Here is a 57028-nt window from a genome sequence, read left to right as displayed (position 1 = left end):
CTGCAATAGTAAATTCGTCGAGGTCGCTGGAGACTACGATTTTAGTGTTGTGGGCACCAAGGGAGTCGAGTTGTTGGCGTACTTGGCGGGTAAGTACACCGAGGTCGCCGGAGTCGATACGCACGCCGCCAAGTTCGGGGCCTGCTACTTTAATTGCTGTTTCAACACCACGGGCAATGTCATAGGTATCTACAAGGAGAGTTGTTTCTACGCCAAGAGCTTCTATTTGGCTGCGGAATGCGGCTTCTTCATTGGGGGTGCCGTCTTCATTGACGTGGAGCAGTGTCCATGAGTGTGCGGAGGTCCCGGAGGCGGGGATGCCATACCGATGGGCAGCTTCTAGGTTGGAGGTGGCGTCGAACCCTGCCAAGTAGGCGGCGCGCGAGGCGGTAACGGCGGCGTATTCATGCGTGCGTCGCGAGCCCATTTCAATGATATGACGTCCGTCGGCGGCGGTTACCATGCGGGCTGCAGCGGAAGCGACCGCTGAGTCCGAATTCATAATCGAAAGGATGACGGTTTCTAGGATCACACATTCAGCGAATGTGCCGCGGATAGTAAGTAGTGGTGAGTACGGAAAGTAGAGTTCGCCTTCGCGGTAGCCATCGATATGCCCTTGGAATTTGTAGTTACGCAGGTACTCTAGGGTCCGCTCATCTAAAAAGTCGAGGTCGGCGAGTTGTTCGTCGGTGAATACAAAATCTCGGACGGCGCGCAGGACGCGTGCCGTGCCGGCCACAACCCCGTAGCGGCGTTCATTAGGGAGACGCCGGCCAAAGACTTCGAAGCTACATTGCCGGTGTGCTGTGCCATCTGCAAGGGAGGCTTGCAGCATGGTGAGTTCGTATTTATCGGTCAGAAATGCGCTCGAACGATTTGGCGGAATAGATGATGCATGTGTGGCGTTATTCACGCCTTCCATTCTAGACGTTTGTCATGAGCCCGGTGGTGCACAGCATAATTTGTAGTAAGCCACTAATCTAGTCCACATGAACGCGATGAGTACCCCGTCCGCCCCAATGGCGATGCCGGAGCTTGATGAGCAGATCGAAGTCGATGTTGCTACAAGCGAAAACCTGCCTTGGATGTGCATCGTTTGGGATGATCCCGTGAATTTAATGAGCTATGTCGCTTATGTTTTCCATACCGTTTTAGGATATGACAAGAAACGTGCCCATGAATTAATGATGCAGGTCCACACTGAGGGGAAAGCAGCAGTCAGTTCTGGGGAGCGTGACAAAGTGGAAGCAGACGTAAAAAAGCTGCAGGTCGCTGGTCTTTGGGCCACTATGCAACAGGCCGGATAGCAAAGAACTGGATAGTAAAGAATGGCTAATTGGCGGAAAAAGAAAGGCCTAATGCGGGCCGCAAAGTATATTGCCACGTTTGATCCTATGGAGCGCGAGGTCCTTGGCGAGTATGCGGCGATTGTGGCTGAGGCTTTGATTGATCGCTGTCGGAGCGCTCCTAAGGATGATTTGGCGGAATTAACAGGGATGCCGAGCGGGCATCGGGAGGCGCCGAGGGATCCTTCACTTGCGCGCCTTTTGCCGGATTTCGAACGTGAGGGTGATGAGGAATACGAGGGGGATAATGCTCTCCTACGTTCCCTGCATGAAAACGATATTTGCCGCGCAAAGCTAGAGAATCTGCAGGTAATTTCGCATGCCTTGGGCCCTGATGGTGGGGTTCAGGTGCAGGCGAATGAGCAAGAGGCTCGTGCATGGTTGTATGGGCTTAATGACATTCGATTGTTTATTGCCAGCGGTGAGTTGCGCGGTGGTGAGGCAGTGGAGCAGGACCGACAGAATATTTTGGAATGGCTCGCTTACAATGAGGAGTCGTTACTCAATGCCATGATGGGGCCGTAGTTATGAGTGGTGTTCTTATCGACGTCCCCGGCCTGCACCTTGGGCATACAAGTTTGGGTGATACTGGGGTTTCGGTGGTGGTCGTACCAGATGGTGCGACTGCCGCGGTTGATGTTCGAGGTGGTGGGCCCGGAACTCGGGAAACGGATTTGCTTGAGCCGCATAATACGGTCCAGCAAGTGCATGCAATCGTGCTTTCTGGTGGTTCGGCGTATGGGCTTGCAACAGCCGATGGTGTAATGCGGGAATTGGAGTCTCGCGGTATTGGGTTCCCGGTTATTGGGGATATTATTGTTCCTATTGTTCCGGCCGCTGTGATTTTCGATCTTCTTGTGGGGGATTCGAATCATCGTCCGAGCGCCCTCGATGGACAGTCAGCAGTGTGTGCGGCATTGGATGGTTTGCCAGATATGTCTTCGGGAAGCGTTGGAGCTGGTTGTGGTGCTACAGCTGGCGCACTCCGTGGCGGGTTTGGGCAGGCAAGTATGCAGGTTGGTAAGTATGTGGTTGCCGCAGGTATTGTGGCGAACCCGGTGGGGGCGGTCGTCGATACGCGCGATGGAACATTGTGGGGCGCGCCGGGCATTGCGCCTGTGGACGTTGCGGCGTTTCGGGCGCTACAACCCCTAGCAACCAAACTCAACACCACAATTGGGGTGGTGGCAACGAATGCGCCGATAACAAAGCAGCAGGCGAAACGTTTGGCAATGGTCGGACATGATGGATTGGCGCGCGCGATTCGCCCAGCGCATTCCCCACTGGATGGCGACACCTTATTTGCACTATCCACTGGCGCTGCTGACGGCGTTACCCTCGATGACATGGTCGCACTGTCCACCGCCGCCGCAGAAGTTGTGCACATGGCTATTATCGACGCCGTGACCGCTGCCAGATCCGGCTACGGTGTAACGAGCTACCGAGATATCGCCATGGAGGCACCCAAGTGACATCTGTTCCAGAAGCCCACACCTCAATCAACCAAGGGAAACAGCGATTCGGCGTCGCTTTTCGCCTTGCCATTGGTTATGTTGTGGCAATCTGGTCCGTATTTTTTCTGGACACCGCAACCGGCGGCTGGATGAAATTCTATGGCATTCACCCGCTGGATATCACGTCCCTAACCGGAATCGTCACAAGCCCACTGCTCCACGCAAATTTGACCCATATTATGGGCAATACCATGCCTGGAGTTGTATTTGTCTTTCTTATTGGGCTTTCCGGAAGACGAGTGTTTTGGGAAGTCACAAGCATTACCGCCGTTATTGGCGGCATGGGCACCTGGCTGCTTGGTGGGATAGGCACAAACCATATTGGTGCCTCTGGGCTTATCTATGGCTGGTTTAGCTACCTAGTAATCCGCGGCATAGCAAACCGAAACTTTATGCAAATACTCCTCGGCATTATCTTGGCAACCGCATACTCCTACTACATTTGGGGCGTAATCCCGGGAACACCAGGAATCAGCTGGCAAGGACATCTTTTTGGAGGCATCGGTGGGGCTCTAGCAGGATGGTTTATTACCTCCGATGACACCAAACCTAAAGCCCAATTACAGGCCTAGAAACGGACCCCATAATGACCCAGCCAGGTGGCCCTGAAGAACCCACTGACCAAATTGAGCAAATAGACCCACCCACAGAATATTTCGCCCCATTAATGAATGGGCCCCGGCACATTGGCCCGCAACAGGAATACGGGCCACCACCAGCCCAACAAACACCCCAGAACATTGAGCAATACAACTACTATGGCGGCTATGATGCCTCCGCCAGTGGTGAAACAACACCCACACCACAGACTGCCAACAACATAAAACCCGAGCCAAAGCGCAAAAATGGGCTCTATATTTTGGTGTTTTCACTTGTGCTTATCCTCGGTTTACTGCTCGGGATTGCTGGATTTGTGCTCTATGCTGGGTTCCCAAACCAACAAATCCAAGCGAAACAAAGCTCTACAACCAATGTTGAAACACCAAACCTGCAAGGTGAGCAACATAGCGAGCCAGCACCAGATGAACGTGAAACCCCAGCGGAAATAGATGAGCCGGAAGCGCCACCAGCTGAAGGTTCAAACACTGGAGAAGTTGATCCAGCAAGCGGACGGCCAGTTCATGTTGAACTTCCACCGGACGCAACACCAGCAAACCTTTTTGCTAGAAATGGGCACCCAAACGGGCAACTATTTAAGCTCTATACGGCAGGTGGTGCAAGCGAACTCTTTGCACTCCAGGTGCATACGGAATACCGCACAAAATTCGCGGGATTCCATCCGCCCAAAGGCGAGCATTACATTACGGTGAATGATTCACTACAGGGTCAGGTCCGATTGACATGCAATGATAATGGCAGCTATGTCACATGTACTGCAGATAGTGGTGCGGTGGTGTATATCGTCTAATGGCCGTGTGAAAGTAGTGTATTCATGCTTATGCTTTAGACTGCGCTCGTGATGTGTCATACACGAAGACTCATGGCACAATAAGTGCCATATATGAGTGTGACCTTGGATCGGTGCGGATTGTAGGGCAAATACTGTGACTTCAAAGCAATATGAACAACCTCAGGGAGATGAGGAACCAACCACCTATTTCCCGCCCACCCCACCGCCTGATCTATATGAAGGTCAATACGCCGCTCAAGGTGGATATTACGATGCCAACTCATACCCAAATGCATACTCGGCTGAGCAGTACGGTGTGCAGGGTTATTATGACCAGTGGGCTGATCCGAACCAGAGCCAAGCGTATACAGGTGACGCAATAGACACCGCAGCCCCACTTGCACAAGAGCCGAAAAAGCAGAACAACGGTGTTGTTGTGTTTTTGGTAACCATGGTGTTTTTATTAGCCATGTTTTCTGGTGGGGCGGCTTTGTATATTTACAGCCAACAGCATCGTCCGCAAGAAATGGCGCAATCAACCGCGGAATCGGCCAGTGAATCCGATGATCTTGATGAAAGTCGCGCTGATAACCCAGCGGAGGAGTTTGGCAGCCAGTTGCAGGCGTTGGATCGTCCGAAGGACCCGAATTTGCCGCCTGAGGCGGTACCCGTCAATGTGGCGGCAAAGCAGAATCTACCTGCCGGCAATCTTTTTAATGTGTATAAGTCTGGTTCGACTTCGGATCAGTTCGCCGTGGATGTTCAGTATGAGTATGTGTCTACGTATACCGAGCCTGCAGCGGGAGACCACCTTGTGCTTGTATTTGATTCGCAGCAGGATGATTATGTGGAATTGCATTGCCAGGACTATTCCTCATATGTGAAATGTGTGGCTCCGGGGAATCGCTATGTGTATATCGCTTAAGCGGGTGTAAGGCTTAGCAAAAGGATTTGCCAAAAAGGTATTCTTTGGGTCTAGTCATACGCAGGACATTGCTGATGGATTAAGGATGCAATCATGGCGAATGGTGGTTACCCGACCCCGAATAGTAATTGGGGTGAGGGCAATGAAAACCCAACAACCCAGTTTGAGCGCGTAGGGTCGAATACTCAGAGTGGGTACTGGAGTGGTGACGCCACACAGATGTATCCTCAGCAGCCAGGTCAGTATTATCAGCAGCAGGCTCCGGCGCAGCCAGTGCAAAAACAGGGTTCAATGCTCCCGGTTTTGGTAATGGTTACGCTTTTAGTTCTGGTGTTTTTGGGTGGGATTGGGCTTTTTGCGTATACAACTATGGGTTCGGTAACGCCGTCGACGCAGCCTTCTGCAAGCGCTCCGCCGACTACAGAAAGCTCTATTGCGCAGACTAGTTCAAAGCCAACTTCAAGCTCTGCCACGTCTACAACTACTACGCGTGCGAAGAAAGGTGCTCCTCCGGGGGAGCGTCCAGCAAAGGCGGAATTGCCTGCGGGTGTGCAGCCAGTAAATGATTCGGCTCGAAATGGGGCCGAGGCGGGCTTTTTAGTAAATCTATATAAGTCTGGCCCGACTTCGGATGAATTTGCGAATGCTGTGCATCAGGCCTATTTGGCCAAGTTTGCGCAGCCTCCAACAAGCGTGCATGAAATTCGGGTGGCTAGCCCCGTGACGCTTCAAACCTACAATATGAAGTGCGAAGACCAGGGAACTTATGTGCATTGTTCCGGTGGTCAGGGCGCGCATGTGTATATTGCGTAACTCGCTACAATAGTCGCTGTGAATAACGCTCCTATTGGTATTTTCGATTCGGGTGTTGGCGGGCTAACGGTGGCACGCTCGATCGTCGATCAGCTTCCAAATGAGTCAATCGTCTATATTGGCGATACTGCCAACGCCCCATACGGCCCGCTTCCCATTAGTGAAGTGCGTGCCCACGCCACCCGCATTGCCGATGAATTAGTGCGTCGCGGCTGCAAACTCATTGTGATTGCTTGCAATACCGCCACCGCTGCTTTTCTTCATGATGCCCGCGAGCGTTACGACGTCCCGATCCTCGGGGTTATCCTCCCCGCTGTGCGGCGCGCAATCGCCACCACACGCAATGGAAAAATCGGGGTTATAGGTACGATAGGTACTATTAATTCCGGGTCCTACCAGGACCTATTCTCCGCCTCGCCATATGTGGAAGCTTATGCCCAAGCTTGTCCAAGCTTTGTGGATTTTGTGGAACGAGGCATTACTTCCGGACGCCAAATCCTTGGGGTAGCCCAAGCTTATGTGGAGCCCCTGCAGGCCGCGGGCGTCGATACGCTTGTTTTAGGGTGTACACACTACCCCCTCCTTACGGGGGTGATACAGCTCGCGATGGGCGACCAAGTAACCCTTGTCTCCAGCGCCGAAGAAACCGCAAAAGACGTTTTCCGGGTACTGAGCGAACAAGATATGCTTGCAGACCCCGACCATAAACCCACTAGAACCTTTGAATCCACGGGTGACCCTGAGCTTTTTGCCCAGCTTGCTGAACGCTTCCTAGGCCCACATGTGACGGAGGTTAGTTTATTGGAAGGGATGTAATCTTCACGGCTTCACAACCATTGAGGTTCTTGTTTACAGATATTCGTGGCAGAGTAACTATATGAAGTTGACCATTTTAGGGTGTAGCGGCAGTCTTAGTGCCCCCGGTAACCCAGCCTCTGGATACCTAATCTCAGTGGACAACGCCCCGTCAGTCATTATGGACATTGGTCCCGGAGTGCTTGCAGCACTCCAAGAAACCCAAAACCCTTCTGACGCCCACGTTGTATTTAGCCACCTTCATCCAGACCATTGCCTAGATTTTCCATCGCTTATGGTCTGGCGGCGATACCATCCCACACAGGGCGCAACCCAACGGCATTTGTGTATCGGACCAGTAGAAACCCCAGAACGGATGGGCAGACTATCCGGCGATGCTCCCGGTGAAATCGACGATATGTCCGATACCTTTGCTTTTACGCAATGGGTGCCGCGTCAATCCGAAATTATTGATCGCCTCCGAATCACCCCATATGCCGCAGTCCACTCCATCGAATCCTATGCACTGCGAGTAGTAGAGCCCCACACCGGGGCAGTCCTTGCATACTCCGGGGACTCCGCGTACACCGATGAACTTATCGAATGCGCCGCTGCCGCAGATTTGTTTGTCTGCGAAGCCACCTGGGGCCGCACAAGTGAAGGCAAACCAGCCAATATCCATATGTCTGGAGCTGATGCGGGACGAATCGCCCAAACAGCTGGCGTCCGTGAACTCGTACTCGTTCACATCCCACCATGGGGAGACCCACAAGGCGCCCTTGCCGCAGCCCAAGCCGAATTCGACGGAAAAATAACGTTAGGCCAACCTGGTATGGAATTCGAGTTCCTCCGATAACAACACCCATGAATACCGGAAACAAAGCAAACCTACAAAAACTCATTGCATTGAGTTTTGCCTGCTGTATCGCCTGCGGCATTTCCTCAGCCTGCACAATTGGAACTCCGAATGTGACAACCACTCCAGGATCCAGTGCCGCGGACCCCAATGGAAACTCGTTTCTTAATAATTCCCCATTGCTCGATGCCGCCGGAATGCAAAAAATCCAAAAAACCGTGGAACGGCTTGAACGCGATGGAAACGCCGTTGGCGTGGCCATATTCGGGGAACACGGTGTTGCAGAACTCGGATCCTTGCGAGAAGAACCAGCCTGGTCCACAGTGAAAATCCCACTAGCCACCGCCGCGCTACAAAACCCCAATACGGTCGACCCACAACCTCTAGTAGAAGCAGCAATCACCGAATCAGACAACTTTGCTGCCGAAACAATGTGGAATCAGCTAGGCACTGCCGAAGAAGCCGCCGGAAAAGTCTCCGAAGTAATTAATAAAACCGGTGATACAAAAATCATAGTACCAAATGAAGTCCAAGTACCCGGATACTCTGCTTTTGGCCAAACACGCTGGGGATTAGCCGACCAAGCCGGATTCCTAGCCCACTGGCGTTGCGAGCCAGAAGCCAGCACGGTCATTGAAGCAATGCGCAATGTTGTTCCTGAACACCGCTATGGCCTTGGCCAAATCGAAGGAGCCGCCATTAAAGGAGGCTGGGGACCCGACGAGCAGGGATACTACCTAGTGCGCCAAGCCGCAATCGTGCCCTGGGCAAATGGCGAGATAACTGTCACCCTTGCCGCAAAACCAGACGACGGTACCTACGAAACCGGGAAAGCAATGCTGGATACGCTAACAGGCGACTTCCAGGAATTTCTCCGCCAAACAACACCAGGCGACTCAAATTGGGAACCACTGAAACCCTGCTAGCCGTTTGGAGCTATTGTGTCCGCGCCTGCTTTACCTTTTACGTCAGCGTTGGCTGGAGTATGAGAAGGTTGGTGCTGGTTTGCTGGCGGGTGGGCTGGTTTTCGGGGCGTTTGAGCTGGTTTACCTGGTGTTTGAGCTGGTTTTGCCGGCGGGTGGGCTGGTTTCCGGCGTGTTTAATAGGCCCACCCTATTGAACTAGTGATGTTTGTATACCGAATGTCACAGATTCCATAAAACAAGCCCGTTCCAGTGGAATTTGTGACAACAACCCATATTGCACATAACCGGTGACCTGCGGTTTGTCACAGATTCCATAAAAACAACGAAAAAAATGGAATCTGTGACAGGATCCCTACCTATCGTGTCACAAATTCCATAAAAACAGCCGAAAAAATGGAATCTGTGACAATCCGCCCAACCAGACTCTCAAAAGGCCAGCCAGCACTTAATGAGACCCAACCAGATCCAACCAAATCACAGTTCACCGGACGCCCACAACCTATTTCCCAGTTAAAAAATACCGTAGAACCAGGCCTAAAATGGATTTTCAGACAGCAAAATCACACTGACCTCAATAGTCGCACAAGCACCATAAGTCTATTAAGAAGCCCAGTAAACGGTAAGCAGCTCAAATTTTGTTTCATCGTATGCAAATGCATATCGGGGTTTATTTTCGGGTTTCCAGTCTTTCAATACGTAGCCTATGGGCGTTGTCGAACAGGCGGAGGAATGCCAAGGTGAGTATCCAGACACTGGCAATGGTGGTACTGGCCGCGATAATAAACATAATGAGAATTTGGTAGCGAACCGCAGTGGAGGGATCTGCGCCTCCAAGGATTTGGCCGGTCATCATGCCGGGTAGGGAGATAATGCCCATAACCGTCATACTGTTAAGGGTCGGGATCATGCCAGCCCGCATGGCGTCGCGAAACATAGCGTGCGTTGCTTCCCAACGGGTTGCGCCGAGCGCCAAGTTATTTTCAATCAGGTCCCGCTGTGATTCTAATGAACTGGTGTAACGATCGATTGCCAAAGATACTCCGGTGAGTGCATTTCCCAACACCATTCCTAAGATCGGGATGGAGTATTGGGGGTTAAACCAAGGGTCGGGCTGGAGTATTCCAGCCAGTGCAATTCCGGTGAGAAGGTATGCGGAGCCGAAAACTGACACGAAGCTATCTAGCAGAATTTGGGTGTATGTTCGAGCAGAGCGGCTCGCTGCAGCGTGTGCTGCCAGAATCGTCATAAGGAGGCCAATGCCAATAACCGCCCATAATGAAGAAAGTGAAAAAACCCAGCTTAGAATAAGTCCTACTAGGAGGAGCTGCGCGGTCATTCTTATAGTGGCTATGAAAATTTGGCGGCCTAGCCCCAGGCGTAAAACAGCGGAAAATCCTAGGGAAATTAGCATGAGGAGTGCGCCAAGTGCGAGTTGTGTCAGGCTCATCGAGTCCCCAGAGTCAGTGTTGATGTGGCAATGTGCTGGTTTTCTTCGGAATTATGCCCAACCCAAATAAGAGCGTGGTTGGGCTGGGCTGTCCAGCCAATAAGGAATCGCTCTACAAGGTGTGCTAATTCTGGATCGAGGGCGGAGGTGATTTCGTCTGCAAGGATGATTCGAGGGGATAGTAGTAGTGCCCGTACCAATGCAACGCTTTGGGCTTCGCCACCGGAGAGGTGGTTGGTTTTTCGGTTCAATAATTCAGAAGTTCGACCAAGTATCTGAAGTAGATCCAAAGCTTGCTGTTCCGAATATGTTTGTGTTTGGTGCGCTGTCAGTTTGAATGAGCATTGAAGTGCTTCCCGAACGTTACCCGGCGGAAAGGCTAGCCGTTGAGGGATGTACATTACTTGTGCTCGCCAAGCTGGAATGCCATACGTGCGGGAGGGGCGGTCGTCAAGAAGCAGGGAACCGGAGTGGGGGTCGAGCTCGGCAATACTGCGCAATAGCAGTGTTTTGCCAGAGCCAGAGGGGCCGGAAACCACAAGGCGATCTCCTGCGGACACGGTAAGGGTGATCGGCGCGAGAAGTCCTTCGCGGGCGACAGCATCGACCTGCAGCATACTTTTGCATACTACCGTTTGGATATTAGCTTTGGTGTTCGCAGGAGTAGGGGCAGGAAAGTCACTCCAGGTGGCCATAAATCCGCCGCAAAAGCATGCGAATATGATTGTATAAAAATACTGGGTAATGCAGGCCGTCAAACCTATATTAAGGAATGAGCATTCTCATGTATCTATGGTATTTATTTTGTATCTGGTTAACGGGGTTTACGGCATGTGCGGAATTTGGATCTTTTGCATTCGTGCATCCGGTAATTAAAAAATTGCCTCCAAAGTATCGCATTGAAGTCGAGCAAGGTTTGGTAAAAACTTTCGGTAGTTTTATGCCTTTTGCTATGACAGCAAGTATGGCGGTATCGATAATGTTTGCTATTCAGGTTTTGTACGAACAAAGATTGGTAAGTTCGCTGGCAATCGCCGCCGCTATTTGTTTTACGCTAGCTATTATTTTTACAGTAATATTTAATGTTCCGAGGAATTATTCTGTAGTGAAATGGGATAGTGAACAGCCTCCAGAAAACTGGGAGCGGCAACGCACCATTTGGGAGGTATTTCAGGGAGTGCGCGCCACACTGCAGTTGTTTGGATTTGTGCTTTTTTCTGCTGCTGTATTCCTTATGGCTGGAATGTACTAAGCGTCTTAAGGTTTATGGCATGGCGGATACTACGTGTGGGGATAGTAGTGTGTGTGCATGACTCTTTTTACTCGTGCAGATGGCCGCGCCCTCGACGAAATGCGCCCGGTAAAGATTACCCGTGGTTTTACAACAAACCCTGCGGGTAGTGTCCTCGTGGAATTTGGGAACACACGTGTGATGTGTACGGCAAGTGTTGAGGAGCGAATTCCGCGTTTTAAAGTAGGCTCTGGCGAGGGGTGGCTCACGGCAGAGTATTCGATGTTGCCTGCTGCGACGCACGAGCGTATGCCGCGGGAATCTATGAAAGGGAAGGTAAAGGGACGCACTCATGAAATTTCCCGGCTGATTGGTCGGTCCCTGCGGGCGGCCATCGACCTTTCCCAGCTCGGCGAGAACACAATTGCGATTGACTGCGATGTTTTGCAGGCTGACGGTGGTACTCGAACTGCCGCCATTACCGGCGCGTATGTGGCGCTCGCCGACGCGGTGGCGGAGCTGAAGCGCAGGGGCGTCGTCACTGGAAACCCCCTATTGCCGCCGGTTGCCGCAGTTTCGGTCGGCATTATTGATGGACATGTTTGCCTCGACTTGCCGTACGAGGAAGATTCCCGCGCTGAGGTTGATATGAACGTAATTATGACCGATTCCGGCGACTTTGTAGAGGTCCAGGGCACCGGCGAACACGACACCTTCAGTCGCGCCCAACTCAACGCGCTTCTCGACGCCGCGGAAAAAGGCTGCCGCGAACTCATCAACGCCCAAAAAGCAGCACTGGAGAACTAACACATGTTGCTTCATGTAGCGTCTCATAACCCGAAAAAACTCAAAGAACTCCGCCGTGTACTCGATGCCGCAGGTGTCAAAGGCATCGAACTGGTGTCTTCTGGTGACCTGCTCGGCTATCCAGAACCAGAAGAAAACGGACGCACGTTCGCCGATAATGCCCTCATAAAAGCGCGCGCCGGGGCAAAAGAAACCGGAGTGACCACCATTGCTGACGACTCCGGACTCACAGTCGAAGAACTCAACGGTATGCCCGGCGTCCTATCTGCACGCTGGTCTGGCAGCCACGGTGATGATGAAGCCAATAATACGCTTCTACTAGGGCAAATGCAATCCGTTCCACATGGGCGCCGCAATGCAGCATTCGTATCCGTATGTGCAATAGTCACGCCTGACGGCCAAGAATTCATAGAAAAAGGCGTCTGGAACGGTCGCCTTGTGCGCACCCCAGTAGGCACCAATGGGTTCGGCTACGATCCCCTTTTTATCCCCGCCGAAGAAGACCAACGAGTCTCCGGAACGGAAGAACGCCCTCGCACATCAGCCGAACTTACAGCCGAAGAAAAAGACGCGCTCTCGCACCGTGGAAAAGCTCTCGGGTTACTTGTTCCCGTGCTGGAACGCCTAGCAGCTGAAGCCGAGGCACGTGGTGAAGGCGTAGGGCCTGAACACAATGGAGCTCTGTCGGTGGAATAGCATCCCGAATAGTAACCTCCTGAGGGGTTACTTTTTCGCGAGGCTTTAGTCCTGGGTAGCGAGGGGTTCGGAGGGCTGTGGCGCTGAGGGCTGTGGCGCTGAGGGCTGTGGCGCTGAGCTTTGAATTGCGCACTGTTGGTTACCTGGGGGTTGTCGCCAAATACACCATTTTGTGTGCAATTGGTGTAAAAAGCGTCTGTACAGCCCTTTGGGAGCATAATTTTGTCGCTAAAAACACCAATTGTACACAACATGGTGTAAAAAACGACGCTGGTTATGCAAGTATGTATAAATCGCGTTCTAAGTTCAGCTCATTGAGTGCTACTGCATGCTGTTCACCCAAGTAAGTGCTGCGTCAAGCGGGTTATCGAAATCCTCATCGGGTTCGATTGGTTCGCCACAGAACTCCACGCCATTGCGGGTAATTATGGCGTTGATGGTGATCTTAAGGCTGGTGTTGTCTGGCATCGGGAAATCAAGATTCGCGCAAGTCTGGCCTGAGGTAGGAGAGCCAAACATCCGTACGTTGGGTTGACCGTGGAAGGCTAACGCGATTGCTTCGCCAGTATCGCAAGTATTTTCGCAGATAAGTATCGCTACCGGTACGTTGAATTTTTGTTTTACATCGATGCTGGCGCTGCCTTCAGTGTCTCTAATGATGCCATCCACAATGGATACGGGAAACAGGTGATTTTCACGATTCCGGTAAGAAAACGTAACGCCATCTGGGAGGAGGGGGCTCACCGCCGCAAGCATATTGGTTAGGTCACCACCGTGGGTGTTGCGTAAGTCGAGGATTACGGATCGTGCTCCTTCAGAAAGCTCACGCACAATTGCTTTAGAAACTAAATTCGCTTGGCCGAGAGGGCCGAAGCCAGCAAGCTCTACTACCACGGTGTCATCGTTGCGTGTTACATGAGCGGTATTCTCAATACTGGATTCGACATTGGTTTTAATTACTCCTGAGCGCAAGCCACCGTAAGCTTTGAGCGCGGCGTCGGAAATCGCATGTGCTTCTTTAAATGTGGATACTTGTTGCATCTTCGCTTTCGCCACAATCGTGGCTTTTAGTGCCGCCTGTGAATTCGAATGAATTCCAAAGTGTTGGCCTAAATAGATTGCCAGTTCGCAATATCGACGAGGGCTTGGAGGGACTACAAACAGGGGATGATTGAACAGGCGTGCGCCGAGCGTGGGGCCGTAGAAGTGCGTTGCCCCAAGCCCAGCAAGCAACAAAAGTGGGAGTTTCATATATCCATGCTAGCCACATTGTTGCTGCAGCCATTCTGCTGCGGCAATTTCTGGTTCATCTGTTTCGATGTCAGGGACAATAGGGTCTTCTGCGAATTCCTCACCGGTGCGTGCTACGTCTTTTGAAATAGTAAGCCGTAGAGCTGCACCATCAGGCATATCCAACACTACGTTTGCACTGGCATAACCCGCAGTTGGTTTTCCGAAACTTTTTGTGTTCTCTAAGCCGCGGAAGGCAAGGAGAGTAGCCTCGGCAGAGCTCGCAGTCTCGTTGTCTGTGAGGATCGCAACCGGCTTATTGAACTTTCTATCGGATCTCGCGGTGATCGGGGAGCCACCTCCCGCCACGCTGGAACCTGAAACCGTAACGTCAGAGGTGAATTTGCCTTTGAATGTAAGGATCACTCCGTCAGGAAGCAGTGAACTTATCCCAGCAATCATGGGCCCCATGTCGCCGCCATCATTGCCACGAAGATCCACAATTGCACCGCACGCATTTGGCATGGTTTTGGCCAGTCCTTCAGCCGCAGTGTCGGCGTATTCTTGCGTGACAGGGCCACGGCCCACGGACGGAAGACGCACAGTTACAATGTCTCCTTGGCTGGTTACACTAGGCATTTCGGAGTTTTCTGTGGTGGCGGCGACGTTATCTTCCGGGGAGATGAGTCCAGAATGCTTGCCGCCTGCGGCTTTCAGAACCGATTCAATCAATGGATGGGTTTCTTCGATTGAATGTACGTGAGCTAATTCTGCTTCAGCTTTTTCGCGTACTTGTTTGAACTCGGGTGTATCGGAGTAAATGCCCTGACTTTCTGCGTAATCGAAAGCTAGTGTGGCGTAGCGGTGTGGCGTGGTCACTATAAATACTGGACGCGCAAAAAGAAGTGCGCCGACGATTGGCCCATAAAGCCACACGATCACCAGGATTGCTGTAAGGAATATGGCTGAAATAGTAGTTATTACTCGTATGGTTGTTCGCTTGGTCATTATGATCACACACCAAAGATGGCGCTAGGGTAAAAGCTAAAAGTTGTATCAAAGGTATTACTTGACGGTGAATAGGTCGCCCGGTTGGCAGTTAAGAGCCTCGCACAATGCTACGAGCGTGGAGAATCTCACTGCTTTCGCACGGTTGTTTTTGAGGATTGAAAGGTTGACCACCGTGACACCCACTTTTTCGGCAAGGGCTGCGAGGGTGAGGTTCTGTTCTTCAAGCAGTTTGTCCAGGTGGCAGTGTACTTCGCTCATTTAGATCAAGCCCTCTTGGTCTTCTTGGAGTTTTACGCCGCGGCGCACAACAATGGCGAACAGGGTGATGGCGGTGACTAGAATCAATGTGGGGAATAATGAGCTATCTAGCCACGGATCTTGGTCGAACCAGCTGGTGCCGCCGAACTGGCTTGCGGTGGCATTGGCTGCCATCCGTTCAATAAATACACCAATGAAATAGATAATCATTGCGATACTAGCGGAGCTCAGAAGCGTGACATTTCGCGGGACAAATAGTTCACCTTTAAGCGCTTTGTTCGCTACGAGCAGCAGTGCACCAGCTACGAAAATAAGTGTGCCGGTAGTGATCACACTTGCCAAAATAAACATGATTATCGTGGCGGTATTTAGGGATTCAACGGGGATACTGCCGTTGATTGCTGCGTCGCCAATAAAGCCCGCAACGGGATGTTGGATCGTCTGGTTGAATAGCGATGATAGCGGTTTCACAATAATGAGTCCGATATAGAAAACAAAGCCGAAAATGCTGGCAGCAAGCTCGCGGCGTTCTTTTGCGACGCCGCGAAGGGCATCGCTTTTCTGGGTGTTCATGGCACCTCTCCTTGAAGGGTATCGTTTTTCGATGTATCGATATTCAATACTCTATATCGAAAAGCGATATGGCGCAAGCCCAGTAAAAACCGCTGCAAAGCCAAGCTTCACAGCGGTGTTGGAAACCTTCAGCCGACGTGGCGGGCAGCAAGTTCGCGCCGTCGATACGCAATTAAAGGTCGTAGGCTGCCGCTACTTCTTTACGGCGCCGTGCCTCCACCACGAATGATAAAAACGGCACTGTTCCCGCAAGCGCGGTGGTGACCCACTTCATTGGCTCCCACCGCGCTTTTGTTCCAAGATTGAGGGTTGCCACCAGGTAGACCATATAGAACAAACCATGGAGTTGGCCGATAATATTTGTCCATGTGGGCATTTCAATATGCAGAATGTAGTGCAGGAACATGCGTGCGCAAAGAATAAGAAGCCAGATGCCGGTAATCCAAGCAGAGGCGGAAAATAGTTTGAGTGCTTGGGAGACTCGTCGTGCACGGTCCGGATTGATAGTCACGGTTTTTTGTTCCTATTGTTCGTTGGTGTGATGTTTGCGTCGTCGTTGCGGCGTATTTAGTCGATTAAATGTTTCCACGTCCATTTTCGGGCGCTGCGGAAGTATAGACTCATCGATTTCGGTGATTATACCTTGCTGCCGGGCTTCATTTTGCTCCCGCTCTACCGGTGAAATGCCAGTTTCGGTGACCTCTGCCTCATATTGAAGGATTTTCCTGTACGCATACACAAAAAACGCACCGAAAGCGGGCCATTGCAGGGCGTAGCCAAGGTTTTGGAAACTGCCGCTACCCGATTGGAACCGCGTCCACTGCCAGTAGGCCAGGCCGAAAGTTGCCAAAACCATAATGGTCAAAAAGATGAGTGGCAGTATCCGCCTCCGTTTTGCGACTCTCACATTTACACAGCGTATCAGGCCTCAAGGATGCCAGCTTTGACGCATCACTCATTCACTGTATTATTTCCCTCAGGCGCCCGTGGCGGAATTGGCAGACGCGCTGGATTTAGGTTCCAGTGCCTTAGGGCGTGGGAGTTCAAGTCTCCCCGGGCGCACCACAAACATATGTACAAGCACCACCTTCGGGTGGTGCTTTTTGTTTTGCTTATCGACGCCCCGTGTCTAAACGTGGCTTTATTGGCTCGGCAAAAGATGCAGTTACTGTCAGAACTGCGTAAACCAGTTTGTAGGGTTTGTTTGTCTTGCCTTGTCTTGCCTTGTGCAAAGTGGAGCATAGTTCGCCTGGAAAATTATTACGCAGAACTGGGCTAATAGCGCTATTGAATTGCCATGATTATGTAGTCGCTGAATCTATTAACTCTGGTAGAAAATTTTTTCGCATTTCATGGTGGTTGTCGTGTTTGCATGTGGCAAAGAAGTCGCTGACACATTGTGGGCCTAGATCTAAAATCTGTTGCTGGTGTGATTCGAATGCTAAAATGTAACTAATGGTAAAAGTAATATAACTTTGGTTACGTTTACTTATGTTGCTGGAAATTTTCCGAAAGGAGTAGATGAAATGCAATTACTTGTGACGCTATTCTTGTTTATATACTCGGTAATTGTGTCGCTCATGTTATTGCGTCGCAGTAAGTAAGGATGGCTTTGGGCGTAGCTTTTGTTGGAAATGTGATTGAATAGCCCCGCTGCAATAGGTGGGGCTATTTGCTGTATCTATTGTGTCTTGGACTGCTCCCCGTTTGTTGGAAACCTTGGGGCTGGTTTCGTGGGGTGGTTTTTGTGGGGTGGCCGGTAGGGGTTGTGGTTTGGTTTTTGGCCTGGTTTTGGCCGGTGGTTTGGTTGTGTGCTTGTGATGAGCTGGAATTTGGTTGGGCGCGTCCGGGGACCTGGGATTTGGTTAGGGCTGCATATGGGTCTAGTTGGGGCCTGCTTGGAAGCTGCGTGTTCTTTTGGGCGCTGGTTGGGTGCTGGTTGGGCGTGTTGTCACAGATTCCATTTTTTCGGCCGATTTTATGGAATCTGCGACACGATAGGTAGGGAACCTGTCACAGATTCCATTTTTTTCGTTGTTTTTATGGAATCTGCGACAAACCCCAGGTCAACAGTTGTGCGCAAGATTGGTTGCTGTCACAAATTCCATTTTTTCAGCCGATTTTATGGAATCTGCGACAGTAGGCATGAAAACATCACTAGTTCAATAGGGTGCGCCTATCAAACACCCCGGAAAGCGGCTCGAAGGCTCGGGAAACCAACCAACTCACCCAGGAAACCAACTCAAACCCCCGGGAAACCCTGGTTTTTCAGCCCCACCAACCTGAAAATCAGGCAGATCTAACGCACCCCACCACCCAACAAAGGCAGATTTCACATCACCCACAACCCACCACCGCATTTCCCCAGCTCACACCCCCGAACCAAGAGCCCACAACACAAATCTGCTTGCCCGGCCTTTTCCGCACCTACCCAAACCCTACCCAAACCCTACCCAAACCCTACCCAAAGCCACCCACCCCAAAACACCATAAACAAAACGCTAGCCCAACTTTCGCAGGCAAGTTGGGCTTTTAAGTTTATAGCTCCGCCACAGCTATTTGCGGAAGCCGCAATAAATTTACGGTCTGGGGTGCTTGAATCCTGTGTGAATGTGCGGTTGGGTTGGAAGGTATGAGTATTTCTCGGCATTTTGATTCTTATATTGCCCAGCGTGGCATTGTTCCTGTGGCTGAGGTTATTCCTGAATGTTCTTGCCAAGTGTTCGAAGATGCGGAAGGCGTTAGGGTTGTAGATGGAACTTCACAGTCCCGTTTAGATGCGACACGTAATGCTGTGCAGGATTTGCTTGGCTAACCCGTTATGGGGGTGCATTGACCTTTTCTTTTGTGTTCAACCTGAGGGAGGCGCCGAACTATTCTCGGAAGAATATGACAACTTCCTCATGTTCTGTGGCATATTTGTTTATCTAACAAAGTGGCACTTTGGTGTGCCCAAAATTCAACCAAGGGAGCGAGTTTTATCGTGACTGATCACCAGCGCTATTTCGGTACTGACTCCAAGTCAGAGAGCCTTCTTGGCCGCTTATCCAGCGAGCCTTTCGCTTTGAGCTTCTCTGGACAGGGTTTCGATTGGATCGGTACGCTTCGGGATTCGCTTGATACCGGTGTGCGCGAGGATGTTCGCCAGATTGTTGACGCGGCGTCGGAAATTGTTGCTCCCGTAATTGATGAGATTGTTGGTTCCCGCCCCCAGGGTTTTTTGCCATTGGAGTGGGCTGATCTTGCGGAGCCTGCTACGGATTATTCTCGTGCAGCTATCAGCGTTCCGGGTATTTTTCTATCTCAGATTGCAACCTTGATGGCGTTGGAGGCGCAAGGCCTTAATGCCGAGGATACGGTTGCAGTTATTGGGCATTCGCAAGGTGTACTGGGCCGCTTTTTATTGAATGACCCTGCCCGAGCTGCGGAGGCTCTGGCGTACGCGGAGCTTATTGGTGCTGCTGCTACGCGCACTGCATTGACCACGGGGTTGGTGTCGCAGGGGGATGGGCATGCCATGGTGATGGTTCAGGGGATTACGGATCAGCAGCTTGTGCAGACTATCGACGCCCTGTTCCCCGCCGAGACCACAGACATTGCGGAGTGCCCGAGCATTGGATTGCGCAATAGTCGGGATGCTTTTGTCCTTTCAGGCCGCCCCGCTGCGGTAAAACGTGTGTGTGATACGCTGCAGGCTTTGAGCGATAAGGATGTTCAGCAGATTGAAGCAAAGGTTCGAGGGGGCCGGCCGTTTTCTCCAACTTTTGTCCCATTAGATGTGGAGGTTGGTTTCCACCATCCAGCTCTCGCTCCTTCGGTCGAACTGGTTGCTGAATGGGCTGAAGTTTGTGGGCTGGATACTGAGGTAGCTCGCGCCTTGACTCAAGAGATTTTGATTGATCCGGTGGACTGGGTTGCCGCAGTTGAGGAGGCGGTTGACCTAGGCGCGAAGTGGATCCTTGAAGTGGGACCCGCCGGGGGTGTTGCAGCCTTAACAGAAGAGATCGTTGTCGGGCGTGGTGTTGGGGTGCTGGATATATCGAACGCGGAGGGGCAAGCCGCATTGTTTGATATTGGGCGTGCGCCTGCAGAACCACTTGATTTTGCTGAGTTTGCGCCGCGTGTCATTGCAGGCACTACACCGCGAATCGAAACTGCGTTTACACGGCTTACGGGACGTTCCCCAATGCTGCTTGCTGGTATGACGCCAACTACAGTTGATCCTGAAATCGTGGCCGCCGCGGCGAATGCGGGCCACTGGGCGGAGCTTGCTGGCGGCGGTCAGGTGACCCCTGAAATCCTGGATGCAAATATCCAAAAGCTCGATCAGCTGCTTGAGCCTGGCATTAATGCCCAGTTCAATTCAATGTTCTTAGATCCTTACTTGTGGAAGATGCAGATTGGCGGGAAGCGGCTAGTGCGTCGCGCGCGCGCCAATGGTGCCCCAATTGACGGCATTGTGATTACGGCAGGTATGCCAGACCATGACGAGGCAGTGGAATTGATTCGCGAACTTCGCGCCGAAGGTTTCCCGTGGGTCTGTTTTAAGCCGGGTGCTGTTTCGCACATTAATAAGGTTTTGGCAATTGCTGCCGACGTCCCGGATGTGCCCGTTATTATGCAGGTTGAAGGCGGCAAGGCCGGTGGGCACCACTCTTGGGAAGACCTGGATGAGTTGCTGATCGCTACTTATTCGAAGATTCGTGCACACCATAATGTGGTGCTTTGTGTGGGCGGTGGCATTGGCACTCCCGAACGTGCTTCCGAATATCTTACGGGTTCATGGGCGGAGCACTATGGTCTGCCCGCAATGCCGGTGGACGGCATTTTGGTTGGTACTGCCGCTATGGCGGCAAAGGAAGCGAAGACGTCGCCTGCGGTCAAACAATTGCTTGTGGATACTCAAGGTATTGATGCTTGGGTGGGTGCTGGCCAAGCGCAAAATGGCATGGCCTCTGGGCGCTCACAATTGGGTGCAGATCTCCATGAGATCGATAACTCATTCGCTCGTGCTGGGCGGTTGCTCGATGAGGTTGCTGGTGATGACGCTGCGGTAGCAGAACGCCGTGAAGAAATCATTGCGGCTATTGGCCAGACTTGTAAGCCATACTTCGGTGATTTGGCCGAAATGACCTATGAGCAGTGGTTGCGCCGCTACCTTGAGCTTTCCGGTCCGATCGATGGAGAGTGGATCGACGCTTCGTGGGAGCGCCGCTTTACAGAGATGATTGAGCGCGCCGAAGCCCGACTCACCGATATTGACCACGGGTTATTCACCCCGCAAGTTGAGGTAAAGGGCGAGCCGACCGCGGTCGTCGATACGCTTATTGCGGCCTATCCAAACGCGGCTACCGACGCCCTGCACCCTGCAGATGTCACGTGGTTCCTGGCGCTCGCCCGCACACCAGGCAAGCCAGTGAACTTCGTTCCTGTAATCGATCGCGATGTTCGGCGTTGGTGGCGTTCTGATTCCTTGTGGCAAGCCCATGATCCTCGCTACTCGGCCGATGAAGTGTGCGTAATTCCTGGACCTGCAGCTGTTGCAGGCATTACTCGCGTGGATGAGCCAATTGCGGATCTACTTGCACGTTTTAATCAGGCAACGATTGATTTGCTAACCCCTGAAGCTCCGAAGTCGCAAAGCATTATCGAACGTGTGCTCAATGCTCCGGGAACCTGGTGGGCTGGTCGCAATACCACTTCACTTATTGCTCGCCTGGGTGACCAATCCGCATGGGTTGTCGAAGGCGTGACAGCTTCTCATGCGCCAACCGGTGCTACACTGCGTCAACTTGACGAACACCACGCAGAGCTTGTGGTGCCACTTGCTGGTTCCACCGCATTCGGCACGATCGCAGACCTTAAGATTCGAATCACCGTTCCAGAATTGCCGAGTGCTGTTCCGCAGGTCACTCGAGAAGATGCTGAGGCGGCAATGAGCGAGCTTACCCGCATTGCTGCTGGTGGCACATTAGCAGCAGTATCCGATGGCGTGGCCACCTGGTCTACACGTATAGATGCCTCCCACGTCGCCGATTACGCAAATGTCACCGCAGGCTACCTTCCGAACACTATTACGGCATCAGGAATTGCCCCAGATGTACTTGTTGGACGCGCTTGGCCAGCGGTATTTGCTGCCGTCCACAATGCGGTTATTCCTGGAACAAAAGATCACCGCGTAGTAGAAGGCATGTTGAGTTTGGTGCATTTGGAGCACCACATTACATTGCTGCGTGAATTGCCAGAATTCACCGATAATGTGCTCGATATTACCGCCACCACTGATGAAATTGACGATACCGATATTGGCCGCATTATCGTGGTTCGATGCAAAATTTCCTGCGATAAGGTGCCGCTCGCAACTCTGACCGAACGCTTCGCTGTGCGCGGACGTACCGGCAAATCGACTGCGCGGACCAATACATCGGTCTTGCCATCCGTTGTGGATACCCCACGCTCATTCCGGGCATTTGCGGAATTGACTGCCCCAATTAATCTGCATCCATTTGCCGTGGTGACTGGGGACCGAAACCCAATCCACGTTGCCGATAATGCCGCCGCACTTGCCGGTTTGCCTGGGGTAATCGTGCACGGCATGTGGACTTCTGCAATGGGTGAGCTTGTGGCCACCGGGGCGTTTGCAGATGAAAACACCACCACAAAAGCTAAAAAAGTTGTGGAATATACGGCCACAATGCTTTCTCCGGTTATGCCCGGTGCGAAAGTCGAATTTATGGTTGAACGTTCCGGTGTAGATAATCGCCCGGGTTGTGGCGAAGTCCGGGAAGTAACCGCCACCGTTGATGGCTCCCCGGTGCTTACTGCTACTGCAGTGATGGCAGCACCACGAACCTTCTATGCCTTCCCAGGCCAAGGTATTCAATCGCAGGGAATGGGCATGGATGCGATGGCATCGTCTGCCGCAGCTCGTGATGTTTGGGAGCGGGCAGACCGCCACACCCGTGCAAAACTCGGCTTCTCCATTCTCGAAATTGTGCGCAATAATCCAGAAGAAGTTGTGGTGCATGGTGAGCGTTTCTTCCATCCACAAGGTGTACTATTCCTTACGCAATTTACCCAGGTAGCTATGGCTACATTGGGCGTTGCACAGGTGGCCGAGATGCGGGAAGCCTCCGCATTGAATCAGCGGGCATTTTTTGCTGGTCACTCGGTTGGTGAATACAATGCACTCGCCGCATATTCAGGTGTTTTATCTCTTGAATCTGTGGTCGAAATTGTCTACCGCCGTGGATTGACTATGCACCGCTTGGTTGATCGTGACGCAAATGGTAATTCGAATTACGCGCTGGCCGCATTGCGTCCGCATAAAATCGGTGTCGGTGCCGATGAAGTGTTTGATTATGTGGCACGTATTTCGGAAGATTCCGGAGAATTCCTTGAGATTGTGAATTACAATCTTGCCGGGTTGCAGTATGCAGTTGCGGGAACAGTAGCTGGCTTGGCTGCCCTCGGTAAAGCTGCAGAAGCAGCGGCACCAGGACAGCGTGGCCTTATTATGATTCCGGGCATTGACGTTCCATTCCACTCATCGGTGCTACAAGATGGCGTTAATGATTTCCGTACACACTTAGATGCGCTTCTGCCACACACCGTAGACCTTGATGTTTTGGTCGGTCGGTATATTCCAAACCTTGTGGCGCGCCCATTCGAGCTCACCGAGGACTTTACGCAATCCATTGCTGAGGTTGTTGATTCGCCATATATCAATGACATTCTTGCGGATTTCGACGCCGCGGCAGCCGACGAGCAAACCCTCGCCCGAACGCTTCTTATTGAGCTTTTGGCTTGGCAATTTGCTTCCCCGGTGCGGTGGATTGAAACGCAAGACTTGGCACTGACCAAGCTGGGTGTTGAGCGATTCGTAGAGGTAGGTGTTGGTTCTTCACCAACCATTGCGAATATGATGGCGCAAACTTTGCGGTTGCCCGCATACCGCGACATTGATATCGAAGTGCTCAATGTAGAGCGGGAACGCGCGATTGTATTCGCCTCTGATGCGATCGTCCGTGAGGTTCCGGCTGCAGAAGCCGAAGCTGCCGAGGCATCAGAACCAGTTTCGATCGAAGAAAACCAGGCAACGCAAAACACGGAAGCCACCTTTGCTACCGCACCAGCCCCTGCGGCTGGTGGCGCACGCCCGGATGATATTGAATTCACACCTGCGCACGCAACCGCAATGCTGATTTCATTGTGGACTAAAGTCCGCCCGGATCAAATGGGCGCTTCAGATTCAATCGAAACTTTGGTTGAGGGCGTAAGTTCACGGCGTAATCAGTTGCTTTTGGATCTTGGCGTGGAATTCGGTTTGGGTGCTATTGATGGTGCTGCCGATGCCGAACTCAATGATCTTTATGCCACAGTGACTCGAATGGCAAAGGGCTACACCCCATTCGGACCAGTATTGTCTGATGCGGTAGCTGATTCCTTGCGTCGTATTACCGGACCTACCGGTAAAAAAGCTGGGTATATCTCCGAACGTGTGACCGGTATTTGGCAATTGGGTTCGGGCTGGGCCAGCCATGTGACGGCGGCCGTTGTAATGGGTGCCCGTGAGGGCGCATCGCTGCGTGGTGGCGAACTAGCTACATTGTCGCCAGTATCACCAAGTTCCGCAGCGGACCTGGACACACTTATTGATGCCGCAGTTGCCCAGGTGGCTGCTGATCATGGTGTAGCGGTGGCTCTTCCATCAGCTGGTGGCTCTGGTGGCGGTGGAGTGGTAGATTCCGCTGCTCTTGGCGAGTTCGCCGAACAAGTCACTGGTAAAGCGGGTGTGTTGGCCGCAACTGCACGCACTATTTTGGCGCAATTAGGTTTGGATCACACGCCAAAGACCGCCGATATGACCGGGGAAGAAGCAGACGCTGCTTTGTTCGAGTTGGTTTCTCGCGAATTGGGGTCCGATTGGCCTCGTATGGTTTCACAAAGCTTCGACGCCAATAAGGCTGTATTGCTTGATGACCGTTGGGCTTCTGCCCGTGAAGACCTCGCTCGAGTTGCCCTTGGTGAAGATATTTCAATAGATGTCACGGGTGCCGGTGAAGCAGTCGCTCGTCAAGCGGAATTCTGGGGTCTGAAAGACCTAGCCGCGCAAGCACGCTCTATAGAGGGGCTTGAATTCGCCCAGGAAGTAGCCGTTATCACGGGTGCTTCGCCAAATTCCATTGCGGCTGCAATTACGGCGCAACTATTACATGGTGGGGCGACTGTTGTAGTTACCACATCATCGCTGAACCATAAGCGCTTGACGTTCTACAAGGATCTTTACCGCGCATACGCACGCGGTAAGGCAGCATTGTGGGTGGCTCCGGCAAACCTAAATTCCTATACCGATCTCGATTCTGTAATCGAATGGATTGGTAGCGAACAAACCGCCACAATTAATGGCGAAAAGAAGGTACTCAAGCCAGCTTTGGTACCCACTGTGCTATTCCCATTTGCTGCTCCTCGAGTTACTGGCTCATTGGCGGATGCGGGGCCTCGGGCAGAAAATGAAATGCGCCTGCTCCTTTGGGCAGTTGAGCGATTAATCGCAGGTTTGTCTGAAATCGGTGTGGATACGCAGGTTGGTCGCCGACTCCATGTTGTCCTCCCAGGTTCCCCGAACCGCGGCCGCTTTGGTGGCGACGGCGCCTATGGTGAATCCAAGGCTGCGCTCGATGCCTTGGTGACCCGTTGGCATGCGGAACCGGTGTGGGGCGATCGCACTTCGCTCGTACATGCGCTTATTGGTTGGGTGCGGGGCACAGGCTTAATGGGCGGAAATGATCCGCTGGTCGAAGCTGTTGAGGCGGCTGGTGTAACCACGTTCTCCACCGATGAGATTGCCGAAAAGCTAGTCGCACAAATCGCCCCATCGGTGCGTATCGACGCCGCGACCGCTCCGGTGGTTGTGGATTTCACCGGTGGCCTTGGCGATGCTGACTTGAACCTTGCTGAGCTTGCCCGAAACGCTGCTGCCGGGGCGTCGACAAGCACTGGAAGAGAGGAACCGCGTTCTTTACGTGCGCTGCCGACCCCGTACCGCCGCATTGTGCAGACCGAACCTTCGTTCACCAGCGGAGTTACTCAAAAGCTGGACGATATGGTGGTCATTGTTGGTGCAGGTGAACTAGGGCCACTGGGGTCCTCACGCACCCGTTTTGATGCCGAACTCACCGGCGATCTTACTGCGGCCGGTGTTGTTGAACTTGCATGGACTATGGGGCTTATCCAATGGGAAGACGGCTCCTGGATTGATGGTGATGGCGCGGAAGTGGCCGAATGCGATATTTACGATCGCTTCCACGATGAAGTCATGGCGCGCGTGGGTGTACGTCGCTACCATAATGACTTTGGCATGGTGGATAATCTTGCCCCAGAGCTCACTACCATTTACCTTGACCGTGATCTGCACTTTAGCGTCGCCGACCAGACAACCGCACGCACATTCGTAGAATCTGAACCAGAAAGCACCTCCGCCTGGTTCGATGAAGAAACAGGCGAGTGGACTGTAGTGCGGCGCGCCGGGTCCGCAATTCGCGTGCCTCGCCGTATGGCCATGAGCCGATTTGTCGGTGGTCAAATTCCGGAAGGTTTCGATCCTGCCGTCTATGGAATTCCCGCAGATATGATCGATAACCTCGATCGCGTAGCCCTATGGAATATTGTCTGCACCATTGACGCCTTCCTAGCTTCTGGATTCTCACCTGCGGAACTTATGCGGGCTATCCACCCAACACGGGTTTCCTCAACACAGGGAACCGGTATGGGTGGTATGGAATCCATGCGTGCCCTCTACGTTGATGGTCTTCTTGCAGAACCACGCCAAAACGATATTTTGCAAGAAGCACTCCCGAACGTAATGGCGGCACACGTTATGCAATCCTATGTGGGCGGCTACGGGCAAATGATCCACCCTGTTGCAGCCTGTGCAACCGCAGCGGTTTCCGTCGAAGAAGGCATGGATAAAATCCGCCTTGGTAAGGCAGACTTTGTTGTCGCTGGTGGCCTCGACGATCTTTCCATCGAAGGTATTACCGGTTTCGGTGATATGGCGGCAACCGCACCATCAGCTGAACTTGCGGCCAAAGGAATCGAAGACCGCTACTTCTCTCGCGCCAACGATCGACGCCGCGGAGGCTTTATTGAATCCGCCGGTGGCGGCACAATCCTCCTCGCCCGTGGGTCGCTTGCCGCAGACCTCGGACTCCCAGTTCTTGGTGTAGTCGGCTTTGCCGAATCATTTGCAGATGGTGCCCACACCTCCATCCCGGCACCAGGACTCGGCGCCCTTGGCGCAGCCCAAGGCGGACCAGACTCGCGGCTTGCACAAGCCATGAAAGCCCACGGCGTAGCAGTAGATGAAATCAGTGTTATTTCCAAGCACGATACTTCCACTACCGCTAATGATCCGAACGAGTCTGACCTGCACGAACGCATGGCAACCGCAATGGGGCGTGATGCTGGCAACCCACTGTTTGTTGTCTCTCAAAAGACTCTGACTGGTCATGCAAAGGGCGGCGCCGCAGCATTCCAAATCATTGGACTTACCCAGGTCCTACGCTCCGGCATTATCCCGCCAAACCGTTCATTGGACTGCGTAGATCCAGTATTGGCGCAACACCAACGGCTTGTCTGGCTGCATAAGCCACTATCCTTTACCGCAAAAGCCGGTTTGGTCACCTCCCTGGGATTCGGACACGTATCAGCCATAATCGGCGTAGTACACCCAGGGGCATTCGCCCAAGCGCTCCGCCAAGAACGAGGTGAAACTGCAGTAGCCAATTGGCAAAACACCGCAGAACAACGCGAAACCAATGGGTTGCGCCGGATCCTCAATGCAATGCACGGAAACGGAGAACTATTCGAACGGCCAGTAGACCGCAACCTTGGCGGTAGCGGCAATAAAGCCAAAGAACGCGAAGCAGCAATCCTCCTCGATGCAGGTGCCCGCCTTATCGACGGTGTGCTCCGCACCAGCGACGAAATCAAAATAGATAAGTAGTCTCTGGCAAGCCAAAACCCCCGGTGTGTGCCAGTTTTACTTGCACTGCGCTGGGGGGTTTGGGCTTGGGTCGGTTTGGGCTGGGCCGGCTTGGGCCTCGCGCAGATTAGTTGCGCAATGCTGGTTACCTGGGGATTGTCGTTTAATACACCATCTTGTGTGCAATTGGTGTGTTTGGCGACAACTCAGCCCCGGATGGGTGAAAATGAACAGTGAAAATGAACAGCTCCATCTCGCATTTTGTGTTGCGGTGAGGGCCGTCATGAGCTGCCACCATATTCCCTCCAATTCACCGCCCCCAACCCGCACCCCAACCCATTCCTCTCAGTCCGGCCGCCAGATTTCTTCGAGTACTTTCCAGTGCTCGGGGGTCATAAGTTTGGCGGGGGAGACGGATACTGCGTTTGCTCCGCCTTGGGCTGCTGCTTGGAGGCTTGCGCGGAGGTCGTCTGGTGTAATGGTTTGATTGTTTTTTGTGCCCCACAGTCCGGTGGACATAACGAATCGGTCGCCGTAGTTGTTATGGAGTGCGGCTGCGATTTTCCGCCCGTACTTTGGGGATTTTTCATTGATTCCGAAGTAGTTCCAGATGACTATTCGGTCTGCTTTTTGTAGGAGTAGTTCGTAGTTGTGGCCGGATTCGGAGCGGTCGCCTGTGGGGTCTTCCCAGGGGGCGCGGACGTCGATGTCGATATTGGTGTTGCTGTCGTTGAGTTCTTTGTGGAGTGTGCTTACCAGGTGTGCTAGTGATTTGGATCGCCATTCTCCTATGGAGTCGTGGCGTTCGTCGATATTGCCGTTGCTGCGGCGGGGCCAGTCGTCGGCGTCCATGGTGCGTTTGTAGTGTTTTAGGTCGTCGTCGCCAAAGGTGGCGTCATCAAACATCAGTTCGGTAAGGGCAATGCTGTGGGGTTCGTAACGGGCGGCAAGGTCTTTTACAAGCCGAGCTATTCGCTTTGCGACGTCCCCGTCCGTTAAGGCCGCCACGCTGGCAAACTCGCTGGAGCGCTTTCCGGCAGTGGTTTTTCCTGCTAGTTTCGGATTTTCTTGGATCCATCCAGGTAGCAGTGTGTCGAGCGTCAGTGTGATTTTATGGTCGTCTGGGAGGAATGGCTTAAGCTCTTTGAGTGCTTTTTCGATATAGTCTTCGCCGGTTTCTTGGACAAGGCTCGCGCTAATGTCTGGGTTTTCATCCCATTCGAATGCGAGCCAATCGGGGCGACCAATTGCTAAACTCACTGCATTTACGTGAGCTTTTTGGAGTTGCTCACCGTGTTTACGCCACTTGGTATTGGAAGTGACCACGTCCTCGAACCCGAAATTGATTGAGCGTTCATGAGGAATTGGGGTTCGCATAGAACATCCACCTAGAATCGCAGCGGCCGTTGCAGTTGTTGTAGCAAATAGAAATTGTCGCCGATTAAGCATTAGACTCCTGTGAGTTCTTGTTTGCGTGCTGATTTCACAGTTGAATGCGTGCTTAGTTTTGGTTGTGGAGCATTCACTGGGTGAGTGGTTGGAATGCCCTGGTCGATCGGTGCCGATGTGCTTGTAGTGAGTTCCTTCGCTGATGAAGCGGGAGAAAGATTTTTAATCGTCACTACGCCAGTTCGCTCGAGTTTATTCCAACGGTTAGGCGCACGGCGCAATTCCAATATAAGTGCTTGGATCATTGTTAAACCAACAAAGGTCGAATATGCTGGCCACAATATTAGTGTCCATGCAAAGCGTAAATCCTGGTATGCCTTATTAAGCATAATTGCGTAAATAACAAGCATGACGGACACAAATAATCCCAGCCAAGCAAGTGTTTCCCACACACCATTGGGGAGCGGGCTTTCTGAGGTAAATACCAGAGGCAAGATCATAAAAGGAACAATTACCTGCAATATCGGAACCACGATCATGGTGATGGTATTAAATAAAAGATAAAAACCAAACATGCCATACCGGAAATTGCCAACCATATGGCGGTGCATCCATGTTGTTTGAAGTAGACCTCTAGCCCAGCGTACGCGTTGTTTCCAGAGCCCTCGAATTGTGGAGGGGGATTCCGCATAGACAAGCGCTTTCGGGGCGAAATTCACCGAATATCCATGTTTATGAATTCGCCACGTAAGTTCCAGATCTTCGCCCACCGTATCGGTGTTAAAGAACCCGGTTTTTTCTAAAACGTCTCGTCGGAATGCGCCAACATTTCCGGAAACAATTGGCATGCAATGCAGCATTGTAAGTGCGCGTCGAACCATGCCTGTTCCCACATGGCTAATAATTGCAAGGAGACGCGTCAATGTTCGGTCAATATTTACTGGTCGGTCATCGCCACACACCGCTCCTACATTTCGGGAATTAAAACCGAGCAGCATATGGGTGACGGTATCGGGTGAAAATAGTCCATCGGAGTCAACGAATAATAGAATGTCACCACGAGCTTTGGTTATCCCATAGTTCAGCGCGGCACCTTTTCCTTGGTTTTCTTGCCGGAAAAACCGCACATTATGAAAACGTTGCTCCAATTCCGCCATAATTTGTGGAGTTTGGTCTGTGGAGCCATCATCAATAAGTACTACTTCCAAATTGTGGTAATTGCTGTTCACAATTGAAACAACGCAGTTTTCCAGAACATTTTGTTCATTAAATCCCGGCACAATAACGCTGACCAGCGGTTCGAGTTCGATCATGGACCAGTGCTTTGTTTTGCGCCAGTAGGCGTTACGGATCTCAAACACCAAAGACAAAGGCACGAATGTTAGTTTGATTAGCCCGCAGACAAGGATAATCAGACCGAAGGTTAAAACCACTGTTGATAATACGGTTGTCATGATTGTCTTTACTTCACCTTGAGATCTTCAAATAAACCACCCAGAATTTCTGGGGCTAGTTCACTATTTGCGCCAAACCTTGCATTGACTTCTAGTACAACTGGCGCTCCGGATGCATTGATTCGAACATCAATATCGATGGGTCCTACGAGGCCCATTGCTTTGGCTGTGCTTTGTGCGAGAGTCGCTATGGCGGGCACGGATTCATTCGGTATACGAACTGTCGCATCTTGTTCTTTTTGGACTACCGCCACTGTTGATGTTTTTCTGCTTTGGGGAACGAATACCATTGGGGCATATTCGGCTCCGGGGGCGAAGGCTTGGAGGATTACGGAATCATCAATCTGCGCCCAATTGAGGTCACTAGGTTGTCTTATTACCTGGAATCCCCGGCCCCCGCGGCCAATTCTGGGTTTAAGAGCGAAAACATTGCCAAAATGCTGAAGTGCCGCTTCAATATTGGGGAACTCACTCGGCAGTGCGAATTCTGGAGTTGCCACGCCGGCTTGTTGCAGGCGTTGCATTGTGAGGTATTTGTCGTGGGCGCAGGCGACAGCGTCGGGTGCGCCAATAACCACTGGGATGGGTGCGAAAAACTCGCGATTATGAGCAATAATTGTGAGTTCTTCTGCCACCGTCGGAATAATGAAATCTACGTTGTGGGCGACGGCTAGAGACCGAAGGTGCGGCAGCATTTCTGGGTCGGTGGCTGCGGGTACCGTCGCAAAAGCGGCGAGTCGAGGGTCGGAGACCTCGGTCAAATCAACTCCGTATACGGCGTGCCCGCGGGCGACTAGTTGGGTGGTTAAAGCTTTTCCAGCTGGTCCTCCGATTCCAGTGACCAGAAAACGCATTAGATTCCTTCCAGTGATGAATCAACAAGACGCACTATTTCAAACCCTTCAGCAAAGCGCATTTTGGCCTGTGATCCGCGGAATGCTGCGATTCCACGCACGTGATCTGGGCCCATATATGGTTTGTTTAGTTGGTCTTTGTGCTGCTCAACGGCATGGACTTTTACATTCACGTACTCGGAGAGATCCACAAAGAATGATGGGTCAAATTCGCGGGTGGAGGATGGGCTTTCGTAGCACAGCACGGAAGGGTGACGTCGAGCCGCACGAAGTGTTGCATAATGCACCGCTTGGTGGTCTTGATGCTGATCGTTTTTTGAATGGGTAAAAATCACATCCGGCTGAAATTCATTGATTTTATTTTCAATGGTTTGCACGAGCTCAACTTCGTGCTTTGCCAATTCTGTATCCGTGAATTTGTGTACGTCTATTTTAGAAATACCCATAAATCTTGCACCGTTTCGGGCTTCATTTGGCCGAATCGCTGCATTGCCTCCAACTTGTCCATCGCACATGACTATTGCATGAATAATATGGCCCGCATCAGTTAATTTTGCAAGGGTGCCACCACAAGCTATTTCGAGGTCATCTGGGTGTGCGCCAATTGCGAGGATTCTTAGAGATGATTGGGATACTGGGCAATGTATTTTCTGCCGTGCAGTAAGAAAGATAAGAATTACCAACCCGGTATAAATAATGCCATTTGTTACTTGATTCATGGCCGGGCGGTCGGGGATAAACAACATTGCAAGCTGGGAAAAGAAAACTAGCAATGCAATGCCAAGATACATCCAATGCAGTTTTTTGCCGTTTTGGAAATTGCGGAGGAACCACAATTTTTGCTGAGGTTGGAACAGGTAAATGGTTAAGGCTAATGCTGCGATAGCGCCAAGGGTGTGAGCGTACATTTTTAGGTACCTTCAAGGGCTAAAGGGCGGGGTGAAATGGGCACGAGCACGTGCGGCACAACCTTGATAGCTAGCTTCATCCCAAGCTCCTCTATCTCAGGTGCTACACGCACTCTACTTCATTTTCTTTGACAATACTATTAGGAAATTGCGAGAAAAACGTTAGCACAGTGACGTAATCGTGGTAATCCCTCGTTGTTTAAAATGAAAGAAAATTAATCAACCACAATCTGAGTCGGTAATGAAAAACTTGGGCTATACACCTGTGCTCGCTCATATAACAATTCAGGATAAAAATTATAAAATCTACAGCTAACTCAGGATTGAAGGCTAAAAGCCAGTTCAGCCGCATTGTAGATGCACAGTAAAAACTCAGGATTTTTATCTTTGGAAAATCGGCCTGTAATGCTAATTGTAAGACAGTAACGCCACAATATTTGTCATGTATTTATCGAATATTGCGATTAAACCGCCTGCTTGGTAGCACTCTTGGGGTCAAATATTCTGTATTAAATAAATCAATCGGAAAGCGTAAAGCGTCCACAATAGCCTCCGTTTATGGGCCCTAATATAGGGGGCATGGAGTCAGGGCTTCTTTATAGACATCAAAAATGTGAATGATCCACAAGGTTGAGAAAGTATCCCCCGTTAAGTAACCCCGTTTTCTCAGGTTTGGGGTATTACGCTTTGCTGTGGCTGGCTGGGGAGCTTCCTCTAGAATCTCAGTATGGTCGCAAGCAATGGGGTGTTTCTTCCCGCTACGGGGATTGATATCGTGCAGATTTCTGGTTTTCGGGAGCAATTGGAGCAACCGGGTAGCCGGTTTTCGGGTGTGTTTAGCGCTTATGAATTGCGGCGGGCGCGGAAATATACCGGCGTGCGGGAGGTGGAGCATCTTGCAGGTCGGTGGGCGGCTAAGGAGGCGTTTATTAAGGCCTGGTCACAAGCGCTTTTTGGGAGGCCTCCGGTGATTGCTCCGGAGGCATTGGATTGGTCTGAGATAGAAGTGCGGGCCGATGCGTATCACCGCGTTGAGTTGGCGCTCAGGGGTGCGGTAGGGGCGGCCGTCGAAAAGAGTGTGGGTGATGTGCGCACAAGCCTTAGCATCACCCACGATGGTGATTATGCGGCGGCCAGTGTTTTGCTTATCGACGCCCCGATCGCGCGGAGCTGATCTAGTGCGGCATCCTGGTCGCCTACGGCGGCGGTGAGGTCGGCAAGGACCTCGACTTCAAAGCCTTCTTGAAGGGCGTCGAGTGCGGTGGCTTTGACGCAGAAGTCGGTGGCGATTCCCACGATAGTGATATGGGTGATGTTTCGTTCCCGGAGCCAGTCTGCAAGGCTTGTGTCATCGTTGGCAAGGTGGCCTTCGAAGCCCGAGTAGGCTGCGGAATATTCTCCCTTATGGAAGACCGCTTCGATCAAGCTTGCGTCTAGATTTTTATGGAACTCTGCGCCGGGGGTGTCTGCGACGCAGTGGGCGGGCCAAGTGTCAATGAAGTCGGGGTGTGTGGAAAAGTGAGTGGCGGGTGAAATATGCCAGTCTTTCGTGGCAACAATGTGCGAATAGTAGTTTCCAGCTGCGCGGACATGTTCAGTGATGCCAGCCGCAACTCTTGATCCGTTGATGGTGGCGAGGGTACCACCCGGGCAGAAATCGTTTTGAACATCGACAATCACGAGTGCCTTCATGGGCACAATATAACCCAATTAAATAGCGCACAACAGGGTTGCTGGAAACCCACAGCAACCCTACATTGTCGCCACAGCAAACAAATATGCCAGGATCATACGTTTGATTTCCGCAACCGTGGTTTGGAAGCGTGGTTCATCTAATTTTTGATCCCGAACAGCATAGTTGAGCAGGGAAGATACCGTATGTACCAAAATCCCGGCCAATGCTAAGCGGTCCGAATCTGTGATCGTTGTCGCAAGTGGGCGCATCACTTTTGCTATGATCTCCAGCATCTCCCGTTCGGTCGCCGCAGCGGTGGCACGAGTCGCCGGAGTGGACTGGACAGCGTGCCATACCGCACGGCGCGAAGGATCATCGTGCCAAAGGGACGCAAGGTGATCAATAAACTCATCCAAGAAATCCGGCCATTGGAGCGCCGGTACGCGAGTCGAAAACTTGGACAGCTCAGAAACAATGCCCGCGGTATCCTGCCGGTCTAGCTCGCAAATCATTACATACTTATTGGCAAAGTACTGATATAGCGTCCCGATTGGAACACCTGCGCGGCGGGCAACCTCATCGAATGTAAAGGACTCAAAACCAACATCCACTAAAACGCCCCGAGCCGCCGCCAATATCCGTGAATACTTTTCACGGCTTCGCTGCTGCGCTGGACGTTTCCGAGGAACAAGGATTTCAGAATCCGATACTTGCTCTGCCATTACCTCATAGCCACCTAGAATTCGATCGGGCTATTCTACTTCCCTAAGCACGCGGGCAACGTGCCCCGTAGCGCGAACGTTATACATTGCTTGTTCGATTGTGCCATCGGCCCCAATAAGAAAAGTTGATCGAATAACACCCTGCACAATCTTGCCGTAGTTTTTCTTTTCCCCAAACGCACCCCAAGCTTTCATAACTTCCTTGTCTGGGTCCGAAAGCAAAGTGAAATTTAAATCATGATCGCTACGAAATACCGTAAGTTTCTCCGGTGAATCAGGGGAAATCCCAATAACATCAATATCTAGGCCCCGGAAATCAGCCAGACTATCCCGAAAATCACAGGCTTCTTTAGTGCATCCCGGGGTATTTGCCCGCGGATAGAAATACACAAGCACACGCTTGCCAGAATAATCAGCAAGGGAAACCATCTTGCCAGTATGGTCTTGGAGCGTAAAAGCAGGGGCAGTGTCACCAACCGCAAGGCGTGTCGAATCAGTCATGAAGTTAACAATACCTTGCGCCCCAATATTGGTGGGTACCCCCAAGTTAGAGTAAAAAACACCAGGATTTTTCCCAGGTAGCACCCCTTCAAATATGAGCTGCGCATACAATACATACAGTGTTGGGTGGGGCATGGAAAAGCAAACATTGGGGCGTGAGCGTGCACACACAACCATGATGAACTACCGTTAACAATAACTCGCTATAAACATCGACCTAGTTGTGGAGAACGAAGTGGCCCGCAATATTGACGCCATCCAACGTGACATCGAACGTACCCGCCGCCAATTAGCAGGCACCCTCGACCAGATTGCAGAACGCAGCCGACCCCAAAACCTTGTCCAAGACGCATCTAAAGGTGTTATGGAACGGCTTAAGGATCCACGCGTCCAAATGATCCTTGGGGGAGTGGCCGCAGTAGTGGTCTTGGGTATTGGGCTCAGCGTACGTCGAAACCGTAAGTACCATCGCGACCTTCGAGAGCTTCAGCTCCTCCTCGCACAACGCTAACGCGTATCGACGCACCCCCGCCTCACCGCACCAATATTAGTGCAGGTTGAGGCGGGTTTTGTGTATTATGCAAAAAACCAGAACAGAGGGTTTACCTCTATCCTGGTTTAAAATTGTGGGCCATCAGGGACTCGAACCCCGAACCCGCTGGTTAATGGCTATTCCTGCCTGACCTGCCATGATTTAGATTACGTTAAGTTGCATGAAATCTATTTCGTGCGGCTTAGATGCAGTTCTTCGGGGGTGGGGAGATGAAATGGTTGCCACAGGACGACGGCCGGGGACTGTGGCACTGAGAATGAGTCACGCGAAACGCTTCATAGAGCATATAAATGGAGATATTCAGCGGTTTACCCGTGGTGAGATCATCACGTGGATGGCTGGTCAGCAGTGGGCGCCAGCGACGCGGGCAAGTGCACGTGCATCTATTAGGATGCTGGGGAGGTGGATGTTCGAAAACGGTGTTATTTCCGTTGATCCAACGAATAAATTACCTACAGTCTTACTTCCTAGGGCAGTGCCATTGCCGGTTCCTGATCCCATAGTGTTGGCGGCGATTCGTGCCGCTGACGATCGTGTGCGAATTATGCTTGAGTTGATGGCGCTATGTGGGCTGAGAAGGGGAGAAGTTGCTAAAGTGCGCGCGGCTGATATTACCCGATCAGAGGGCGTATGGTTACTGAGGGTTGAAGGCAAGGGTGGGCACGTTCGCGTAGTACCTTGTCCTCCGCACTTAGGAAGACAAATTAGTGCAGTCGGTGGTTGGCTATTTCCAGGTCAATGTGAAGGGCATATTTCTGCTGCCCATGTGGGGAAGCTGGTTTCTCGTGCGTTGCCCGAAGATTGGACTGGCCATAAATTGCGTCATAGATTTGCAACCGCTGCGTATCGGGCAACACACGACATTCGTGCCGTTCAAGAACTTCTTGGCCATGCCAAGATTGAAACCACACGCGTTTATATAGGAGTTTCACCGAGTGCGTTGGGTGTCGCAGCTCGGGCGGCGTGGCGGATTGAGGGTGGTTAGGTTGGTGGGGTGCGCCAGATGGCGTTGACGGTGTGGGTGGTTTCGGTGGTGGTGACGGTGAGGGTGCCGCCGATGACGGTGAAGCAGGGGGGTGCGCCCATGATGGTGGCGATGGGGTCGCCGGCGATGCTGATGCCGGTGTGGAGGTCTTCCCATGGCAGCCAGCAGTACCTGTTTTCCCACCACGATGGCGCAATAAGTCGATCGGAGAATGTGAATTTTCTTGAGCCCGTGACCTGCAGCTTCCAGAGTGCGGTCATATCCTCCTTGTAGTCTGTGGTGTATACACCGTAGTCTGAAATGATTTTCATCACAGGACCGTGTCGGTCGGCGCGGTCGATGTCGATGATGATATGTCGTTTGGGCCCGATGACTGCGCCGGAGTTTTCTACCCAGATTAATTTTGTTCGGTGCTGGGGTCCGACACGGGCGGCGGCGGTGGAGATGACGTTGGTGGCGGGGAGTTCTGTCAGCCCACCCCAGGTCAGGCCGCGGGCGGCGCACGTGGATACACGCAACGTTTGATAGTCCGGTGACCAGCACGGATAGCTGCCCATGGGACGGCAAATCGATGCCTCGAGCCATTGGCGGATGGTGCGTTTTTCTTGCTTGTGGGATGCGGGATACAACTCCGGGTTGCCACTGACGGTGTACGCGCTGATGCCCAGGCGCGGCCGACCCTTTTTAATCAACCACTCGTTAATCATGGTTTTAGCATTATGAGCTTTCCGATCCCTCGGAAAAACATCAGGGGTGAGCCGGAAAATATCCTCATAATCAGTAGCTTCGATTGCGCGGATCAGCACGCGGCCGCCGTCCTCTGGCGGGTGGTTTGGGGTGATTTCCACCTCATCGACGTACCCCCGGAATACCGGGACAGTTTTGGGTTCTTTCGTTTGAGTAGTCGGCGTGGGAATATTCAGGTCAACCACTATTTTTTTGCGCATAAACTCTACGGCCGCACGCAGATCATCAGCAGAATCTGGGTAGTAAAGCTTGAGTGTGGCGGTGCGCGAGCGTGGTGGCTCGTTGAGTTCTTGACGCCCCCACGTCGTGGAAAACCCGGCAATCTCATAAAGTGGGATGCGCGTCCCCGCAATTGACACGCGCAAACCCCGCGCCAGCGGTGATCGTTGTTTTACCATGTTGTTTGCCGTTCACGGTCGCGATCGAGCAGCCGCCGGATTTGATCGGCGACAGCATCGGGGTCAAGGGCCCCAGTGATGGTGAAGTGGTTGTGTATTTCGGGTCGGGTGTGGTAAGAGAGTCGTCCGAGGCGCAGTGGTCGGCGGGGTGTGGCGGCGGCGGTGAGGATGGCTGCGGCCAGTGGCGCGGCGGTGAGGATGTGGGCTGGTGGGATCGTGCCGGTTAGATCTGGTGGGGTGTGGGTGGCGAAAATCTCACCCGCGTAGGTGGCGAGGTCGCCGAGGCTGACATTCGCGAGGCGATCGAGGAGTGCGTCAATCCAGTCGATGGTGTCGCGTACGGCCTGGATGAGGCGATTGTGTGCGGTGACGGCGAGGTCCATGGCCCCGCTGATGGCGTCGCCGGGGCGGGCGGCGAGGTCGATAAACTCGCTGACGATAGTGCTGGTGTCGTGCCATTTGTCGATGCACCAGTCCAGTGCTGTGCGGCTGGTTTCAGCCATGGTGCGCATCCCGTCGCCAACATCGGCGACTTTGGTGATGACGTATTCTGCGGCACTCGCACCGATGAGGGATGACAGGGCACCGTAGCCGTCATCACCGCCGTGGAACGCGGTCCAGACTTCTGACCATGAGGTTTTTAGGTTTGTGAGGGAGTCTCGGACATTGAGGACGAAGCCGATGGTGGTGTTGTCTTCTTCGATGCCGAGGGCTTGGCCGAGGGTGCCGGTGTAGTCGCCGTCGAAGATGAGGGAGCGTAGGCCAGTGATGGTGTCGGTCACCCAGGTCGCTTTGTCGTCGAGCCATCCGGTGGCGTTATTCCAGGTGTCTTCGGCTGAGTGCCACATTGAGTTCCAGGAGTCGGTCACCCAGGTCGCGCCGTCGTCGACAGCACCGGTGAACTTTTCCCATTCTTGGGTGCACCAGTTCCAGGCGGCGGTGAGTTGGTCACCGAGCCATGCTGCGCTGTCGCTGAGTGCGGTGGTAAATTGCTGCCAGAGTTGTTTACCGGTTTCTGTTTCAGTGAAAAACCACACCAGCGCCGCGATGACCGCAGCGATCGCCAGAACGATGAGCCCCAATGGGTTGGCGCTCATGACGACGTTGAGCGCGGTTTGGGCGATCTGCATCGCAGCGGTGGCGGTTTGCCAGGCTTTCACGACAGCGACCACACCCCAGAGTGCGGCGGTGATCCCGATGACGGCGCCGGCCATGGCTTGGAATTTTTCTGGGTTTTCGCCGACCCATTTGGCAAGCTCCGCGACTTTTTCTGCAGCTTGTGCCACGTATGGTAGGAGGGCTTCACCGAGGGAGGCTTTGGCGTTTTCCCAGGCGGCGTTAGCGCGTTGTTGTTGGCCGGCGGCGGTATCGGCTTCTCGGCTGAATGCGCCAACTGTGTCGGCGGTTTGTTGGTTCAGCAGCGTCAGGATGGCTTGGGTGCGGGCGGTTTTCGCGGCTTCGCCTTCGAGTTTATCGAGTCCTTGCGCGGCCAGTTCGGCTTGGATGGTGGATTCTTTGATGGACACGCCGTAGCGCTCGATCGGGTCGGCCTCGCCTTTCATGAGGGATGACAGTGCAGCGACTGCGTCGGCGGTGGTACCACCAAACGTGGCGGCGAGGTCAGCGCCTTTTTGAATGAGTTCATCAGTTTGGCCGACCAGCTCCCCTTGGGAGACGCCCATGTTTTTCAGCTGCGCCCCCATCACCGAGGCTAACTCTTGGTATTCGTTTTTGCTCAAACCGACGGCGCTGGATGCTTCTGCGGCGAGGGTTTTAATTGCTTCGGCTTGGTGTTTGTAAATGCTTTCTACCGCGCCGGTGGATTGTTGCAGGCTGCTCGCGGATTCGAATGCTTGCACGCCGAAGGCGATGACTGCGCCGGAGGCCACGCTCATGGCTTGGGCTGCGGAGGTGGCGCGTGATTGCAGTTTATCGATCCGGGTTTCGGCTTCATCGAATCCTTTGTTCGCGCCTTTTGCATCTGCCAAAATTTTGACAGAGAGCAGTGCTGTTTTACCCATTGTTGATTTCCTCTACCACGGCGACCGCAGTCGCGATCATCACATCATCGCAGGTGAAAAAATAGTCAGGGGCGACACCCCACGCATAGGCCAGGCGCATTAATTCCCGGATGGTGGTGCCCCGGTCGTAGGGTCCGGCATCACCTCCGGAGCATCATCGGCGACCAGGTCGGCGACGGTTTCGATCCATGTGTCAAAGTCCAGGGTGGTGGCGTGGGTGCGGTTGAGTGCGGCCCACGTCCAGTACGACATCCCGAGAAACGGTGCGTCCTGAAATGAGGGCCAGCCCATCCGGGCACGATGCATATCAAACCGCACTTGGTCGGGGGTCATGACCTTCGCGGTTTCGGTCGTACCGTCGGAATACGTCACTGTGATTTTTTTCATTGGTGGTTAAGCTCCTTCGATGGTGTTGAGAATGTTCTTGACGTGCTCTTCGTAGAGGCGAAGCCATGTGGGTTCAGTTTTTTGGGCTTGCTCTGCAACAAACGGGTTTGGTGTGATGTTCCGGGCAAACCAGCCCCAGTGGATCGGCCCGGCGTAGGGCACGCTTTTCGCGCCAAGGCGGATACGTGCCCCGGTCTGGGTGGAGAACACTGTGAGCGTGTCTTTGAGTCTGCGAACGCGCGCGCGTTTTGTGCGCGAGCCTACTGGTGCGACAGCCACAGATGCGGTTTTGACGATTTCACCGGCTGATTTGTTGACCGCTTTGAGTTGTTTCATGTCGATGCCAGCGCGGCGGAGTGATGCGCGCAGTTGCCGGGCACCTTCGATTTCTACATGGCCGGGTGCTCCGGCGTAGCTCATGGCGTGATCCCGTTGACTTTCGTGGCTGGGGTGAATGTGGGTTCACCGATGAAATCCAGCTCGATGTTGGTAGTTCCAGCTTCCCCGACCTTGCCCCCGACTTCTGGCGGGTCAAGGCGAACCGTGCCTTCGAATTTGCCACCATCGGTGGTGTTGGGAATGAACTCGATTTTCTCAGTGGTGCCTTTTTTCGACCACAAATACCCAACGATGCCTTTAACGGTGAGGTTTTGCACACATGTGAGTTTCAACTTATAACTATAGGTAGTTGCCTCGGCGGCGACATCACCTGATAGGAGTTGGATTTCCGAGCCGGCTTTCACCGATGGTGCGATGGTTGCGGCGGACACCTCGGCGGAAAAGTTCAATCCGGCGGTGGATTGGCCAAGCACAATTTTGCCGGGCCCAGTGGTAGCAATTTTAGTGTTGACTGGCATGGATAGCTCCTAGTGTGGGGGTCGGATGGTGAGAGAGAATGCAGGGCAGACCTCCCCGCCGGGGAGGGTGACGGTGGTCCCCAGGTCGGTGTCAACGACGTTGCCGCTCAGCACGTCCAGTGCTGTGGTGAGCATCTTTTCTAGCACGCCGATGGCCGCCGGGATATCTGTTTCTGGGCTAATAAGATGAATCCCTATCTCAATAATGTTTGTGCCGTCGAGACGGCGGCCGAGCCAGCGGGTAGCATGCACCCACGCACACGGTGGATGCAGACATAGCGGGTCGATATCGGCCGGGATGCCCGCATTTTGGAGTGCGGTCGTAATGTCAGTGAGGCTGTCGGTAATCATTGCAGTAACGGTAGCTAGGCGACGATGATGTCTCGGTGGCGCCCAAGGTTCAGCAATGCCTCGATATCGGGATCGTATTTCGCGACATAGCTGGGACCCAGTTCACCGATAGTTTCCACCCCGGAGGGGCTGGCGCGGCGTCGCCATAATCGGGCGGCGAGCATGTGCGCGCCACGGCGGGTTTTCGCACTGTCCCATTGGGACGCCGGGACCCAGTCAGCGACCAGGTCTACGACTGCGTCGATGACGTCGGCGAGGTCAGCGTGATAGTCGCCGCTGAGTTTGAGTTGGGCGGCAAGCTTTTCGGCATTGATGATGCCTACTGGTCGGTTGGTCATGCGGTAAACTTCACCAACTTTAGGCCCTTGGGTTGCTCAACCAGTGTGGCGCGATAGCCGAACACGCCTTCATCGGTGGCACCTTTAGCGACGTTGAGTGCATCGACGCGGATCGGGCTGCCTGCTAACTCCCCGTGGCGGATGGCTGGTTTACACCACGCCAGGACTTTCCCTTTGCCGATCAATGGAGTTGGTTTCATCTGGGCCGGGGTAATGCCAAGCATTTCCAAAAACGCTGGTAATTCTTTTTCTTTGACATCGATCAAATTAAACCAATCCATGTCATTGACGACATACACATCCGGGTCGATATTGGTCGCAGCATGGATCGTGTGCCGCGCCCAGCCGCAGGCTTTAAACAGCGACCATTGCTTTGCAGATTGATCATCCTCGGCACCGGCACCCGCAAGCGCATCAGCCAGGGCTTTTTCGTCGGACTTTTGCGCATAGGATTCCGCCATGGCTGCGAAGTATTTGGCGATGACATCGACTTGGTGGAAATGGATGTGCTCGATCGGCAGCTGGTTCGCGCCCGCCAATCGGGTGGCCTCAACTTCGACGAGTTCGAATTCAGCTTTAGTTGACGAGACTTCAGCGGGATGCCCAGCGTAGTCGGCGACCTCAGGTTTGGTTTTCCAGCGCACGCCTTGCATTTTCAACCCCGTGAGAGTGTCTTGCCGCATGGCCGGGATAAATTTCCGCTGGTAGGTGACGCCTTCCCAAAGCTCACCGACCCAGTTCGGCGCGAGCCCAAGTGGGGATTTCGCGACCTGCAATGATTGCAGTGCCGCGGTGAGCATAGTCGGCTCGGCGGTGGGATCATCCAGGCGGGCAAGCGCATCGTAGATCGCAGAGCAGCTGAGTTCGACTGGGCGCGGTGTGGCGTGGATGCCGCCGGGGGCTGCGGCCGGGCCTGCGCTGGCGGTGACAGTCTCGGCGGTGGGGGTGTCATTATTCATCGTGGTGGTCTCGGTTGGGTCGGGTGTGGTATGGGAGGCGGTGATACTGGTGACACGGGCGCTGGAGAACGCTGGGATCGCCACCAACGCGACTGACATCAGTGTCGCCGCAGTAATTGTGTCACCGTCAAATTGGGGTTCGAGCAGTTCGACCGATAGCGCATCGCGCACTCCTTCGCGGATGTCTGCGCTGGCAAGATCGCCATCCGGGGTTCGGGCAAGATGAAATTTTGCGTACAAACCAGCATCGGTGTCGGTAAGTTCCAGGGCGTAGCCGACCGGTTGCCAATCTGCTTGAGTTGAGTGGTTTCTCAACAATTTAATATGGCGAAGATCATCGGGGATGGTGATCGCCCCACGCGCGACCTGATAGTCTCCGGCGCTGGTCATGCCATGCTGATTCCACGGCAGGATAAGCCCTTCAACGATGCGTGGGGCAGCGTCGGCGTCAGTGCAGGTGGTGGCAGTCAACAGTGCGTTAGTCTGCAGAATCACGGTGGCGCCCCTTTTTTTCTCGTGGTTCAGCAGCCAACCACGGCATGTAGGTTTTCATCCATGCCTCCGTAGCAGGGTGAGCAAGAATACGGGTGATCGTAGCGATCGTGGCGAGGGTTGCCGCCACCCATGGAATGGATTCAATGCCAAGTTCTTTGGCAATGATTGGCAAAATCGGGCCGATGCCAATGACAGCGGCGACCAGGGTGCGGATCGTGGCGCGGTTTGGATGTTTCACTTGTGTTGGTGTCATGGTTGTACGGGAGCAGGATCAGGGGCAACAACCGTAAGCAGTTGCCGGACGGCAAAGGTATTCACCACAGCGGTGATGGTTAAGGCAACAAGTTCGATGACGGTCATGGTTTTGCAGAAAACCCTTGCACTTCAAGGGCTTCACCAATGGCGGCCAAGGCATCGACGACGGTGCGCCCGCCGAGCTGCGGCCAGCCGGCGAATGTGTGGCCATGGGCATCGCGGCCCGGCCCGGCCAACTGGTCAAGGATCAATGAATCAATATCTGTGCGCATAGGTTCACTTTCTTCCATCGGTGAGGTGGTGCCATAGAACAGGGCATGTAGTTGTTCTCTGGTGCCACGAAAAGCATTGATATCAACACCTGAATTTCCGCCGCGCCAGCTTCCAAATCGCGCTTCTGAGCTAAATTGCCACAACGCTGGCTGTTGGTTGCCCAATGGGTAATTCCACTGCCTGTGGCTATTTCCTGGATAAATATTTTTTGGCGGGCCCGGGGTATTGGTTCCATAAGCGGCGACCCAAAATGCACCGAACTCATGGCTATCTGGCTCATTTGGTGAAATTTTATGCTCCCAATAGGGAACATATGAATAACACCCGATGACACGAACACCAGCTTGCTCGAACAGTCGCTTACATTCGCGGATGTGATCGACGTGGATGCCTGCGGGGGTTTCCACATCAATCCACATTGGGCGTTGCTGGTTTCCCATAACCTCAAGGGAGGCTTGTACCTGGGCCGCAATACTCGATCCTTCACGAGGGTTACGCAAATAGTGGTATGCCGACGTAATCAGGCCAGCTGCCTCGGCGTCTGCCAGATGCGACTGGTAGACCCGGTCACGGTGGATGCCATCAGTAGTACGAATGATGGCGAAATCCAGGTCCGACTCGCGGGCGGCCTCGACGAGGCTGAGACCGTTTTGCCACTCAGAGACATCAACGCCAAAAATAGTCATTGGTTCTCACTTTCAATTTCAACATGTGGGTTAGGCGCGGGTAGGGAACGATCATCAGGCACAGTGAGTGCAGCGATATCGGCGGTGGCCTCGCTGGTATCGACCCTGAGTGACACACCACGGGGCACAATGTCGTCCATCCCCAGTCGGGCGGTGACCGCTGAAATCATCGGGGCGATGCCAAAGGTGATCAGCTCGGCCATCCTGGCTTGAGTATTGGAATACGACAAGGAGGTGCCGGAGAGGGTGGCATCGATCATCGCGGCCGGGATCGAGCACAGTCGCGCCAAGTCAACCGCAACCGCGTTGCGGCCCTCAACCAACAGGTGTTCTTTGATGCTGCCGTGTTCTTTCACTTCAATGCCTGCTGAAGTGAATGCGACCCCACCATCGCGGCCTTTCCGGGCACGAATCCAGCTTTGTTTCAGCTCGGCGACTTTTTCCGGTGTCAACGGCTTATCACTGGTTTGATGCAACTCGGTGGTGTGGGCTGGGGTTTCTACTGCGCGCCGCACCCCACGAGCAAGCGCGAGTGCTTCCGGGATGGTGGTTTTCCCCAGTGCAAGAATGCCCTCATGAATCCCAGGGATCAGGATATGGGTTGCGGCCGCAACCGGCGCCCCATCGACTAGGACACGATCCTCGGCATCAAATGCCCAGGCATCGTATGGGACCCGGTCAGCGGTGAGCACATGACCTGAGTAGTCGCGGGTGACCCGCCACAGTGACCAGCCGTAAAACAGCAGATCGTCGATGGTCCACAACATCCGGTGATACGGGCTGAGCAGCCCATCAGTGCGGGAAATCCATGCGGGTTGGGCATCCAGGTCTGTGCCGTTTCGCACCGCTACGATCGGGAGCCGAGCGCAGGTAGTGCAAATAAGGTTGCGGGCGCGCAGCAGTGCAGGAATCGTGAGGGCCGCGTCACGGGTAATACCATGCAATGACACGTCATCGAGATCGTCACCAATGAAACTCAGGGACTCCAACCTGGGGTGCTCAGACAAAGACGAAGTGGGCGCGGTCATCGCGCGCAGCGCCCGAAATGCATCCATCATGCCCATGGATGCATCATTGACCACACTGATGGTTTTCCGCTGAATCTATAGAACACGCTGGGGTTTTAGTAAATTTCTGGTTCGATGTCTTCGCGGTAATTCTGGGCACCAATCATCGCCAGTGTCGCTGCCTCCAACGGAGCAATCGACCCGACCGCTGCACGCCGATCCCACACCCAGGAATCACCAACCCGACGACGAGCGGCGATATCAGCGGCGGCGTCCAATGCCGGATCGGGGCGTATCTTGATCTCCGGGGCAAACATGCCATCATCATCAATGTGCATCAAGCGGGTCAAAAAATCACCACACCCCGCCGCCAGCGCCCGAAACGTGATTTTATTCACATGAATGCCTTTGCGGTCCAGTTCAGCAGCAAGAGCATCTGCCGGGCCGATCGGGTCAATCCATACCTGTGCGCCGTGGGCTTCACACAGTTCATTAATTCGTTCCACCGCCCACCGATATCCGGGGCGTGCATCAACAACTTCAACCATTGGTTGCGAGGCCACGATGGAAGCAGTAACAATAATGGCGGTATTACGATCAGCGGCGACAGCTACGCCGAACGCCACTGGCGCATCAGCTGGAATCGGGTCGTCACTGGATGCCATCTCCCATGCTTCAATGGGGATCAATCGATCTCGGGTATGTGTTTCACGATTACCGTAAGCCCTAGCAAACTCATTAACCTTACCACCCATTTTCTTCCACGCAGCCTGCAACGACTCCACCGACTGGGTGAACCCAACCGCAGGATGCGCCGCAGCGACAACAGCAATATCGCTGGCATCGTCATCATCAGCAATGCCCCAATCCAGCAGCGCCACACCTTCCTTCCCCACACGGGCCGCCTCAACCTGATCGTGAAACCATGTACTCGCCGCCGTCCCACGAGTCGAGACCAAAATGACTTGCGCACCAGGGCGAGTGGACTGGGTCGGGGTAATTGCCTGCATCAGCGCTTCACCTTCAGCTTGGTCGAACACCCATGCCTCATCAATCACGTTGAAGTCGCCTTGCTCACCGTGTAGCGACTCCTCTGTCGGGGGATGCGGCGCCCAGTCAGAACCATTTCGAGGGATCAGAAAATGCTCATCACCACGAGATTTCTTCCGGTCAAACAGCTTTGATAACGGAAACGTTGGATCAAGTAAATCATTGGTGAACTTCATCCAATTCCGCCGGGCGTGCCCGCCGGTTTGGGCGGTGGACCACACATATGACTTCGGAGCTTGCAGTGCGCGCTGGATACATGCGGCACCAATAAGCCGGGTTTTTCCCGACTGGCGCGGTACCGAAATAATCACCAGTGGCCACCGGCGCAACCCCGTGGCACGATCAACCTCACCAATAACATCCGCAGCCCACTCCTGCCATGGCATCGCCGGCGTGCCAGACCACTCCATAATCTGGCAAATGGCAGGGCCAAACGTAGGGTTAATCGTCGGCCGAGGCGTGGCGAATCGTGGGGGTGCTGAGCGCTGCAAGGGCTTGGGTAATGGCATCATCGGCGTCAGTATTTCGAGCAGAAGGGATCAATTTCATTTCCCGAAGCAATTCCATATACGGCCCAGATAATTGGGCAATCGCATAGTACTTCCGATCAGCTTCGGCTTGGTCCAAAGCGCGGGCATTCGCCCGAGCCAGCGATACTGCCGCCTCGTCGAGGGTTTCGAGGTAACCATCGCGGCGAGCTTGGGCGATCGCAGTCTCAAGCATTTGGGCGTGTCGGTCACCGGTCGGCACATCAGCCGGGGTAAACAGCGCGGGTTGGTTCATGGCAAAACTTTTTCCGTTTCGGGGGTTATGAGTGAAAACAAGGGGGGAGGGGGGAGGGGGGACGCCCCCCGGGGCACAACGGGGAGAGATTTTCCGGCTGGCGCGGGGCTTCCCCGACCTCGGCTTTTATAAAAACTCACCATCGGCGACTCGGCGGCAGAGTTTTCCCAGGTCGCACTGGGTATTTCGCGAACCACATATCAAGCGGCATATCACGGCGGGCTGAATTGCAACTGGCGTGCGCCGGACGAAGATTCTCGATCGAATCATCACCACCAGCCGAACGAGGCACCACATGATCGGCTGTGTCAGCACCATCACGCAAGCACAAATGGCAGATCGTGCCGTACGTCGCCAACGTCAACACCCGCAGCCGCGACGCAGATCGCCCACCCCAACCAGCCATCACAGCACCTCACACTCAGCCTGCGCGCGCGATACCCGCCCCCTATCCCGGCGGGGTGCAGGATGGGCAGGGGCGGGGTGGGTCCCCCTCCGCCGACGCGCCCGAGCAGCCCGAGCAGCCCGAGCCGTTTGCTCCGTGACAGCTGCGTCCAGCTGCGCTGCATGCATCGCGCGCAGCGACAACCCACTAGCCACCCCACTCACCGCAGCGATCGCCACACGATAACGCACAGACACGCCATGCGGCGGAATCGGAATACCAGCAACAATCACCCCACCAATCGGCGGCGCAGGCAACGACAAGGCATAGGTAGCACACGCACGCAGCAACGGACAGCCGCCACACAACTGCGCAGCACGCTCGTGCAACAGGCGAGTGCGCTCAGCAAGAGACTGCTCAGACGGAAACGAAGTAGGGTAGTCCCACCACGTGGGATCAGCATCAGGAGCCGTACACGGCGTCGGCACCCCAGGAAAGATGGTCATAAGTCATGCCCTCACAGATCAATCAATACACAAGGCCTATAGATCACAGCCACTCCAGGCCAAAGAGTTCGAAGGCCCAAAGGGCCCCCTTTGCTGTGACCTCCCAGTCGCGCTTCCCAGTTTTTCCGCCTCCCGTCGTCACACCCACGACCAGTAGCCGATGGGCGATTTTGCCCACCGGCTTCCAGCTATACGCCACGCCCACACTGATCAGATGTGAGATGGCGGTATAACGCCGAGCCGTCATACGCTTTGGTTTATGTATTGGAGGCACATACTCGGCCGCAGTTGGTTAGTGTCGAACTTGCGGGACAAACGACAGATCGGGTCGAAGTTGGTTAATGACTATTTAGTTAGTTCTTGATGCCTCCGCATACGCGGTGCACCACGAGGAAACACCAACAGAACGGCAACGTTGATGTGTCCTCGTGACCCACCCGCACCCAGGCAGTCACAACCAGCAACTAAAACAACGGCTCAGGCAACCACACTGCTAACTCCTCCCGACACCGGGCACACACATGCTCCCCCGCCCACGGACCCGACACCATCCGCGGCGGTACACACCCTTCGGCAAAATGCACACCACAAACTCCACACCGGGTTTTCGACCGACGCGCAGGACGCCACTCAGCAGACACAGTCAGGTTCATCACCACACCCCCCATGCGACACGACATTCTGCCGGATCCGAGTCACCAACTCAGGCGGAAGATGCCCCCCAATCGGCCCATACGTCCGCACCCACGCCTCCGCAGTCTGCAACGCCTCAGCAGCAACATACCCATACGGGGCCGACTCCTCCCCATAAATCTCATCAACCACCCCAATCAAATCATCAATCCACACCGGCACAGGCGCAGGCCGAGAAGCCACCACACCATCCGATTTCCCCCCACCATTGCCTGATAAAAAGATACATATAACCATCACGGCGATACCGGCAAGACCAACCAAAAAAGCAAACACAGACATCACGCAGCAACCTCGGCGGCTAAATTTTCTATCTCTTCAGCATCAAAAAGATAAGGGCCATGATGTGGAAGTTGGCCGACTGGGATCAACTTCCCTGATTTAACTCTAAAAAGTACTGCTTGCCGACTAATTTTTAGCTTTTTGGCAACTTCAGATGTTGTGAGCAATTTTCGTCTCATAAGACAAAATATAGTCAGATGACTAAAAATTTTCTAGCTTTCTTGTGCAGTAGATAAAAAAACTTCAATTTGCCCCTAAAAAGGGCTATTGCCTAATTACTTGTCAAGCGTCTAAGATTGTCATATGACTACAGCACAAAATCTACAAGGATTCATTCCGGCTTGGACCGTAGGTGATCGCGTCCGCAAAATTCGGGAGCATTTAGGCCTGTCGCAATACGACTTAGCAGAGGCGATCGAGTACTCCCGTGGCACAATTGCAAATATCGAACAGGGGGTGCGGGAGCCGCGTCGCGGCATGCTGATAGCAATTGCTTTCGCTACGGGCGTGGATTTACATTGGCTTGAAACGGGTGAAACCCCCAGTGGCGATCTGCCTACTGGGGGTAGTTCTGTGGGCCATCAGGGACTCGAACCCCGAACCCGCTGATTAAGAGTCAGCTGCTCTGCCAATTGAGCTAATGGCCCGTATTCCTTGTTTGGAACGGGATAAAATATAACTCGACTTCGGCTAATGGTGCAAATCGGCAGCTCATAATGCACTTTCGGGGTTAGTAGGGGGCGCTCATAGTGGTGTTGGGGATCATTGGTTTGGTTTTAGGTTGTGTAGCGCTTTATTGGATGCATGCAAATGATTAGCCAGGATTTCCGTGCATGTTTGGACCGTTTGTTCTGTTCTATTTGTGGGCTTGTTGGGGCGCTTATGTTATTCCGCTGTGATAATTGTGTGTTTGTAAAGCCCCTGCTTATAGGTGGTGCGCCAGCTAATCTTGTGGTTTTGCAACAGTTCGGCAACGTTTTTCCTTCGCTTCGAAAACCGTCATATTTCAGTTTCTGTTGCGGTGTATTCTCGGGTGGCGCGCACATGGTTCGCGTGGTCCCTTTGAGATTCGTAGCAGAAAGATAGCTAAGGATGAGTGTTTCTGGCGTAGTCCGTTCCAGAATGAGTCGTTTTGGATCGGCAATTCTTGCCTTGACTGCAGTAACGGCGTTGCTTGCCGGATGCACTATTGGTGGTGAGGGGGCTGCTGAAACCTCAACCACTACTACGAAGGAAGCTCCTGAAAAGCCAGAAATTAGCGTGAAAGATGGTGCTGAGAAGGTTAATCCAGCGGAACCGGTCACTATCAAAGTAAATAAAGCGCGCTTGCAAGAGGTCACAATGACCAATCAGGACGGCAAAGTCGTCCAAGCAGAGCTGGCGTCTGATGGAAAATCTTGGCAAACCACAGAAGACCTTGGGTTTAATCGCCAGTATTCTATTGTGGGTAAAACCAGTGAAGGCGTAGAAATTGATACGAAGTTTTCTACGATTCAGCCAACTGCGGAAGCTAATGTGGCTCTTTCCCCAATTCCAGAATCTGTGGTGGGTATTGGCCAAACGGTGTCCTTCCAATTTGGTGTAGCCATTCCGGATCGGAAGGCAGTTCAAGATGCTATTACCATTACCACGGAGCCTAAGGTTGAGGGCGCATTTTATTGGATTAGTGATACCGTACTGCGCTGGCGCCCGGAGGAATTCTGGGAACCTGGTACAAAAGTCACCGTGGATGCCAAATTGTATGGTGTGGACCTAGGCGAGGGTGTTTACGGAGGTTTGGATAATCAATCAAGCTTTACTGTTGGCGATAGTGTTATTGCGGTAGCTGACGACGCCACGAAGACGCTTACGATTTCACGTGGTGGCGAACAAGTGAACTCCATGCCAATTTCAATGGGGTCCGCAAAGTTCCCCACCCCAAATGGTACGTATGTTGTTGGTGACCGTAATCCCCAAATGGTCATGGATTCCTCCACCTATGGCCTGGATGTTAATTCTGCAGATGGCTACCGTACCGATGTACAATTTGCCACTCAGCTTTCTTGGTCCGGTATTTATGTGCATGCTGCACCTTGGTCGGTATGGGCACAGGGTAGCCAAAATGTATCTCACGGGTGCATTAATGTTTCTACATCAAATGCGCAGTGGTTCCAAGACAATGTAAAACGCGGCGATGTTGTGATTGTTAAAAACACTATTGGTGGAGAGCTTTCTGGTTATGATGGCCTTGGAGACTGGAATATCCCGTGGGACACCTGGAAAGCAGGCAATGTTAACGGGTAGGTAATGTTTCGACGCTGCGGAAAGGAACTGCCGTGCGTATCGCTTACATCTGCGCAGCTTTCGCGATATCAATTATTGGTGTAGCTGCATGTAGTAACGAATCGACGCCCGCGCCTAGTACAAGCTCTACACCTGTAACTATTTCTTCACCTACGACCATCCAAAAAGCCGAACAAACCAGTAGCGAAACTGGACAATCGTCTACTGCTGAACAAACCGGAGGCTACACCGAAGCTGATTACATTTCTTTCGACCACTCATACTGTCACGATCTTGTGGTAGAAAATGCTGAAAATGCTACGGATATAGAATTTAAGTGCATTAAGGAGATGAGTGCTGCGATTGAACGCATGGGTATGCAGAATGCGGATACCAATCACGATGGAATAGTGAGTAATTCTGAAATGGTGCAACACTTTGATACACCGCTTGCATTTATGAATACTCTCGGCCACGATATCCAAATTCCTAATACCCCTCACTACGAGAACTACCATGTAGTTGGCCCATTTGAATCCGGTGAAATCTGCGAAGCAGAGCGAAAAACATATGGCGGGCAAACCCGACTATGTAATCTTTCCCAAGATGGCCTGTACTACTTCGAATATTACCGGCCTTAACGCCATTTGAAATAGACTTGGCCCCCAAAATACGAAAGTACATCTTGGGGGCCAAGGTTTAATTTGAGGTTATTTTACGTCGCCGAAAGCACGAAGGATCGGCTTATTTAAAAGCCACAACACAACACCAAGTGCGATTGCACTGCCACCTAACACCACAAAGTATGTTTGTTCAGCAGCTCCATCGTCTGGGTGGTAGAAACCAGCAAATGAGCCAGATAGTGCCGTACCAATTGCGAGCGATAGCATATGCAAACTCATCATCCGAGTAGGGAATGCATGAGGCGCAACTTTTGTGGCCAGGGACAATCCCACCGGTGAAATTAGCAGTTCGGCAATGGTGAAGATAAATAAAATCCACACAATAACCAAAAATGGTGTGGAGTTTGGTCCACCACCGGCAAAAGGAATAAAGAAGAACGGCGCAATACCAACAACAATCAGTGCCAAGGCGTATTTAATTGGTGTTGAAGGCTGCCGATTCCCGAGTTTTAGCCACAATGTGGCAAATGCGCCCGCGAAGATAATAATAAAGATCGGGTTAATAGCATTTACCCATGTAGGCGTAATCTCAAATGAGCCGAAAGTACGGTCTAGCCGCTGGTCAGAATAGACGGCCAATACCGTAAATTGCTGTTGGAAAATAGAAAAGAACGCAACGGACGCCAAAAACATTGGGATAAAACCGATAAGCCGACGTTTTTCCGCCTGGGTAGTTTCTTTTGAAGCCAACATCTGCCAGAACATAATTACTGCCGCAATAAATGCAATAATTGAAACTGCGTTTGAGAGATTACCGGGCGCAATCAAACCAGATTTCACAACCACAAATACAATCAATGCCACGAGTACTGCGATAATGGTGTACGGCAGATATAGCTTAGCTGGCAGTGGGTTAGAAACTGTGTGCCCAGTATCACCAATGGTTTGCTTTCGCATTAACGCGTATTGAGTCAAACCAATTGCCATACCAATCGCGGCTAACCCGAAACCAAAATGGAAACCATACTGGCCCCACATCCAGCCTGTAAGCAGCGGTCCAAATAGCGCACCGATATTTATGCCCATATAGAAAATAGAAAATCCACCATCACGGCGAGGGTCATCTTTAGCATAAAGATCACCAAGAACGGTGGACGCCGATGTTTTCAGACCGCCTGAACCCAATGCGATTGAAATAAGGCCGATCACTAGGCCTGCAAACCCAGGCAAAAGGGCCAAAGAAATATGGCCAATCATAATTAGAATCGCGGAGTAAAACAGCGTCCGTTCCGAACCAAGTACCCGGTCAGCCAGCCAACCTCCACCAATGCAGGCAAGATAAACCATGCCACCATAAGCGCCTACGATTGCCGTTGCGACGCCCTCGTCAAGGCCCATGCCCCCTTTCTGCACAGAATAATAGAGGTAAAACACCAAGATTCCCTGCATGCCATAGAAGCTAAAACGCTCCCACAGTTCAACGCCGAACAGATTGGCTAAGCCCCAAGGGTGGCCGAAAAACGTTTTCTCATTTTGCTTGCCGGGAGAAGGAGGATCTTTTGGTTGATTCGAATCGATAGCATAATCAGTGGTCATAGAACCAGCGTAGGTGTCGCTGGAGACCTAATCTAGAAAGATAAGCGGAATTAAGCATTAAAGGTTTTCCGAAAGTAAATGTAAAGAGACCTTATCAGGCGGGGCAATGGTGAGGCCAATGCATCTAATGTATGAGTTGAATCACACTACTTTGTGTCGAGTGTCCTAGGTAAATCTCCTGTCGGGTCAGTATAAGTCGGAAGTTTATAAACTTTACGGTGAAAATAAAATCGAAATCTACTGGCACTCCTGGGGAAGTGCAGAGTATTTTTGGCATTTGTGCCGTATAGAGTCAAGTTCAAAATCGGATGTCGTTAGTTATTGAAACCTTGGCAAAATAACGTTGGCGAATTCTGTAAATCAAAAGAGTAGAAATAGGTAAAAAGAATTGCCGAATTGACAATTTGTATTTTTCGAAATTAAAACTGGGTTGGTTTTCTTGGATGGTTCATGTCTGTATGTGATTTGATGTCGTGTAGGGCTTTGGCATCTTAAATGTTTCAGAAGTGCTAGGAGAGGTTGGTTTTCGGATATTCTCGGTGTTGAGTGGCGTGGCCTTTCATTGAGGTTGGGTGAGTCTCGTAAACTGGGCTTCGGCTCGACGCTTGCCACGCCACTCGTTCTGGCACACAAGGCGGTGAGCTGCATATTTTAAAACAAGGTACTGGGTAAGTATAGATAAATGGGCCGAAAAATTTGGTTTAGTTGAAACCTTGTAAGTGATGTGAATATAATGCGTTTTGTGGTTGCAGGTGGTACTTCCAGTCTAGAAGCCCAACCCAACAACCGCTCACAAAAAAGAACTCATGTTCGAATGATCGAAAGGTGAAGAATGCTTACATTCCAAGATCTGATTGATGCTTGCACCCCGGGTGGAGCTTCAGTGCTCACATCGGTGACTGAGTTGGAGGCTGCTGCAGGTCCACACGCATCCGTGGCGCCCGCTAAGTTTGTTGACCGGAGTAATTCGGTGTTCGCATTTGAAACTCGTTTTGTTGACGGGGAACCGAAAAAAGTGGCACTTCTTGACTCAAAGCAATCGCAGCTCAACCGTTGCGAAGACGCATTTATGCAGGACGTTCGAGCGGGTCATCCGCTTGCAACAAAGGTGCCGCGGATCGAAGTAGAGTACAAAGGTGGGCCTGTTCTTTCTGATATGGAATTGCCACATCGTTTCGCTGACGGTCATATTCGTGCCGGTAAGATTGATGGCGAGCCTGCGACGGCTCATGAAAAATACCGTGCAGTTCGTAACTGCACTGCTGCGAACTACCAACCATTGCTAAATACAGCTCCTGCCGCCGCATTGCTTGGTGCCTGGGATTCATCTCGTCCGCACGGTCAGGTCCGCCTCCGGAGTGCGTTAGTTGGTGAGATCATCGGCGTTCTCGCAGATCAAGAGGCATCTCCAGAAGATCAGCAATCAAAGCGCGGTGGTGCCCGGGTAGATAGCATCGCAATGAGTGTGCGCCTAGAACCTAGTGTTCTGCAAAAAATTGTGGATGATCAAAAGTCGGAATTGAGTCCAGGTTTTGTAGAAAAAATTTCTGAAGAAATCAAGAAGGCGAAAAAAGACACAAAGATTTCCGCATCAGGTCTTGGGCTCGGAGGTATTCCGCCGCAGTTAGAGGCATTGGGTGGAGTTTCCTGCAGTAAGATCATTCGATCTTGGGTATTGAGCTTCGCAACGCTCCGACAGTTGCGTTTCGGGCAAAACTTGCAAGGTGATATCGCGGGGCGTGCCCTGCTTGCCGCGTTGGCATTGTCGTTAATGGCTCGCGCTGAACGGGAATTATATCTCCGAGCGAATTGCGACCTTGTGGAAACGTCGGCGCCGAAGGTGATGCTTGATCAGCGTTTTGGGGAAAAGCGTTCGCTCGAACCAATCACGGTGGAAGCCGCCGACGCTTTGCTTGAGCACGCAATTGAGTATGCGCGTGAATTGGGTGTGGCGGATTGGAACGGCCAGGTGCTCGAAGTTGTTGGTAATCCTGCGATTCTAAGTGGTGCGGATAATTCCACCGAGAACGGTCAGTAGGGAGACTAGTTGTGCGCACGTTAAGTCTTGTCGCGAGGTTTCCATTGGGGGTGTACAACGGCCATCGTCGTGATAAGCGACCTGACTGGTTGCCGGATCCGGCGCGTCTTCACGGAGCGCTTTTGAATTCGGCAGCGCAGGGTAGTCATGCGGTAGAGAAGAATAACCGCTTGGAGCCTAGTGCTGCGGCTCTCGAGGCGTTGACTTGGTTGGAAGAACATCCTCCAACAGGTATTCAGGTTCCAGTTGCACGGTGGTTATCTAATCGTAGTGGTAGGTTCGCGTACCGTAAGGTGAGCAGCATTAATAAGAAGCATTTGACTGAAAATCGTCCGGTATCGGATGGTGTTGCGCTTGCTGGTCCGATCGGTTGGCGTTGGGAAGATGTTCCGGATGACGTTGCGCGTACGGTGGAGGCATTGGCCGAGGACATTTCCTGCCTTGGCGAGTCGCATAGCGTGGCGATTGTGGAACCCGGTGAGGTTTCCCCAACGTTGTTTCTCGACTCTGCAGCAACGCCGTTTACACGGGGTGGCACGTCGGTTCGGGTACCTGCGCCAGGAAGAACGCAGCATTTGATTTCGGAATACAATCTTGCACATCCAAAAAAATTTCCGTCAGTCAGTGCAGACAAAAAGAGTGATAGTGAATTACCGCGCCCACCCCGGGGAACGCACGAGTGTTTGCGTGAAGTTCGCTATAAAGATCCGGATGAACGCCTGGTAGAGACCCCTTGGGATCAGGTTTTATTATTCGAACTTTCTGGGAAGCCGCTGTCGAGTACGGAGCATGTGGCGGTGTGTGTTGCTATGCACCGTGCGATTGTTGCCGCACTTGGCTTCGGAGCGTCTAGTATGGTCACCGGAAAGTACGGCCAGGCTAGTGAATTCCAGCCAGCAAATCGCTTGGCAATTCAGTATCTCGAAGCTGATCATGTTGCACGGTTTGGTCTGAAAAGCCACGCGATAGCGTTGATGTTGCCTCGTGGCGCGAGTGATGAAGAGTTGCAACAGTTGGTCACCGGATTGGCGGCTGTTCGGGAAATTTGGGGTCGCGATATTGGCCGTCGGCGTTTGTATTTTGGCGGAGTATCAGTGGCGGCGGATGAGTTTTGGCCGGAGCCAAAGCCTGGCAAGGTTCGCTTCTGGTCTCCCGCGAGTGCAGTGATTCCGGAAACTCGACCGGTGAAGT

Annotated in this window: 57 protein-coding genes and 2 tRNA genes (2 of these 59 only partly in view); 24 read left to right on the top strand and 35 right to left on the bottom strand. The window is 52.7% G+C overall.

Features of this window, described 5'->3' with window-relative positions:
- Window positions 1-835, bottom strand: the 5' portion of a protein-coding gene (locus tag CFREI_RS10905; protein ID WP_240483246.1) for a nicotinate phosphoribosyltransferase. The gene continues 428 nt to the left of window position 1, outside the view; 835 of the gene's 1263 nt are visible here — the first part of the coding sequence; its start codon is at window positions 833-835; its stop codon lies off the left edge, out of view.
- Between the two features lie 163 nt (window positions 836-998).
- On the opposite strand from CFREI_RS10905, the gene clpS reads away from it, so the two are divergent.
- From clpS to CFREI_RS10855, 10 genes are all read left to right on the top strand, one after another.
- Entirely contained in the window at window positions 999-1307 is a 309-nt protein-coding gene (clpS, locus tag CFREI_RS10900; protein ID WP_035112572.1) for an ATP-dependent Clp protease adapter ClpS, read from the top strand.
- Window positions 1308-1328: 21 nt separating this feature from the next.
- Window positions 1329-1871: a DUF2017 domain-containing protein gene (locus CFREI_RS10895; protein ID WP_027013550.1), complete on the top strand. Its 543-nt coding sequence runs from the start codon at window positions 1329-1331 to the stop codon at window positions 1869-1871.
- A gap of 2 nt (window positions 1872-1873) precedes the next feature.
- Entirely contained in the window at window positions 1874-2818 is a 945-nt protein-coding gene (locus tag CFREI_RS10890) for a P1 family peptidase (protein ID WP_027013549.1), read from the top strand.
- On the top strand, window positions 2815-3432 hold the full coding sequence (locus tag CFREI_RS10885; protein WP_420834539.1) for a rhomboid family intramembrane serine protease: 618 nt from the start codon (window positions 2815-2817) through the stop codon (window positions 3430-3432). The genes CFREI_RS10890 and CFREI_RS10885 overlap by 4 nt, the downstream gene beginning before the upstream one ends.
- Before the next feature lie 14 nt (window positions 3433-3446).
- The gene (locus tag CFREI_RS10880) at window positions 3447-4268 is read left to right on the top strand and encodes a hypothetical protein (RefSeq protein ID WP_027013548.1); all 822 of its coding nucleotides are present in this window, start codon (window positions 3447-3449) and stop codon (window positions 4266-4268) included.
- A gap of 136 nt (window positions 4269-4404) precedes the next feature.
- Complete coding sequence (locus CFREI_RS10875) at window positions 4405-5175, top strand: hypothetical protein (protein WP_027013547.1); 771 nt, start codon at window positions 4405-4407, stop codon at window positions 5173-5175.
- Between the two features lie 93 nt (window positions 5176-5268).
- Window positions 5269-5988 (top strand): hypothetical protein, encoded by a 720-nt coding sequence (locus tag CFREI_RS10870; RefSeq protein WP_051256124.1) that lies wholly within the window; start codon window positions 5269-5271, stop codon window positions 5986-5988.
- Between the two features lie 18 nt (window positions 5989-6006).
- Complete coding sequence (gene murI / locus CFREI_RS10865; protein ID WP_027013546.1) at window positions 6007-6804, top strand: glutamate racemase; 798 nt, start codon at window positions 6007-6009, stop codon at window positions 6802-6804.
- Between the two features lie 61 nt (window positions 6805-6865).
- Window positions 6866-7639: an MBL fold metallo-hydrolase gene (locus CFREI_RS10860; RefSeq protein WP_027013545.1), complete on the top strand. Its 774-nt coding sequence runs from the start codon at window positions 6866-6868 to the stop codon at window positions 7637-7639.
- Window positions 7640-7647: 8 nt separating this feature from the next.
- Window positions 7648-8565 carry a hypothetical protein gene (locus CFREI_RS10855; RefSeq protein WP_051256123.1) on the top strand — a complete coding sequence of 306 codons (918 nt, stop codon included), beginning with the start codon at window positions 7648-7650 and terminating at the stop codon, window positions 8563-8565.
- Window positions 8566-9232: 667 nt separating this feature from the next.
- On the opposite strand, the gene CFREI_RS10850 is transcribed toward CFREI_RS10855, so the two are convergent.
- On the bottom strand, window positions 9233-9976 hold the full coding sequence (locus CFREI_RS10850; RefSeq protein ID WP_240483245.1) for an ABC transporter permease: 744 nt from the start codon (window positions 9974-9976) through the stop codon (window positions 9233-9235).
- A gap of 32 nt (window positions 9977-10008) precedes the next feature.
- Complete coding sequence (locus CFREI_RS10845; RefSeq protein ID WP_169719177.1) at window positions 10009-10629, bottom strand: ABC transporter ATP-binding protein; 621 nt, start codon at window positions 10627-10629, stop codon at window positions 10009-10011.
- A gap of 167 nt (window positions 10630-10796) precedes the next feature.
- Here CFREI_RS10845 and CFREI_RS10840 point away from each other — a divergent pair, with 167 nt between their 5' ends.
- From CFREI_RS10840 to rdgB, 3 genes are read left to right on the top strand one after another with little or no spacing between them, the layout of a single operon-like run.
- Window positions 10797-11264 carry an anthrone oxygenase family protein gene (locus tag CFREI_RS10840; RefSeq protein WP_027013541.1) on the top strand — a complete coding sequence of 156 codons (468 nt, stop codon included), beginning with the start codon at window positions 10797-10799 and terminating at the stop codon, window positions 11262-11264.
- Window positions 11265-11321: 57 nt separating this feature from the next.
- Complete coding sequence (gene rph, locus CFREI_RS10835; protein ID WP_027013540.1) at window positions 11322-12050, top strand: ribonuclease PH; 729 nt, start codon at window positions 11322-11324, stop codon at window positions 12048-12050.
- Between the two features lie 3 nt (window positions 12051-12053).
- The gene (gene rdgB / locus CFREI_RS10830; RefSeq protein WP_051256121.1) at window positions 12054-12746 is read left to right on the top strand and encodes an RdgB/HAM1 family non-canonical purine NTP pyrophosphatase; all 693 of its coding nucleotides are present in this window, start codon (window positions 12054-12056) and stop codon (window positions 12744-12746) included.
- Between the two features lie 321 nt (window positions 12747-13067).
- Here rdgB and CFREI_RS10825 read toward each other — a convergent pair whose 3' ends face one another.
- The 6 genes from CFREI_RS10825 to CFREI_RS10800 all read right to left on the bottom strand — a co-directional run bounded on the left by CFREI_RS10825 (window position 13068) and on the right by CFREI_RS10800 (window position 16674).
- Window positions 13068-13997 (bottom strand): S41 family peptidase, encoded by a 930-nt coding sequence (locus CFREI_RS10825; protein ID WP_027013539.1) that lies wholly within the window; start codon window positions 13995-13997, stop codon window positions 13068-13070.
- Between the two features lie 9 nt (window positions 13998-14006).
- Window positions 14007-14984, bottom strand: coding sequence for a S41 family peptidase (locus tag CFREI_RS10820; protein WP_035112552.1), 978 nt, complete (start codon window positions 14982-14984; stop codon window positions 14007-14009).
- A gap of 57 nt (window positions 14985-15041) precedes the next feature.
- Complete coding sequence (locus CFREI_RS10815; RefSeq protein ID WP_027013537.1) at window positions 15042-15245, bottom strand: helix-turn-helix domain-containing protein; 204 nt, start codon at window positions 15243-15245, stop codon at window positions 15042-15044.
- Entirely contained in the window at window positions 15246-15818 is a 573-nt protein-coding gene (locus tag CFREI_RS10810; RefSeq protein ID WP_027013536.1) for a hypothetical protein, read from the bottom strand.
- A gap of 172 nt (window positions 15819-15990) precedes the next feature.
- Window positions 15991-16329, bottom strand: coding sequence for a DUF3817 domain-containing protein (locus tag CFREI_RS10805; RefSeq protein ID WP_027013535.1), 339 nt, complete (start codon window positions 16327-16329; stop codon window positions 15991-15993).
- 12 nt (window positions 16330-16341) lie between these two features.
- Window positions 16342-16674 carry a hypothetical protein gene (locus CFREI_RS10800; protein ID WP_420834541.1) on the bottom strand — a complete coding sequence of 111 codons (333 nt, stop codon included), beginning with the start codon at window positions 16672-16674 and terminating at the stop codon, window positions 16342-16344.
- Window positions 16675-16798: 124 nt separating this feature from the next.
- Between CFREI_RS10800 and CFREI_RS10795 the strand changes: the two genes are divergently transcribed.
- From CFREI_RS10795 to CFREI_RS10785, 3 genes are all read left to right on the top strand, one after another.
- Window positions 16799-16883 (top strand) — tRNA-Leu (locus tag CFREI_RS10795).
- A 1567-nt stretch (window positions 16884-18450) separates the two neighbouring features.
- Window positions 18451-18633: a hypothetical protein gene (locus tag CFREI_RS10790; protein WP_027013532.1), complete on the top strand. Its 183-nt coding sequence runs from the start codon at window positions 18451-18453 to the stop codon at window positions 18631-18633.
- 168 nt (window positions 18634-18801) lie between these two features.
- Window positions 18802-27825: a type I polyketide synthase gene (locus CFREI_RS10785; protein ID WP_027013531.1), complete on the top strand. Its 9024-nt coding sequence runs from the start codon at window positions 18802-18804 to the stop codon at window positions 27823-27825.
- Window positions 27826-28149: 324 nt separating this feature from the next.
- Here CFREI_RS10785 and CFREI_RS10780 read toward each other — a convergent pair whose 3' ends face one another.
- The 4 genes from CFREI_RS10780 to CFREI_RS10765 are packed head-to-tail and all read right to left on the bottom strand — an operon-like array spanning window position 28150 to window position 32409.
- Window positions 28150-29253 carry a twin-arginine translocation signal domain-containing protein gene (locus CFREI_RS10780; protein WP_051256120.1) on the bottom strand — a complete coding sequence of 368 codons (1104 nt, stop codon included), beginning with the start codon at window positions 29251-29253 and terminating at the stop codon, window positions 28150-28152.
- Complete coding sequence (locus CFREI_RS10775) at window positions 29253-30647, bottom strand: glycosyltransferase family 2 protein (RefSeq protein ID WP_084170851.1); 1395 nt, start codon at window positions 30645-30647, stop codon at window positions 29253-29255. Before CFREI_RS10775 ends, CFREI_RS10780 begins: the two co-directional genes overlap by 1 nt.
- An 8-nt stretch (window positions 30648-30655) precedes the next feature.
- On the bottom strand, window positions 30656-31501 hold the full coding sequence (locus CFREI_RS10770) for an ATP-grasp domain-containing protein (protein WP_027013530.1): 846 nt from the start codon (window positions 31499-31501) through the stop codon (window positions 30656-30658).
- Window positions 31501-32409, bottom strand: coding sequence for a PIG-L deacetylase family protein (locus CFREI_RS10765; protein WP_051256119.1), 909 nt, complete (start codon window positions 32407-32409; stop codon window positions 31501-31503). The genes CFREI_RS10770 and CFREI_RS10765 overlap by 1 nt, the downstream gene beginning before the upstream one ends.
- A 727-nt stretch (window positions 32410-33136) precedes the next feature.
- Here CFREI_RS10765 and acpS point away from each other — a divergent pair.
- Entirely contained in the window at window positions 33137-33583 is a 447-nt protein-coding gene (acpS, locus tag CFREI_RS10760) for a holo-ACP synthase AcpS (protein WP_035112550.1), read from the top strand.
- Here acpS and CFREI_RS10755 read toward each other — a convergent pair.
- Genes CFREI_RS10755 through bcp form a run of 3 tightly spaced genes read right to left on the bottom strand, consistent with a single transcriptional unit; the run spans window position 33532 to window position 35307 of the window.
- A complete protein-coding gene (locus tag CFREI_RS10755) occupies window positions 33532-34101 on the bottom strand; it encodes an isochorismatase family protein (RefSeq protein ID WP_027013527.1) in 570 nt (189 codons plus the stop codon). The genes acpS and CFREI_RS10755 overlap by 52 nt on opposite strands.
- A 60-nt stretch (window positions 34102-34161) precedes the next feature.
- Entirely contained in the window at window positions 34162-34806 is a 645-nt protein-coding gene (locus CFREI_RS10750; RefSeq protein WP_027013526.1) for a TetR/AcrR family transcriptional regulator, read from the bottom strand.
- A 30-nt stretch (window positions 34807-34836) separates the two neighbouring features.
- Entirely contained in the window at window positions 34837-35307 is a 471-nt protein-coding gene (gene bcp / locus CFREI_RS10745; RefSeq protein ID WP_027013525.1) for a thioredoxin-dependent thiol peroxidase, read from the bottom strand.
- 235 nt (window positions 35308-35542) lie between these two features.
- Here bcp and CFREI_RS10740 point away from each other — a divergent pair, with 235 nt between their 5' ends.
- Both CFREI_RS10740 and CFREI_RS10735 read left to right on the top strand, forming a co-directional pair.
- On the top strand, window positions 35543-35818 hold the full coding sequence (locus tag CFREI_RS10740; RefSeq protein ID WP_027013524.1) for a DUF3618 domain-containing protein: 276 nt from the start codon (window positions 35543-35545) through the stop codon (window positions 35816-35818).
- A 202-nt stretch (window positions 35819-36020) separates the two neighbouring features.
- Complete coding sequence (locus CFREI_RS10735; RefSeq protein ID WP_027013523.1) at window positions 36021-36845, top strand: tyrosine-type recombinase/integrase; 825 nt, start codon at window positions 36021-36023, stop codon at window positions 36843-36845.
- Here the strand turns inward: CFREI_RS10735 and CFREI_RS10730 are convergent.
- From CFREI_RS10730 to CFREI_RS10650, 17 genes are all read right to left on the bottom strand, one after another.
- Complete coding sequence (locus CFREI_RS10730; protein WP_027011473.1) at window positions 36842-37990, bottom strand: hypothetical protein; 1149 nt, start codon at window positions 37988-37990, stop codon at window positions 36842-36844. The genes CFREI_RS10735 and CFREI_RS10730 overlap by 4 nt on opposite strands.
- Window positions 37984-40011 carry a phage tail tape measure protein gene (locus CFREI_RS10725; protein WP_051255731.1) on the bottom strand — a complete coding sequence of 676 codons (2028 nt, stop codon included), beginning with the start codon at window positions 40009-40011 and terminating at the stop codon, window positions 37984-37986. Before CFREI_RS10725 ends, CFREI_RS10730 begins: the two co-directional genes overlap by 7 nt.
- Window positions 40012-40110: 99 nt before the next feature.
- Window positions 40111-40398, bottom strand: coding sequence for a hypothetical protein (locus tag CFREI_RS10720; RefSeq protein ID WP_051255732.1), 288 nt, complete (start codon window positions 40396-40398; stop codon window positions 40111-40113).
- A gap of 6 nt (window positions 40399-40404) precedes the next feature.
- Window positions 40405-40818: a hypothetical protein gene (locus tag CFREI_RS10715; RefSeq protein ID WP_027011474.1), complete on the bottom strand. Its 414-nt coding sequence runs from the start codon at window positions 40816-40818 to the stop codon at window positions 40405-40407.
- On the bottom strand, window positions 40815-41255 hold the full coding sequence (locus CFREI_RS10710; protein ID WP_027011475.1) for a hypothetical protein: 441 nt from the start codon (window positions 41253-41255) through the stop codon (window positions 40815-40817). The genes CFREI_RS10715 and CFREI_RS10710 overlap by 4 nt, the downstream gene beginning before the upstream one ends.
- Before the next feature lie 9 nt (window positions 41256-41264).
- Window positions 41265-41606 (bottom strand): hypothetical protein, encoded by a 342-nt coding sequence (locus CFREI_RS10705; protein ID WP_027011476.1) that lies wholly within the window; start codon window positions 41604-41606, stop codon window positions 41265-41267.
- 14 nt (window positions 41607-41620) lie between these two features.
- Complete coding sequence (locus CFREI_RS10700; protein WP_290246077.1) at window positions 41621-41944, bottom strand: hypothetical protein; 324 nt, start codon at window positions 41942-41944, stop codon at window positions 41621-41623.
- Window positions 41941-43398, bottom strand: a complete 1458-nt coding sequence (locus CFREI_RS10695; protein WP_290246076.1) for an HK97 family phage prohead protease — start codon at window positions 43396-43398, stop codon at window positions 41941-41943. The genes CFREI_RS10700 and CFREI_RS10695 overlap by 4 nt, the downstream gene beginning before the upstream one ends.
- Entirely contained in the window at window positions 43382-43651 is a 270-nt protein-coding gene (locus CFREI_RS10690; RefSeq protein WP_035111211.1) for a hypothetical protein, read from the bottom strand. Before CFREI_RS10690 ends, CFREI_RS10695 begins: the two co-directional genes overlap by 17 nt.
- A 103-nt stretch (window positions 43652-43754) precedes the next feature.
- Complete coding sequence (locus CFREI_RS10685; protein ID WP_084170620.1) at window positions 43755-44612, bottom strand: glycoside hydrolase family 25 protein; 858 nt, start codon at window positions 44610-44612, stop codon at window positions 43755-43757.
- Entirely contained in the window at window positions 44609-45694 is a 1086-nt protein-coding gene (locus CFREI_RS10680; protein ID WP_290246075.1) for a phage portal protein, read from the bottom strand. The genes CFREI_RS10685 and CFREI_RS10680 overlap by 4 nt, the downstream gene beginning before the upstream one ends.
- Window positions 45695-45735: 41 nt before the next feature.
- Window positions 45736-47079, bottom strand: a complete 1344-nt coding sequence (locus tag CFREI_RS10675) for a terminase large subunit domain-containing protein (protein WP_169719116.1) — start codon at window positions 47077-47079, stop codon at window positions 45736-45738.
- A gap of 31 nt (window positions 47080-47110) precedes the next feature.
- Complete coding sequence (locus CFREI_RS10670; protein WP_051255733.1) at window positions 47111-47452, bottom strand: hypothetical protein; 342 nt, start codon at window positions 47450-47452, stop codon at window positions 47111-47113.
- A gap of 136 nt (window positions 47453-47588) precedes the next feature.
- Complete coding sequence (locus tag CFREI_RS10665) at window positions 47589-47858, bottom strand: HNH endonuclease (RefSeq protein ID WP_027011477.1); 270 nt, start codon at window positions 47856-47858, stop codon at window positions 47589-47591.
- On the bottom strand, window positions 47858-48343 hold the full coding sequence (locus tag CFREI_RS10660) for a hypothetical protein (RefSeq protein WP_290246074.1): 486 nt from the start codon (window positions 48341-48343) through the stop codon (window positions 47858-47860). The genes CFREI_RS10665 and CFREI_RS10660 overlap by 1 nt, the downstream gene beginning before the upstream one ends.
- A gap of 630 nt (window positions 48344-48973) precedes the next feature.
- Window positions 48974-49318 (bottom strand): hypothetical protein, encoded by a 345-nt coding sequence (locus tag CFREI_RS10655; protein ID WP_290246073.1) that lies wholly within the window; start codon window positions 49316-49318, stop codon window positions 48974-48976.
- Window positions 49318-49497, bottom strand: coding sequence for a helix-turn-helix domain-containing protein (locus CFREI_RS10650; protein WP_035112596.1), 180 nt, complete (start codon window positions 49495-49497; stop codon window positions 49318-49320). The genes CFREI_RS10655 and CFREI_RS10650 overlap by 1 nt, the downstream gene beginning before the upstream one ends.
- Window positions 49498-49621: 124 nt before the next feature.
- Here CFREI_RS10650 and CFREI_RS10645 point away from each other — a divergent pair, with 124 nt between their 5' ends.
- Window positions 49622-49927, top strand: coding sequence for a helix-turn-helix domain-containing protein (locus tag CFREI_RS10645; RefSeq protein ID WP_051256139.1), 306 nt, complete (start codon window positions 49622-49624; stop codon window positions 49925-49927).
- Here the strand turns inward: CFREI_RS10645 and CFREI_RS10640 are convergent.
- Window positions 49893-49965, bottom strand: a tRNA-Lys gene (locus CFREI_RS10640). The two genes, CFREI_RS10645 and CFREI_RS10640, sit on opposite strands and share 35 nt — an antisense overlap.
- 475 nt (window positions 49966-50440) lie before the next feature.
- Between CFREI_RS10640 and CFREI_RS10635 the strand changes: the two genes are divergently transcribed.
- Both CFREI_RS10635 and CFREI_RS10630 read left to right on the top strand, forming a co-directional pair.
- A complete protein-coding gene (locus CFREI_RS10635; protein WP_035112599.1) occupies window positions 50441-51601 on the top strand; it encodes a L,D-transpeptidase in 1161 nt (386 codons plus the stop codon).
- Between the two features lie 32 nt (window positions 51602-51633).
- Window positions 51634-52221, top strand: a complete 588-nt coding sequence (locus tag CFREI_RS10630) for a hypothetical protein (protein ID WP_027013648.1) — start codon at window positions 51634-51636, stop codon at window positions 52219-52221.
- Between the two features lie 69 nt (window positions 52222-52290).
- Here the strand turns inward: CFREI_RS10630 and CFREI_RS10625 are convergent, their stop codons facing one another.
- Window positions 52291-53799, bottom strand: a complete 1509-nt coding sequence (locus CFREI_RS10625) for a peptide MFS transporter (RefSeq protein WP_051256135.1) — start codon at window positions 53797-53799, stop codon at window positions 52291-52293.
- Between the two features lie 832 nt (window positions 53800-54631).
- On the opposite strand from CFREI_RS10625, the gene cas7g reads away from it, so the two are divergent.
- Window positions 54632-55837 carry a type I-G CRISPR-associated RAMP protein Csb1/Cas7g gene (gene cas7g, locus CFREI_RS10620; RefSeq protein ID WP_027013650.1) on the top strand — a complete coding sequence of 402 codons (1206 nt, stop codon included), beginning with the start codon at window positions 54632-54634 and terminating at the stop codon, window positions 55835-55837.
- Between the two features lie 11 nt (window positions 55838-55848).
- Window positions 55849-57028, top strand: the 5' portion of a protein-coding gene (gene csb2 / locus CFREI_RS10615) for a type I-G CRISPR-associated protein Csb2 (RefSeq protein WP_035112602.1). 392 nt of this gene lie beyond the right edge of the window; only the first 1180 of its 1572 coding nucleotides appear in the window; the start codon lies at window positions 55849-55851; its stop codon lies beyond the right edge, outside the window.

It is taken from the genome of Corynebacterium freiburgense (assembly GCF_030408815.1).
GTDB lineage: Bacteria > Actinomycetota > Actinomycetes > Mycobacteriales > Mycobacteriaceae > Corynebacterium > Corynebacterium freiburgense.
Note: the sequence above shows the minus strand (reverse complement) of the source record. Positions and strands in the feature narration are given on the sequence as shown.

Bases quoted from the DNA above. Each gene is read 5' to 3' on its own strand.
- clpS (WP_035112572.1), top strand. From the start codon at position 999: ATGAGTACCCCGTCCGCCCCAATGGCGATGCCGGAGCTTGATGAGCAG.
- CFREI_RS10895 (WP_027013550.1), top strand. From the start codon at position 1,329: ATGGCTAATTGGCGGAAAAAGAAAGGCCTAATGCGGGCCGCAAAGTAT.
- CFREI_RS10890 (WP_027013549.1), top strand. From the start codon at position 1,874: ATGAGTGGTGTTCTTATCGACGTCCCCGGCCTGCACCTTGGGCATACA.
- CFREI_RS10880 (WP_027013548.1), top strand. From the start codon at position 3,447: ATGACCCAGCCAGGTGGCCCTGAAGAACCCACTGACCAAATTGAGCAA.
- CFREI_RS10870 (WP_051256124.1), top strand. From the start codon at position 5,269: ATGGCGAATGGTGGTTACCCGACCCCGAATAGTAATTGGGGTGAGGGC.
- CFREI_RS10860 (WP_027013545.1), top strand. From the start codon at position 6,866: ATGAAGTTGACCATTTTAGGGTGTAGCGGCAGTCTTAGTGCCCCCGGT.
- CFREI_RS10855 (WP_051256123.1), top strand. From the start codon at position 7,648: ATGAATACCGGAAACAAAGCAAACCTACAAAAACTCATTGCATTGAGT.
- CFREI_RS10850 (WP_240483245.1), bottom strand. From the start codon at position 9,976: ATGCTAATTTCCCTAGGATTTTCCGCTGTTTTACGCCTGGGGCTAGGC.
- CFREI_RS10845 (WP_169719177.1), bottom strand. From the start codon at position 10,629: ATGCTGCAGGTCGATGCTGTCGCCCGCGAAGGACTTCTCGCGCCGATC.
- CFREI_RS10840 (WP_027013541.1), top strand. From the start codon at position 10,797: ATGTATCTATGGTATTTATTTTGTATCTGGTTAACGGGGTTTACGGCA.
- rph (WP_027013540.1), top strand. From the start codon at position 11,322: ATGACTCTTTTTACTCGTGCAGATGGCCGCGCCCTCGACGAAATGCGC.
- rdgB (WP_051256121.1), top strand. From the start codon at position 12,054: ATGTTGCTTCATGTAGCGTCTCATAACCCGAAAAAACTCAAAGAACTC.
- CFREI_RS10825 (WP_027013539.1), bottom strand. From the start codon at position 13,997: ATGAAACTCCCACTTTTGTTGCTTGCTGGGCTTGGGGCAACGCACTTC.
- CFREI_RS10820 (WP_035112552.1), bottom strand. From the start codon at position 14,984: ATGACCAAGCGAACAACCATACGAGTAATAACTACTATTTCAGCCATA.
- CFREI_RS10815 (WP_027013537.1), bottom strand. From the start codon at position 15,245: ATGAGCGAAGTACACTGCCACCTGGACAAACTGCTTGAAGAACAGAAC.
- CFREI_RS10810 (WP_027013536.1), bottom strand. From the start codon at position 15,818: ATGAACACCCAGAAAAGCGATGCCCTTCGCGGCGTCGCAAAAGAACGC.
- CFREI_RS10800 (WP_420834541.1), bottom strand. From the start codon at position 16,674: ATGGTTTTGGCAACTTTCGGCCTGGCCTACTGGCAGTGGACGCGGTTC.
- CFREI_RS10790 (WP_027013532.1), top strand. From the start codon at position 18,451: ATGAGTATTTCTCGGCATTTTGATTCTTATATTGCCCAGCGTGGCATT.
- CFREI_RS10780 (WP_051256120.1), bottom strand. From the start codon at position 29,253: ATGCTTAATCGGCGACAATTTCTATTTGCTACAACAACTGCAACGGCC.
- CFREI_RS10775 (WP_084170851.1), bottom strand. From the start codon at position 30,647: ATGACAACCGTATTATCAACAGTGGTTTTAACCTTCGGTCTGATTATC.
- CFREI_RS10770 (WP_027013530.1), bottom strand. From the start codon at position 31,501: ATGCGTTTTCTGGTCACTGGAATCGGAGGACCAGCTGGAAAAGCTTTA.
- CFREI_RS10765 (WP_051256119.1), bottom strand. From the start codon at position 32,409: ATGTACGCTCACACCCTTGGCGCTATCGCAGCATTAGCCTTAACCATT.
- acpS (WP_035112550.1), top strand. From the start codon at position 33,137: ATGGTCGCAAGCAATGGGGTGTTTCTTCCCGCTACGGGGATTGATATC.
- CFREI_RS10755 (WP_027013527.1), bottom strand. From the start codon at position 34,101: ATGAAGGCACTCGTGATTGTCGATGTTCAAAACGATTTCTGCCCGGGT.
- CFREI_RS10750 (WP_027013526.1), bottom strand. From the start codon at position 34,806: ATGGCAGAGCAAGTATCGGATTCTGAAATCCTTGTTCCTCGGAAACGT.
- bcp (WP_027013525.1), bottom strand. From the start codon at position 35,307: ATGACTGATTCGACACGCCTTGCGGTTGGTGACACTGCCCCTGCTTTT.
- CFREI_RS10735 (WP_027013523.1), top strand. From the start codon at position 36,021: ATGAAATCTATTTCGTGCGGCTTAGATGCAGTTCTTCGGGGGTGGGGA.
- CFREI_RS10730 (WP_027011473.1), bottom strand. From the start codon at position 37,990: ATGGTAAAACAACGATCACCGCTGGCGCGGGGTTTGCGCGTGTCAATT.
- CFREI_RS10725 (WP_051255731.1), bottom strand. From the start codon at position 40,011: ATGGGTAAAACAGCACTGCTCTCTGTCAAAATTTTGGCAGATGCAAAA.
- CFREI_RS10720 (WP_051255732.1), bottom strand. From the start codon at position 40,398: ATGAAAAAAATCACAGTGACGTATTCCGACGGTACGACCGAAACCGCG.
- CFREI_RS10715 (WP_027011474.1), bottom strand. From the start codon at position 40,818: ATGAGCTACGCCGGAGCACCCGGCCATGTAGAAATCGAAGGTGCCCGG.
- CFREI_RS10710 (WP_027011475.1), bottom strand. From the start codon at position 41,255: ATGCCAGTCAACACTAAAATTGCTACCACTGGGCCCGGCAAAATTGTG.
- CFREI_RS10705 (WP_027011476.1), bottom strand. From the start codon at position 41,606: ATGATTACCGACAGCCTCACTGACATTACGACCGCACTCCAAAATGCG.
- CFREI_RS10700 (WP_290246077.1), bottom strand. From the start codon at position 41,944: ATGACCAACCGACCAGTAGGCATCATCAATGCCGAAAAGCTTGCCGCC.
- CFREI_RS10690 (WP_035111211.1), bottom strand. From the start codon at position 43,651: ATGACACCAACACAAGTGAAACATCCAAACCGCGCCACGATCCGCACC.
- CFREI_RS10685 (WP_084170620.1), bottom strand. From the start codon at position 44,612: ATGACTATTTTTGGCGTTGATGTCTCTGAGTGGCAAAACGGTCTCAGC.
- CFREI_RS10675 (WP_169719116.1), bottom strand. From the start codon at position 47,079: ATGGAGTGGTCTGGCACGCCGGCGATGCCATGGCAGGAGTGGGCTGCG.
- CFREI_RS10670 (WP_051255733.1), bottom strand. From the start codon at position 47,452: ATGAACCAACCCGCGCTGTTTACCCCGGCTGATGTGCCGACCGGTGAC.
- CFREI_RS10665 (WP_027011477.1), bottom strand. From the start codon at position 47,858: ATGGCTGGTTGGGGTGGGCGATCTGCGTCGCGGCTGCGGGTGTTGACG.
- CFREI_RS10660 (WP_290246074.1), bottom strand. From the start codon at position 48,343: ATGACCATCTTTCCTGGGGTGCCGACGCCGTGTACGGCTCCTGATGCT.
- CFREI_RS10655 (WP_290246073.1), bottom strand. From the start codon at position 49,318: ATGTCTGTGTTTGCTTTTTTGGTTGGTCTTGCCGGTATCGCCGTGATG.
- CFREI_RS10650 (WP_035112596.1), bottom strand. From the start codon at position 49,497: ATGAGACGAAAATTGCTCACAACATCTGAAGTTGCCAAAAAGCTAAAA.
- CFREI_RS10645 (WP_051256139.1), top strand. From the start codon at position 49,622: ATGACTACAGCACAAAATCTACAAGGATTCATTCCGGCTTGGACCGTA.
- CFREI_RS10635 (WP_035112599.1), top strand. From the start codon at position 50,441: ATGAGTCGTTTTGGATCGGCAATTCTTGCCTTGACTGCAGTAACGGCG.
- CFREI_RS10625 (WP_051256135.1), bottom strand. From the start codon at position 53,799: ATGACCACTGATTATGCTATCGATTCGAATCAACCAAAAGATCCTCCT.
- cas7g (WP_027013650.1), top strand. From the start codon at position 54,632: ATGCTTACATTCCAAGATCTGATTGATGCTTGCACCCCGGGTGGAGCT.